Source organism: Pseudoalteromonas sp. S1727, assembly GCF_005886375.1.
In the GTDB taxonomy this organism is placed as follows: Bacteria; Pseudomonadota; Gammaproteobacteria; order Enterobacterales; family Alteromonadaceae; genus Pseudoalteromonas; species Pseudoalteromonas haloplanktis.
Map to the genome: position 1 here is coordinate 1 of NZ_PNDT01000131.1, position 49,690 is coordinate 49,690.

A 49,690-nucleotide genomic window follows, 5' to 3' on the forward strand; every position below is an offset into this window, starting at 1 on the left:
GCTTTACATAAAGCTTATCCACTTGTTCTTTTAAAACTATTTCTTACACATTCACTGCACTACAATTTTGCTCGAACCTCGAACCTCGAACCTCGAACCTCGAACCTCGAACCTCGAACCTAGTTATAATTCACCTTACATTTCACATCCGGCAATGGCTCTGTGGCTTTGCTGTCTAAATGCCTTACAAAGCACAGATCATTTTTAATGAGTAGTTCATAGCGGTCTGGCATGTTGAGTTGCTTGCCCATGATTGGGTTACCAAACTCATCGAGTTTAGTAACGTTATCGACCACCAGTAAACTGCGCTGCATAAATACATCATCAGCCAGTGCAATATTATCAGTGCGCATCAGACGAGCGATACCTTGGGCAATAAGCTCGCTTTGCGGTTTTGTTAGTAATGCATGCTGTAATTTGGGCGTGGCAGTTTCTGCTGTTGTACAACCGTAGAGCAGTACTGCCGTTATCATGAAATAGAGTTTTTTGTTTAGCATTCTTATGGCCTTAATAACTTACTGGCTTGGCAATATTTTATTTTGCTCAGCCAAAGTTGCGGCGCGGGTGTCTTGTACAGCTGGCGTGTCGCTAAAGCGAGCGGGTGCAAAGCCCTGCTTACTGGCTATTGAGCTTGCAACAGGGCAACTGCCGCTTGCACGGTAATTAAGTGCTGCTTTAAGCATTGCTTCTTCAGGATCACCTAATTGATGGCTAAAGTCGTCAGCCACTGCGCAGCCTTCTACACTAACAGGTAAACGGGCGTTGTCAGTGGTATTTTGTGGTGCAAAACCGTCAGCATACTCTCCAAAGCCTTTGTGGTTCTCGCCGGTAAATTGAATACTAAAATAAGTGATGTCGCAGTTATCGGTTGCGTAAAAGCCATAGGGCTTACCGCAAGTGCCAGCGCCAATTTGAATGACTTCAACATCAGCTCCGCGTAAGCCATTCATAATCGCTTCACTGGCTGAGCAGGTGCTAGCGGTCGTTAATAAATAAACGCGCTCTAAATTAAGGGTCGGTAACGGGGTGCCAGGTATTAATGCTGGGTTATCAGCAAAGCCAAGAAATTCATCAGTGAACATCACAGGTTCTAAACGTTGTCCAGTGACAGGGTTAAAAGTGGGGTGCTGATCGTTAAAAATCGTTCTTTCGAAAATTTTACCATTGGTATTCTCAGCTCCTGCGATCATGTAAGCAACTTGGCTTGCCATTTGTAAGAAACCACCGCCGTTGTAACGAATATCAATAATTAAATCAGTGACATTACTGGCTTTTAGATTATTAAAAGCATCATAAAGTGGTTTTTCAGCCACCGCATTATGACTATTAAACTGAAAGTAGCCTACGCTGCCATCGGCTAAGGTTTTTACGTTTGTAACAGGTTTAGAGCTAATTGTTTGCGAGGTTAAAGTGACTTCACGCGTTTCGTCAGTGTTTAAGTCCTTAAATAAAAAGGTCGTATTTTTCCCTGTTTGAGTTGGAAATAAACCTGCATTGAGGGTGTCTACTTCTGCTTGCGTGCTGGCATTAACAAAGTCAACGCCGTCAACTTCTAAAATCTCAAAACCACGAGCAAGATTTGCATTACTTGCAGGTGAGTTCGGCTCCGTATAGCTAATCACACCTTGGCGCGGCGCTGATGGGCTTATTAACTTCACTTTAAAACCATAGCCAAACGTTACACCAGATTGACTTTGTGCTTCCCATTGTGCGGTTGGTAGACTGGAATGAAAGTTATCTTTTTTAGCGCCAGAGTCAGTAATCTGCTCGGTTTTTAATAAGTTAAAATAGTCGCTCACAGCGGGAGTGAGGGCAGGATCACGATCGACTATTTCATCATACCAAAGGTAAGTTTCGTTGCTCCATGATCGCAGCCAATGCTTTTCGTTTAGTGCTTGGCATTGTTGATCAAAGTTACTTGATGGTTGGAATACACCTTGAGTCCAATTGATACTGTTACCAGTGTCGCCATCACCATTGCTGTTATTGTTGTCGGTCATTGTACTACCGCCACCACAGCCGCTGAGCAGTACTAGCAAAGAGCAATTAATAAGCCCTAACGCGAATTTATTTGTTGATGAAATAGCCATATTTATACTTTATTTTAATACAACATAGCTTAAATATAGCGGGTTTTAATTAAACTTGATAGCAGTACTGTGCGTTTTTGTAGCTAAGTTGTGACCACATATTGTCACTAGTACAGCGCTGATAATGGCTATGCCAACATTGTTGATAACTTGCATTGATTTGGCACACTGGAAAGTTACTAGCAAACATTACTCGGTGTAAACCAAAGTGCTTAATAATAAACTCGAAGCACAGTTGTTGCAGGTTTTGTGAAAGTGCAGGAAATAATTCAAATCCTGAAAACTTGATCCTGCAATTGGCTATTTGTGCTAATTGGCGGATCCCTTGCTGCCAGTCTAATAAGTCATTTGGCAAACCTGCATGGTTTATAACGATCTGTAACTGCGGTAGTTGATGGCAATAATTCACAATGTGTTGTGTTATTGCAAGGTTTTCAATTGCAAATTGTGCTTCGAAAATTAACTGCTCACTGCTTAGTAAAGCTAGGTTTTCTAGGCAGTTAGAATTGCTTAAACGTATGGCGTCGCTGCCTTGTGTAATATCTCGAATACCAATCAAGGAGGGGTGTGATAATGCAGTAATAGCAGCATTAAAGTTACTAGGATGACCATCAATTTTGGCAAAGCTAATTGCTTTATAGTTTTGATCTGCTAAATGTTCAGCTAACCAAAGTAATTCGTTGATGGGTTGTTGGTTATCATAACCTGCCTCAATATGCACTAGGCCTGCCAGTTCAAACTGGGTTTGTTGCTGTAATTGCGCTGCGGTTATAGGTGCTTTAATTTTTGCTAAATTTGGCCAGCTGACCGGATTGTTACCTTGCAACCAATCGTACTGCCCCTGTGCTAAATTAAAAAAGTGCACGTGGGGATCGATAATACGTTCACTCATTGTGTTGTGTAGCCACCGTCAATGGTTTGCAAACTTCCAGTAATAAAGCTGGCATCATCACTGGCTAAAAAGTTAACAAGTGCCGCTACTTCATCAGCTTGGCCGAGTCTACCTAGCGGCTGCAAAGCACCTTCTTCGGCAACGATGCTTGCTTTATCTGCGCCACTGCGAGCGCAGTAGGCATCAATCGCATTATGAAATAGTGGTGTTTCTATGGTGCCAGGGCAAACAGCATTAGCGCGAATATTATATTGCGCGTAATCTAGAGCTGTGGTTTTGGCTATTGATGCTAAGGCATGCTTTGTTAAATTGTAAGCAAATGAATTGGTTTTGCCGATAATTGCTTGATCTGAGGCAATTAAAATAATCGCCCCATGTTGCTGTGCTTTCATGCTCGGTAAAACGCTCTGAATTGCTGCGTATGCACCTTTTACATTTAAGGCAAATAAGCTATCAAAGGTTGTTTCGTCGGTATTCTCAATCGTTGCACTTAAATGACGGCCCGCATTCGATACCAATACATCGATGCGTTGTTCTTGATTGGCAATATCTGTAATAACTTGCTTTACAGCACTCACATTACTAACATCACAGTGGTGCCAAATACCTAGCTCGCCACTTTCAATATCTAAGTTATGTACCTGATAACCATTCTTTAAAAAGCGTGCAACCACAGCTAGGCCTATGCCTTTACTGCCGCCCGTAACGATAGCAACCTTTGACATAGTAATTCCTTAGTGGTTGTGGCCGCAGCCGCCTTCGCTATGCACATGACCATGAGATAATTCTTCGTTGGTTGCTTCACGCACGCTAAGTATTTGCACATCAAAAGTCAGTGTTTTGCCTGCAAATGGGTGATTTAAATCACAATCAGCATTGAAGCGGCCTACTTTTACAATCGTTACTTGATGACGACCTTGGTTTGAATGAACCATCGCTGTCATGCCTGGTTTCCACACTTTAGTGTCACCTTGTAGATGTTTAAGTGGAATGCGCTGAATAAGATCATCAACACGCTCGCCATATGATTCACTTGGTTCTAAAGTCACGCTTAAAGTGTCACCCGCAGATTTACCTTCAAGGGCTTTTTCAAGACCTGGCAGCATGCCTTCAAGGCCGTGGATATAACTTAATGGTTCATTACCTGTACTTGTTTCTAGTTGCTCGCCTGCTTCACTTAATGTGTAGTGAAATTCCACGGCCGAGTTTTTGCTAATTTGCATGCTGATCTCTTTAATTTAACTAAAATGAAAAACTAATTTTACGCTAAATACGAGTGATGTGAAACTGCTGGTTAGTGCGGTTGTTTTAAGGTTTTTTCAAGTTCAGAAAGTAAACCTTCATTGTGTATTTGAGGAGCCGTTTTCGTTGCTTGTGGTAAATGTAAAACCAGTTGCGTACCTGGTGTTAAAATACTGGAGGCATTGAGTTGATTCCATTGCGCTAAATCACTATGCGGCACGTCGTATAGCTGGCTAATTCCCCAGATGGTATCGCCTGGTTTTACTTGATAGTGGATCGCAATCGTTGGGATCGCCATTTCATTCTGCTCAAGGTAAGGGCTAATTCTATAATCAATCGTTAATGAATCGGGCATAGTGCGAGGTTGTCCAATCATTAGGGTTTCACCAATACCAATTAGGTTGGAATGTTTATTATTTATAGCTTTAAGTTTTTCCACCGATAATCCAAAGCGGCGAGCTATTGAATATAAGGTGTCATCTTTTTTCACCGTATATTCACCAGCAAAATTACTCTTAAAAAATTGACTGCTTAGTAAGCTTTGTTGCTGTAATGGGAGTAATAAAGTGTGTGGGCCGTTGGGAGAACTTTGATTTTTTAAATAACCTGGATTCAGTTTATGTAACTGGTTACGACCGATGCCTGATAGGTTGGCTATCACTGAAAAGTCAAATTGTTGACCAATATTTAGTTCAGTTGTTAGTGCTTTATTCGCCAGCTTAGGGCGAGTCAAGCCGCGGTTTGGGTGTTTTACTAAGTAGCTTAGTGCAAGTAGTTTTGGTACGTATTCGGAGGTTTCTTTTGGTAATTTTAAAGTCCAGTAATCAGTGCTTTTACCGCGCTTTTTATTTTCGGCAATTGCGCGTTTTACTCGTCCTTCGCCACTATTATAGGCCGCTAATGCATGCAACCAATTGCCATCAAATTGTTTATATAAATACTCTAAATACGCCAGTGCTGCATCGGTTGAGGCCAAGACATCTTTGCGACCGTCATACCATTGATCTGATTTGATCCCAAAGTGATGGGCTGTCGCACCGACTAATTGCCATACTCCAACCGCCTGCTCAGATGAGCTGATGGTGGGCCTAAAGTCGCTTTCAACAAAAGGTAACAAGGCTAACTCCATCGGTAACTTACGTTGCTCAATTTTACTGACAATATGATAAAGGTACGGAGCAGCACGTTCATTGACTATCTGTAAGTAATTAGGTTGCTTGGTATACCATGAAATACGTTTGTTGAGAGCTTTGTTTAGATACACTTTGATGGTTAATTTATCAGCAATATGCTGCCATAAGTCTTGACTGCGATTGCTTGCTTGAGATTGTTTTGTAGCTTGTTGCGATGGTGCTTTTAATTTTATTGTTTGTTTTTTCTGTTCGCTGTCAGCCAGTGGCTGCGGGGTATGTGTTGGCTTAAAGTGATTAAAAATAATTGGGGCTTGCGGTGCATCACTTGGCTCTACAGGTTGCTCTGTTGTCTGGCAACCAGTAAGCAACAGTAACAACATTAATAGGGCTAAGAGATAACTGCGCATAAAAATCACTAAATTAATATCCTTTTAAAAGTCTAGCACATCCGCGTGCAGTCGTTATTTTGACTGTTTCGCTCGTTTAAGTCCAGCCTGTAGGAACAGAGGATAAGCTTTCTTGGATATTTCGTCGATTTGATAGTCTTTAGCAAATTGTTGATCAAAGCTGTGTTCTAATTGAGTTAAGTCTTGTTGTGGGTGCGCTAATACATGCGCTTCAATAGCCTGTAAAAAGCTTAAAGGTTGTTGTAAATCATCGACTTTAAGTACTCCTCCGTGTCCTGGAAGAATTAGTTTAATGCGTTTATCACTGTGTAGTTGCGACAGTACTTTTATCCAACTATTAAAATTACCGTGACCTGGATAGGGTAGCCAGTCAACGAGATCTGCGCCAACTAAAATACGATGGTTTTCGGCGCTGAGAGTTAGATCAGCGTTGGTATGAGCTTGATAGGCGTTAATAATGACAGGATAGTTACCAAGCTCCAGCGTGAGCGGCTGAGAGACTGGTATATTGGGTGCTTGCAGTTGGTATTGGCGCCAACGAAGCAATCGTTGCTTCGCTAAGTTGAGCTTATCGCGCCACTGTTGCTGCTGGGCTTCTGGTTGCTGTGATAAGCGTTGCAAGCTCAGTTCAATGCTTTTTTCATAACTGTCCAATTTATCAGAGTAGGCTTTTTGCAGAGTCTGAAACTCAGTTGCAAGCTGTTGATGAACAATTAGTTGGGCGTCAGGGTAGTGGTGTTGCAAAATAGCCATCCCCAGTAAATGGTCATCGTGAAAGTGGCTAGCAACCAAGTAGCATAAAGGAGTCGTTAAGGTATTTTTTAGGTGTTCAATGGTCGTTTCAACAGCGGCAAAATCGCCACTGGCATCAAACATTAATGCACATTTATCACCCTGAATAAGCACTTGGTTTGAATCATAAAAACGTAAATTACTCGACTGCTCTAAAAATTGTACATTTGCAGAGATAGTGCGCCATTGCGTTGGTGCAGCAGTTGTATTGGCTGCAACACAGAAGCAGCTTAGCAGTAAAAACGTAATAAATTTCATGGGAGAATAAAAATAATGGGTCATAGTGACAACCTGAGCAGCCAACAATAAAATAGCAAAGTTAGCGGATTTTGTTTGGAATTGATACTGGAAATAGCGAGATAATAAAAAAGCGCAGGGCGCTTTTTTATTTGGTTGATGATTGTCCTAAGTAAGCACTTAGTTTATCAATGAGCTGATCTTGTTGTTGTTGTTCAACGCTTTGCTGCGTTTTCGCTTCAAGTAACTCGTGGCTCATGTTCAAAGCTGCCATTAATAAGGCTTTTTGATCATTTCGCACGGTTGAGCGTTGCTTCATTTGTTCAACCAAATCATTTAAATATTTGGCTGATGCAATGAGGGCATCTTCTTGTCCTGCAGGGCAAGCAAATTGCTGCTCTTTACCAAGCAACTCAACGGTGACTCGCTGGTTTTGCAGCTCAGACATTAGCTAGCCTGTTGGACGCTTTGTAGCTTCTCAAGTAAACCAGTTAACGTTGTACTGGTGTCTTTTTGTTTTTCTTCACTTTCGAGGACTTCAAGTTGAAGAATTTCATTTTCATCGATTAACTTACTGTTTTTTTCTTTAAGCTCGCTAACCTGAGCTTGTAGCTGTGAATTTTGACCAATTAATTGGTCGATCAATTGTTCTAGTTGAGAAAGGGTATCGTTATTCATTAAGGCGCTCATAAAACTGTGATTATTGTCATGCAAATGTAAAGCAAAGTTGCTTTATATGCCAGCATTTACGTGCGTTTTAGCTGATTTTTATTTAATGTTAATGAGCTGTTCAGGCTAGCGCCTGATTTGTTCATAAGTGATTCACTTAATCTTGAATTCAAGCACCAGCAATTTATGACCCTCGGCATTTTATGTTGTAGAATATAACCAACTTCAATGGGTTTATTTAAATAAACCATTTATAGCGAAATAACATTATGCTTAGTTATAGACACTCATTTCATGCTGGAAACCCAGCCGATGTGGTTAAACATTTGGTCCTTGCTCAAGTCTTGAGCTACCAAACACTTAAAGATAAGCCATTGGACTATATCGATACCCATTCAGGGGCTGGTTTTTTTGAATTGGCAGGTGCCGATGCGCAAAAGACCCAAGAATACCTTGATGGTATCGCTAAGCTTTACCAACATAATAGCGAACACCAAGCGCTAAATGATTATATCGAATTGATAAAATCATTTAATAACTCGGCGCAGTTGGCTTTTTACCCCGGCTCTCCAAAAATTGCCGAGCATTTTTTGCGTCGCCAAGACAAGGGCTGGTTTTTTGAATTGCATCCGCGGGATTTAACGCTACTGCAAGAAAACATGAGCGGCAAACGTTCGATCCGTGTTCGTGGTGAGAATGGTTTTGCAGGTTTAATTGGTTTATTGCCTCCTGCGTCGCGTCGCGCGTGCGTATTAATTGACCCACCCTATGAAATTAAAGACGACTACGATACCGTTGTTAAAACGCTAACCAAGGCTTATCAGCGTTTTGCTACAGGCACGTATATGATTTGGTACCCAGTGGTTGATAGAGAGCGAATTGAGCGTATGGAAGAGGGCTTAATTGCCTCAGGTATGCGTAATATTCAGTTATTTGAACTGGCTACCACAGCGGATACTGAAGTACATGGTATGACGGCATCAGGAATGATCGTAATTAACCCGCCATGGAAGCTTAAACAAACGATGGATAAGATATTACCAGAGCTGGTAAGTCTGCTAAGCGACTCGTCTGGTTTTTACCGTAGCGAACAGTTAGTTGAAGAATAACCTAAAACGCCCAGCAGAGCTGGGCGTTTGATGTCTATGCGTTATATTTAAAAGTAAGTTGCTTTAAAAGTTGCAAGTTCGTTTCCTTGCTGATCTTTCAAACGAAGTAATTCACCTTTAATTTCCCACTGTGCGGTATTTTGTAATACTGCTGACATTGCCGCTTCTTGTTCCATACCTTTAAAACACATTTTCTTTGTGCTGGCTTGTGGGCTAAATTTAAGTGTTTGCTGATTTACTTGGTAGCTACCAGTAAAGTTGTTACAACCTAAAAAACCATGGCTTTTGTTATCAGCGCTAAATTGAATAAAGGGCTCTTTTGTTTCTACGATTACTTTTTCGCCATTCAAAGTAATCGCTTTAAAGTACGTATTTACTAAATCGACATTAGGTTTTTGCGGCGCTACTTTAGACACCACAACCTCATAAGGAGTGGTTTGTTGCGATTGCTCAAACGGGTTGTTATGGGTTGTGCTTACATATAATAGTTGGTCTTGATTAGTGATCCGTGCCATGACGCTATAGCGGTGACGTTGATCCATTTTACTCGCATCATAACTAAGCTCTACCGTGTAAGGTGGTGCACCATTAATATCAATAGTTTGCTGGCTGATCACTTCAGCTTTAGCATCCATTTTTGATACGTCAGCAAGGGTTACTGTCAGTTGCGCGCCCGGGCGCAGCATGCTGCGATCAAGGTAGGTAATTTGCGTAGTTAACGTGGCCATAGCTGCATCTTCAGTAGTTTGTTCAGTTGATTCAGGTTGGCTTTGACATCCTGAAAGTACAACAGCACTGCTGGCTAATAGACTCATACCAACAATCGATTTTAAAATTGCATTTGGTTTATGTAATAGCATGGCTTATTCCTTGGGGTGAATGAAATCGGTGGATTCTTAACTAGCTATAAGTGTACGACTTAGTTACTTAATAATAGCTTAATTGTTGGAACACAAGAAAAAGCGCTAGACGCGCTTATTTTTTAACAAACTTGGTTAAAATAACAATGCGCTGACCGTCTACACGTCCTTCTATATGCTCAGGGTTGCTCGTCAAGCCGATATTGCGAACCGCAGTGCCGCGCTTAGCCGTTAAGCTACTTCCTTTAACATCTAAGTCTTTAATTAGTGTAACTGTATCGCCTGCTTGTAAGACTACACCATTGCTATCAACATGCTTAATATCATCGTCTTCTGCTAATGCAACTTTTGCCCAGGCTAGTGTGTCTTCTTCTAAGTAAATCATATCTAGTGCGTCTTGCGCCCAACCATTATCAGGTGCTAAGCGGGTAAGCATTCTATAAGCAACCACTTGAACGGCTGGTGTTTGACTCCACATGCTGTCGTTTAAACAATGCCAATGAGTTGGGGTGAGCTCAATGTTGTTTTCAATTTGGTCTTTGCACGTTTGGCAGGTATAAATGCATTTATCTGAATGAGCTTCTGTAACAGGTGGTACTTCGTATACAGAAAGATTTTCACTCGCAGCACATAACTCACATTGGGTATTGCTGCGTTCAACTAAGGTCTGTTCTATGCTCATATCGGGCTCTTGTAAGGGAGGTAAACTTAAAGGTAAGTAGCTATTGTACTCAATTGTAGAGTAAATTAGAACATATCCATTATTTATGTGTGGGTATATAAATTACTATAAGCGCACAGTATTTTGCTGGCATTGAGTTGATTAGGCTGGTTACCGATGTTTAAGTTTAGGCAAGCTGAAAAAAATTAACTATACTGAATCGATAAAATAACAACAATTTAGCTGGCATAAGTCGCTAGAATTATTAGCAGGAAATAATATGCTGAGTACGCAGATAACAGCCGATATGCCAAACCTTGTTACTCTATATATAGCAAGGCAACCAATTTTTGATGCTGACACAGGCCTTTATGCATATGAGTTACTTTATCGAGATTCGATTAATAACGCTTTTCCTGTTGGTACAACCGACGGCCAAGCTACTGGGCGGTTGTTTTTTAATGCCTTAATGTTGATAGGTATTGATAAGCTCACCGCAAATCATCGTGCATTTATTAACCTTTCAACAGATGCCTTATTAGAAGACTTCCCTAAACTGTTGCAACCAAGCAGCGCTGTAATCGAGATAGTTGAGCGTGCAGATAATATAGCGAAAATGACAAAACGTATTAAATCTTTAAAGCAAGAAGGCTATCGGTTTGCCTTAGATGATTACGATGGCGATGTTAAATGGGAACCACTTTTAGGCTTAGTCGATTATATTAAGCTCGAAGTCGAAGAGCCTATTATTAAAACCAATATGCTATTGAAAAAGCTCAAGCGCCGATTTCCTGATGTGAAAATTATCGTTGAGCGTATAGAAACCCATGAACAATTTACGCTTTTAAAAAGTGCCGGCTGTGATTACTTTCAGGGCTTCTTTTTCGCGCGTCCTGAAATGCTTACTTATCATAATGTTGAACCCTCGAAACTGGCTGTGTTTGATTTATTGCGCTGTACATCACGCTCAGATCTAAACTTTGATGAGGTGCATCAACGTGTTGCTAAAGATGTTGGTTTAACGGCTCGTATATTGAAATTAGTGAATGCCCGTTCTAAAAGTCAGAATTTAGTTATTACTTCAATTTCTCAGGCGGTTATTTATTTAGGCGAAGATGCAATACGCCAATTTGTTAGGGTATTAGCGCTGAGTGAACTTGGGGTTGATAAACCCAGTGAATTAACCAAACTGGGATTAACACGTGCGCACTTTATGTTGTTGATGTTACAACCGGGTGGCCAAGAGATGTCAGAGCAAGGCTACTTGGTTGGGCTGATGTCGGTACTTGATGCGATCTTAAATATGGAGCTTGATGTAATAGCGCAGGAGTTTCGCTTAGGTGATGAGCTTTCAAGCGCATTACTCAACTTTAATGGTATGTTGGGAGCGACCCTTAAACTAGCGCGGGCAGTAGAAGAAGATAATTGGCCTTTGGCTGAAAAGCTGCTGGAAACAATTCGCCCAGCCTCCGAAATAGAAGTGGTTTATAATGCGATGCTCAGCGCCCGTCAGTACGGGGACGACGTATTAGCATCAATTATTGAACAAGAATAAGCACTTGAGTATTATGCGCATTAACTAACTTATCTTATGAAGATATTACATGCGTTTATTATTACCATTTACCACGATTTTAATTGCTTTAGCACTGCTTATTCCTGGTGTAACTCAGCCTGTTTTGAGCTTAGAGGGAAAAATAGATAAGTCAAAGCTAGCACAAACCGGGATTGAAATGTTGGCAGATGAGGGCGACCGTAATACCCGTAATATGTTAATGATGGCTTCAAGCATGTTGGGTCTAGACAAGCTCGAAGGCGAAATTAGTGCCTATAAAAAAACACGCAGTATTTGGGGCACGGTTAACGAACTGGCTAATAATAAAAACTATTTAGTTGCCGTGCTGGTGGCATTTTTTTCGATAGTGATACCAACCTTAAAATTATTGATGCAATTGCTATATATTTTTTTACCCGTGAATAAATTTAAGCAGCTTCTCGGTCAAGTAATACAAGGCTTAAGTAAATGGAGTATGGTTGATGTATTTGTTATTGCGTTAATCGTATCCTACTTAGCCGGTAACGCAGAAGGCCAAATGGGCGAACTTATCAATATGCACGCAGAGTTTGGCGCTGGTTTTTGGTATTTTACCGGGTATTGTTTATTTGCCATCGCCGCCAGTAATTTAATTAAGATTGAACCAAAAAACAGTTAAACGTTTGTGTTAGTGAATAAGTTAACATAAAATTCCCTAGAACCTAGAACCTAATTTTAAAAGGCACTTTTTTGCAACGTATTTACCTTAGTTTATTGACCATTGTTTTGTTACTCACTTTAGTGGGTCAAGCTGTTGCGTCTGTAACTATGAGTTGTGAAATGCCCCACATGAGTCACTCACAGTCAAGCATGATGGATAATAATGATATGCATCATGATATGTCTGCTGGCATGATGAATATGGATTGTTGTGATGACGACACAACAGCCAATCAAGAATGTGGTTGCCCTGTTAGTGCATGCTCTGCACATTCAATGCTGAGTATGGATGGTTTATTTACCACATTATTATCGCCGTCTGAAAAAGTACAACTTCACATCTCGCAAAATCAACACCGTATAGCCAGCTCGCTTTACCGCCCTCCTATGTCTGCTTAATTGCAGGATAGGTGCGTCTAAAATTTATATAAATCACCTTTTCTGCCTCTAAATTTAATCCTTTTTTTAATTTTAGTGGAGTAAGTGATGAATCACTTAGCAGTATTTAAAGCCATTTTTTTAGCGATTTTGCTAGCAGCGGCAAACCCAGCATACAGTAATGAGTTAAGTCTTGAACAAGCGCTTAGCTATGCACTTAATAATGAACCTTGGTTAACAGCCAATAAGTATCAGCAAGCAGCAGTGCAAGCACAAAGCTTAGCGGCGGGCACGTTGCCAGATCCCGTTTTGACTGTTGGGCTAATGAACCTTCCTACAGATGGCTTTGCCTTTGATCAAGAAGGAATGACTCAGTTCAAAGTGGGCGTGAGTCAAATGTTTAGTCGTGGTGATAGCCTTGCGCTGAAACAGCATGCGTTAGCACAATCAGCGCAGCAATATCCTTGGTTACGCGCAGATAGACTTGCCCAAGTAAAAACCATTGTTATTGAATCTTGGCTCAATGCGTATCGAGCACAGCAAAGCATCGCTTTAATTGAGCAAGATAAGGCATTGTTCTCGCAGCTGATTGATATTACAGAATCAAGTTATGCCAGCTCGGTCGGTAATACTCGCCAGCAAGATATTATTCGCGCCCAGTTAGAATTAACTCGCCTTGAAGATAAGCTAGTAATGCTCGAACAACAGTTTGAAAGTGCTAAAAAGCGTTTGTCACAATGGTTGCCAATCAATATGTTAACTCAACCGGTAAGTGCTAATCGCAGTGACATAATACCATTGGTTGATTTTGACCAGCTTGAGTTTACACAGCTAATGCCATTGTTAATGGCGCACCCTGCAATCGTTGCAATTGAGCAAACTGTCGCGGCAAAGCAAACTGAAATCGATGTTGCTAAGCAAGGTTATAAACCACAGCTCGGCGTGAATATGGGCTATGGTTATCGTGACGATACGCCAATGGGTGACTCCCGCGCCGATCTGTTTTCTGTCGGTATTAGTATTGATTTACCGCTGTTTACTGATAACCGCCAAGACCAACAAGTCAATGCCGCGATCGCCACGGCTGAAGCCGTTAAAACTGAAAAATTGATTGCCTTACAAAAGCTCAAAGGTATGTACTTTAAAGAGTTTAGCCAATTAGCACGGTTGGCAAAGCGTGACGCCCTTTATCAAACTAAACTACTGCCTCAAATGGCTGAGCAAGCACAAGCGACATTAAATGCCTACACCCGCGATGATGGTGATTTCTCTGAAGTAATGCGCGCCCGTATCAGTGAACTCAATGCCAAAATAGACGCGTTAAATATCCAGATAGATCAACAAATTATTATTGCTCGCCTGAATTATTACGCCAGTAGCAAAGACGCTGCTGTGATGGCCGAGCTATTAGCAGGAGAGCATGATGAACACTAATTTAAAATTGCTTATTGCCGCACTCGTTGGTGCAGCCATTGCGACAACGAGCTTAACCCTACTGACAGATAGTACGCATACAGTCAGTACCAACACAGAAAAGAAGCCCTTGTACTGGGTGGCGCCAATGGATAGTAACTATCGACGTGATGAACCAGGACTCTCGCCTATGGGCATGGATTTAGTGCCTGTTTATGCAGAAGGCGAAGAGAACGATCAAGACGGCCCCGGTGCGGTGACAATTTCGCCCGCTGTGATCAATAACCTAGGTGTTAGAACTGCCAAAGTACAACGTAAAGCACTGCAAAGCGAAGTGAACACGGTAGGCTACGTACAGTATAACCAAGATCAGCAAGTGCATATTCACCCTCGGGTAGAAGGCTGGCTTGAAACCTTATATGTTAAAGCCGCAGGCGATCAAGTTAAACAAGGAGAGCCACTGTATACCTTGTATTCTCCACAGCTAGTTAACGCTCAAGAAGAGTTTGTACTGGCGGTGAATCGTAACAACCCTGTGCTTATTCGTGCAGCAAAGGCACGTTTAAAGGCGTTAAATGTATCGGACGGTTTTGTTGAACGCTTACAAACCAATAAAAAGGTGATGCAAAATATTACCTTTTATGCACGCCAAAGTGGCGTGGTCGATGAGCTTAATGTACGCGAAGGCTTTTATGTAAAGCCTGGTACTTCTATGATGAGTATTGCTCAGTTGGATGAAGTATGGGTTGAAGCTGAGGTATTTGAACGCCAAGCACAATTGATTGAAGTAGGCTTACCCGTAACCATGACCCTTGATTACATCGCAGGGCAAAGCTGGCGCGGTAAGGTTGATTATATATACCCAACGTTGGATGCCAAAAACCGTACGCTGCGGGTACGTTTACGTTTTAACAATCAAGATCACCAACTAAAACCGAACATGTTTGCACAAGTGAGCATTCATGCTAAAGCCAGCGAGCAGCAGCTAATTGTGCCAAAACAAGCGGTGATCCGCACAGGTTCTCAAGACCGCGTTGTTGTTGCTCTAGGCGAAGGCCGTTTTAAGTCAGTCGCGGTGGAACTTGGCCGTAGTGATAATAATGATGCTGTAATTTTAGCGGGCATTAAAGCCGACGATGAAGTAGTGACTTCTGCGCAGTTCTTATTAGATTCAGAATCAAGTAAAAGCTCTGATTTTAAGCGGATGCAAGCGCCACAAGTTATCACCAGCGTGTGGGGAAAAGGGGTTATCAACCATGTAATGGCAGATCAGCGAATGGTGAATATTAGCCACGAACCAATAGATGAACTTGACTGGCCCAGCATGACAATGGATTTTATGGTTGCTGAAAGTGTTGATATTAGCGCGTTACAACCAGGTCAAACTCTGCATTTTGAGCTGACTAAGCAAGCTGAAGGTGGTTATGTCGTAAGCGGTATTCATATTATGGACTCAAGCCATGTGATGGTTGATGCGGCCAATACTGCCACCGTAAAGGGCACGATTAACAGTATTGATAAAACCACGCGAGTAGCCAATATTAGTCGCGGCGCAATCGAAAAATGGCACCGAGCACCCGCCACACTAGACTTTGTATTTGCTGATAGCGTTGATTTAACAACGCTTGAAGCTGCACAACAAATAACATTTACCTTTAGTTTGCAAGGGGGGGAATTTGTTATTAGCCGTATTGATGTTGAACCCTCAATGCAATCACACAGCGGACACTAGGGGGCGTTATGATAGCAGCAGTTATTCGTTGGTCTGTGACTAATCGCTTTTTTGTTTTGCTTATAACCGCAATACTAATTGGTGGCGGTGTATTTGCGGTAAAAAATACCCCGGTTGATGCCTTGCCGGATTTATCTGATGTGCAGGTGATTGTTAAAACCTCATACCCTGGGCAAGCGCCGCAAGTGGTGCAAGATCAAGTTACATTTCCACTTACCACCGCTATGCTCTCAGTGCCAGGGGCGCAAACTGTGCGTGGCTTTTCATTTTTTGGTGATTCTTACGTGTATGTCATCTTTGATGAAAAAACCGACCTTTACTGGGCTCGTAGCCGAGTACAGGAGTATTTGAGCCAAGTAGCCAGTCGTTTACCAGAAAGCGCAACCGCTGAGCTTGGCCCAGATGCCACAGGTGTTGGTTGGATCTATTTATATGCGCTGGTGGATAAAACCAATCAACACGATATTAGCCAATTACGTAGCTTACAAGATTGGTTTTTAAAATTTGAATTACAAACTGTCCCTGGGGTGTCTGAGGTGGCTTCAGTGGGCGGTATGGTGAAACAATATCAAGTCAATGTAGAGCCAGATAAATTACGTGCCTACGGTATTCCGCTGAGTTTAATACAAACAGCCATCAAACAAGGCAACCAAGAAATGGGTGCCTCAGTGGTAGAAATGGCCGAAGCCGAATACATGGTAACCAGTACTGGTTATATTAAAAGCGTGGCTGATTTAGAGGCTATTCCACTGGGCGTTAATGCTAATGGCACACCGCTACAGTTACGCGATGTTGCCGATATTCGCCTTGGTCCACAAATGCGCCGAGGCATCGCTGAGTTAAACGGTGAAGGTGAGGTTGCAGGTGGCGTGGTGGTAATGCGCTATGGCGAAAACGCACAAAAAACCATAGAGCTGGTAAAAGCAAAGCTCGAATCACTCAAAAAAGGCTTGCCTGCTGGGGTTGAAATTGTGCCTGTGTATGACCGCTCTAACCTGATCAAAAATGCAGTAGATAACCTCACCAGCAAGTTGTTCGAAGAGTTAGTGGTGGTGGCGCTTATCTGCATTGTATTTTTGTTCCATGTGCGTTCATCCTTAGTGGCGATTATTACTTTACCGCTGGGGATTTTAACGGCGTTCATCATCATGTATTGGCAAGGCATTAACGCCAATATCATGTCGCTCGGCGGTATTGCCATTGCCATAGGTGCAATGACTGATGGCGCGATAGTGATGATTGAAAACATGCATAAGCACATGGAAAAAACCCCATTAACGGATGAAAACCGCTGGCAAGTGGTGAGCGATGCAGCCAGTGAAGTCGGCCCCGCGCTGTTCTTTAGTTTAATGATCATTACCGTCAGCTTTATGCCAGTGTTTATTTTAGAAGCGCAAGAAGGGCGCATGTTTGCACCACTGGCGTACACTAAAACCTATGCAATGGCAGCGTCTGCGGGCTTGGCAATTACCTTAGTGCCAGTATTAATGGGGTATTTTATACGTGGCAAAGTCATTTCAGAGCAAAAAAATCCGGTTAATCGCTTACTGGTCAATACTTACAAGCCACTACTTAATACGGTCTTACGCTTTCCTAAAATGACTTTAGTGTTAGCGCTGGTGGTAGCAATTATTGGTTTTTATCCGGTGAATAAAATTGGCAGTGAGTTTATACCGCCGCTGGATGAAGGCGATTTAATGTATATGCCAACTACTTACCCAGGTTTATCGATTGGTAAAGCGCGGGAGATTTTACAACAAACCGATAAACTGATAGCCAGCGTGCCTGAAGTGTTAACCGTGTTTGGTAAAGTAGGCCGCGCAGAAACTGCCACCGATCCCGCACCACTGACCATGATTGAAACCTTTATTCAGCTTAAGCCAAAAGAGCAGTGGCGCGAAGGCATGACCTTAGAGAAACTGAAAAAAGAGCTCGACGGTTTAGTGAAATTCCCAGGACTGACAAATGCTTGGGTTATGCCAATAAAAACCCGTATTGATATGCTGGCAACGGGCATTAAAACGCCAGTAGGCATTAAAGTCGCGGGGCCAAATTTGAATGAAATTCAAAAAATTGGCCAGCAGATTGAAGTCTTACTAAAAGATGTACCCGGCACTGCCTCGGTATATTCTGAGCGTGTTGCTGGTGGCCGTTATATCAAAGTGGATATCAATCGCGAAAAAGCCGCTCGTTATAGCTTAAACATTGCTGATGTACAGCAAGTGGTCGCTACAGCGATAGGGGGTATGAATGTAACCGAAACGGTCGAAGGGCAAGAGCGTTATCCAGTCAATTTACGCTACCCACAAGATTACCGCGATTCACCTGAAGAGCTGATGTTATTGCCAATCGTAACCCCATCAGGTCAGCGTATAGCGCTTGCTGATGTGGCGGATGTATTTATTGAAGACGGCCCACCGGGGATCAAAAGTGAAAACGCACGGCTAAATGGTTGGAGCTTTATTGATATTGATGGCATTGATATTGGCAGTTATGTAGATAATGCGCGCCAAGTGCTTGACGAAAAGCTAGTGCTACCAGCGGGTTACTCAATAACTTGGGCGGGGCAATATGAGTACATGGAGCGCGCCAAAGACAAGCTCGCCTATGTATTACCTCTGACATTAGCGATTATTATCGTGCTGTTGTACCTCAACTTTCGAAGCTTTGTAGAAGTAGCCATTATAATGGCCACCCTACCGCTGGCAATGATTGGCGGTATCTGGCTTATGTACTTAGAAGGCTTTAACTTCTCAGTCGCCGTGGGTGTGGGCTTTATTGCCCTTGCCGGGGTCGCGGTGGAAATTGGCGTGATCATGTTGGTGTATTTAAACCAAGCCTACAATGAAAAATGCGCGCAAGCACAACAAGCCGGCACAACGCTTAGCTTTGTCGAGCTTAAGCAAGCTATAGTAGAAGGTGCAGGCCTGCGAGTACGCCCAGTGATGATGACAGTCGCAACCATAATCATCGGTTTGCTCCCCGTACTTTACGGCACAGGCACTGGCAGCGAAGTAATGAGCCGCATCGCCGCCCCCATGGTCGGCGGCATGTTCAGCGCCATCGTTCTAACCTTGTTAGTGCTACCCGCAGTGTATTTGCTATGGCGTAAGCGGAGTATAAATTCATAAAGTTGAATTAAAAATACAGCGCCCCTCAAACTTTGTTTGATCAGAGTCGCAGAGTCTCGTAAAACAGCTACTGCGACTACCTCCAATTTTTGTAGGCAGCATGAATAAAATAGGACAGGCACAAAATTTTTTGCAAAAACCATAGTATCAACTACTGTTATTATATACAGTTTGACTGGAGCTGATACTTTATGACTCGCGCAAGAAAAAACCTGATTGATTTAGCATCCACATCCTATTACCATTTAATCGCTCGTTGTGTTAGACAAGCATACTTGTGTGGAAATGATAAACACACGGGTAAAAACTTTGATCACCGAAGAGAGTGGCTTGTAGAGCGAATAAAGCTATTAAGTAGCGTGTTTGCCATCGAAATCGCAGCCTACGCGATTATGAGCAACCATTACCACCTCGTTGTAAATGTGAATAGGCAACAAGCCCTTGAGTGGTCTGATGAAGAAGTAATTAAGCGCTGGTATCAACTCTATAATGGTCACATGTTGGTTGATCGCTACATAAATGGTGAGCAGTTAGATGAACCTAGTTTACTTTTCTTCAATGAGATCATCGCTAAATGGCGAGAAAGGTTGTATGACATTAGCTGGTATATGAAAAACCTCAATGAATATATAGCCCGCGAAGCCAATAAAGAGGATAACTGCACCGGAAAGTACTGGGAAGGGCGCTATAAGTCACAGGCGTTATTAGATCAAACAGCAGTACTTAGTTGCATGGCCTATGTCGATTTAAATCCTATCAGAGCAAATATAGCAGATACCCTCGAAGACAGTGATTTTACCTCAATTCAAGAGCGTATAGCGCATTTCAAAGCTTTTACCGCAGACGTAATGAAAGCGAATAAGTCCCTCAAGCAAAAAGATAATATCCAACATGAAAGCCAACCTGCACAGCTAAAACCATTTGGTGGTAATGACATCAAACATACAATTCCCTTTGCCTTGCTAGATTACATTGAATTAGTAGATTGGAGTGGCCGACACATAGATCCAAAGAAAAAAGGGCATATAAACCACACAGTCCCTAAAGCGCTACTTACTTTGAATATAGAAGAAGCGCAATGGCTTGAATCCGTAAAGCGATTTAGACATCAATATTCAAATTTTGCAGGCAGTAAACAACGATTAAAGCAGCACGCCGCCAGCAACGATGTCAAATGGTATAAAGGTACAGGTTGAATAGTTGAACCTTTTTAAGTTATTCAGCTCGAAGTTTGGCAATTAACAGCGTGCAATAAAGGAATGCGAGGATTACCTTCGATAGGGGAAGTACAAAATCTTCTGACAAAATATATGCCTGTCCTTTTTTATTTTTAATGTTTCTTAACTTGTAAATAGTGGCTTTTAATTAGTAAAAGGACATTTGTCTTTGATAGGTGAAGTGCACAACTTTTTGAAAAATATATGCCTGTCCTCTTTTTATTTGGCTTTTTACGATTGTTGCTCCCTTTTTACCGCCACCCTATAAAAATTACCCTGTTACTTGTAACTTATACGAGTTTAAGTAACAGGATTTTAATACCCACTTGTTTTTAATTAACTTTTTAATGGCACGTTTTTAGCAATATTCTTATAACACGTTTTTGCTATAGCCTTGTTAGCAGGCTTAATTAAGTAAGGAACACACATGCAAGTTAAAACAATACAAGAAGTGTACGATTGGACTGTGCTTTTTCATACGCAAATGGCGGCAAATTTTTTTAGTCTTCGAGAGGGGTTAGCGGAGCATAATCGAATGCTCGCCGATTACTTTGTTGAGTACGAAAAAAAGTTAGCTGAGGATATGGTTGGTTTTAAAGCTATCACCGAAATAAATACGTTAGATACTTATTGTTACGAGTACTTTGCTGAAAACCCAGAGTTGATCAATTTCACCGATTTAGATCGTGATACCCGTGTTGATGAGCAAGTCATGCAGGGTTACTTATCTCAGCAGCATAAAAAAGTAATCAACCTTTATGAATACTTACTTAGTCGTGCAGAAACCCCCGCAGGTAAAGAGAAGTTAGCGCAATTGCTAGAGCTTGAGCAGCAAGGCTTAAAGCAAATGATACAAAGCGCTAATCGCCATATGGATATGTAACTGATACTAGGGCCTGTTGACCTTTCAAGGTTAAATTTGCAGCAGTCTGTTAGGTATTTAGGCAAGGCAACGCCTATGTAGTGTGGTTATTCCCCATAAATAGGCGATAACGCAGCATCAATACCAAACAGGCGCTGCCCTTTGGGTTCTGCCAAGGGGCGATTTACTCTTTGTTGCTCGGCTTTTACTTAGTCCACTAGGTTACAAACCTCACGCCGTGATTAAACCGCCCCTTGTTTGAACAAATTTTAATCCGCAAAGATCAACAGGCCATAATATTCAGTTGATAAGTAAAGTAGCTTACGGGATAGCACTTATCCCGTTTTGTATCTAAACAAAATCGATTAAAAATCCCACTTTTTTCAAATACTTTTGCTCTTGCTGTAAATCTGCATGCAGCAAGGTTTGCTCACTGAGCCAGCCCAGTGGAAACTGCAATAACATACTATTACCTTTTACAGAAACTGCTAACTCCTGATGCTGGTCATTCAAGCGCTTTTGGTTAAGTAATACTGCTAATCGCAGTAAGACAATTAATTGCAATATTTGAAAGTGTGGTACTGAAAGTAGCGTTGGAAATTGCTCTAAACGCACTTTTTTACGGTAAAAGCGTATCATGCAGCTAAGCAATGTTTGTTGCTGCTGCGTAAATCCAGGTAATTGGCTATTTTCAACCACATACGCACTATGCTTATGTAAGCCCGATGAGTTGATTCCTAAACCTACCTCATGTAACTGTGCAGCCCATAGCAACAGCTGATGATTATCTAACGAGTCAAGTTGCCATTCTTTTTGTACTTGTAGGAATAACCAGTCAGCAGTGTTTGCAACACGTTGAGCATGAACCTTATCGATTGTGTTTCTTTCGCTTAAATTAGCAATAGTGTTGGTACGTATATCTTTAAGCGCTAATTTTTGCTGCATTTCATGGAGCAGGCCTTCTCGTAGTGAAAAGTCGCTATAATCCATTTCAGTAATATTAAATAGCTGAAAAATAGCAATTAAAATAGCCAAGCCACCACAAATACTTACTTGGCGCTCAGGGCTTAAACCTTCAATTAATAAGTTATCAATGGTTTTTGCAGCAATAAATTGGGTTTTTAGTTCAAGTAACCGCTCTAAGGTGATATTTTTTTGTTCAGGGTCATTAGCACTGATCATCGCAAGTATTGATTTTATAGTGCCGGAGGTGCCCACTACAGATTGCCAGCCAGTATTAATATAATTGGCAAAAATAACTTCAAGTTCTTGCTCGGCTTTTATTTGTGCTTTGTTAAAACGTTTGTCGTTAATAATACCATCGGCAAAAAATTGCTTGGTATAGCTTACGCAGCCCATATTGCGACTTGAGAGCAGCTTATGTTTAAAATGCTTGCCAATAATGAGCTCGGTACTACCGCCGCCAATATCAATCACTAAACGGTTTTCATCATGATGAATATAATGAGCAACACCTTGATAAATTAACCGGGCTTCCTCTTGACCTGAGATCACATCAATATGGTAGGGGAAAACGTTACTTGCTTGAGTTAAAAATGAATTAATATTTTTAGCACGTCGTAATGTATAGGTTGCGGCTATTTTTACGTTACTTGCTGGAAAGTCTTGCAGCGTGTTGGCAAACTGTTTCAATACAGCCAATGCTCTGTCTATCGCAGTTTGGCTTAGTTGGTTTCTATCATCTAAGCCATCAGCTAAATAAACCCGTTGCTTTTCTTTGTGAAGAATTTGCAAAGAGCCATCGACTTCTCTGGCAACGACCAAGTGAAAACTGTTGGAGCCTAAATCGACCGCAGCTATTGAGGGATAATCATTCATTATTATAATTGCCTTCCCATTTTTTTAAGTGATCGTAAATTGCAATTTGCGAGCGAATTTTCTTACGATTTCCGCGTCTTACATAATGGTTCTTTTGCTCACTATCAATAATACGCGCTTTGGTGCGATCTTTAAATTGTAGCTCAAGTACATCGATGATCAGTTGTTTGAGCTTTTCATCATAAATAGGCACACCCACTTCAACCCGATGATCAAGGTTACGAGTCATCCAATCTGCGGATGAAATATACACTTTTTCATCACCGTTATTAGCAAACACCATCACGCGTGGGTGCTCTAAAAAACGATCAACAATACTAATAACGCGGATGTTGTCGCTAAAGTTAGTAAGGCCCGGTACTAAAGAGCACATACCACGAACTATAATCCTAATTTTAACCCCACTACGCGCCGCTAAGTACAAACAATCGACTAGCTCTTTATCAACTAAGTTATTTATTTTTAATGTTATTTTACCTTGTTTACCACTTTCGACATGAGCAATTTCTTGATGAATTAAACCAATTAGCAGTTGTCTTGCGTTTACTGGCGAAATCATTAAGTGTTCAAATACAAAGGGTTTATAGCTACTTTCAATAAATTTAAATACGCTATCGCTTTCATCACAAATGCCTTGATGCTTAGTGAATAAGCTAAAGTCAGTGTAGATTTTTGCGGTCTTTTCGTGAAAATTGCCAGTGCCGATATGGGCGTACTTAACGATTTGGCCTTTCTCGCGGCGGTGCACAATACATAACTTACTGTGTACTTTGAGTGCAGGAATGCCAAAAATAACTTTAATACCGGCACTACTGAGCACTTTTGCCCACTCAATATTATTTTGCTCATCAAAACGTGCTTTAAGCTCAACCATTACCGTTACTTTCTTGCCATTTTTTGCGGCATTAATAAGTGACGATATAAGCCGTGACTTGCTCGCTACGCGATAAATGTTGACCTTAATTTGTGTCACATTAGGATCAAATGCAGCTTGGCGAACATACTCTAGCAAATGGTTAAATGTATGATACGGATAGTAAAGTAAGATATCTTGTTGACTAATCGCTGCAAATATACTGGCATGGTTGTTAAAGGCTGTACTTTGTAAAGCGGGCAGTGGTTTGTTCTCTAAATATTGACGGCCAACATTGGGAAAACCAATAAAGTCTCTAAAATTACGGTAGCGGCCGCCGGGGATCAAGGCGTCGTGGTGAGTAACGCCTAAGCGCTTCTTCATTACTTTGAGCATCGATTCAGGCATTGTTTGATCATAAACTAATCGCACTGGCTCGGCATAAATGCGTTGTTTAAGACCCTTAGACATTTTATCTAAAATACCTTCTTCTAATTCATCATCGAGGTTGTATTCTGCATCACGGGTTAATTTTATGGCGTAACCCTGAATGTTATCAAAGTCAAAAAAACTACTAAAAATATCACTTAAGAAGAAGGTAATAATATCGTCTAACATCACAATAGTTTTATGACGACGAGTTTTCTCAGGCGGTAAAATAATAAATCGAGGCACGCGATCGGTTGGCACTTCAAGCATGGCGTAATGGCTTTTGTCATTACTCATCTCAACAAACATATACGTCATGGTATCGTTGATTTGATCTGAATAATCTTTGTTTTCATCTAATAAAATAGGTGAGATATGCTGTAATACGTTATCGAAGAAAAACTTTCTTAACCAATTGGTATGAAACTCACTCAGCTGCTCAGGTCGGTCAACATGAATATTGTGAGCAATCAGATCTTTTAAAATTTGTTCGTGGATCTGGTTAAATTTTTTGCCTAACTGCAGTACTTTTTGTTGAATCTGAGTCAGTAAAATTTCGTCTTCATCAAAGTTGGTATCAGGGAGTTTGTTTAATAAAATACGACGTTTAACATCGGCAACACGAACTCTAAAAAACTCATCCATGTTATTTGAAAAAATCCCCAAAAAACGAATGCGCTCAATAATTGGGTTACTTTTATCTCGCGCTTCTTGTAATACGCGATCGTTAAAAGACAGCCAACTTAACTCTGGGGCGAAATAATTAATCGTTTGAGGTACATCAGCACAGGCGTTCATATTCTATTCCTTGGATAGTAACTGAACAAAATATAAAGTACTTAGATGACAAAAAAATGACAAACGTGTCACTTTTGTGACACGCCAATAGGTGTTAAGGGCTGCGTATTACAGTGGCTTAAGCGTCTTCAATATCAACAATTAGATCTGAGGTAATGGCTTCTAATGCTGCGACTACTTCGTCTTTATTCATCCCTGTAGGTAGCGCAACTGTAGCTACTGCGCTAAAAATAGGCACTCCCCAGTTTGGTGCGCTTTGCTGTTTAGAGTTTAAGTGGGTGATGTTTGCACCTTTGTGACGTAGCACGCCTGCAAGCTCTTGAATAATGCCAGGGCGGTCATTACCTGTGATCACAAAGTTAAGCTGTTCAGCTGGTGTATCAGGTAGTTCATCAGTGCCAGTTTCAATGCGCACTTCTAACTGTGGTAGGCTGTGTAGCGAGTCTTGTAATTCTTGCAAATGTTCAGCAGGGACTGCTACTTCAATAATACCAGCAAAATGGCCTGCTAAATGGCTTAAATTACTGGTAAGCCAGTTACCATGATGATTTAAAATTGCAGAGGAAATATCCTCCACAAGTCCAGAGCGATCTTGCCCCAAAATTGTTATAACTAATTGCTTCATATAATAAATCCTTTAGGTGCCGTAATTAAATAATAAATGCTCAGGCATGAAATTGTTGTTATATTAAAAAGAACCGAATTGAGTATTGACTCAGCCTCCAAATTTGTCCAATTTTTTTACCATTAGTTCAATTTAAAAACAGTAATATAGTGTGAGTTTATCAGATGAATTCTCTAAACTTATGTTATTTAATAATAAATCACTAAGTTGAAAGTTTTTCAATTTGTCATAAACTTTTAACATGTTGAATATCAACAGTGTTTAATTGGTTGTAATGAATATAACGACAAACCCTAAGCAATTATGACGCTTGTAACAATACTGTCATCTTGGTGAAATATAATCTAACCAACGTTAAGATTTATAGGTGTTTCGATGACTTCCAATCCGAATAAACCGTCTTTTAATACGGATAGAAGCCGTCTATTCAAAGATCGGTTTGCCCAATTTAGCATTACCGCTGGCGGTATTATGGTATTGATAGCTTTGCTATTGATATTTTTCTATTTGTTGTACGTTGTGCAACCTATTTTCGAATCAGCGAAAGTAGAGACACGTGATAGCTTTCCGCTAAGTAATGCAGAGCAAATTGTAGGTTTAGGTGTAGAAGAACAAACCGAAGTGGCCTTTTTACTAAGCCAACAAGGCAGCGTTGATTTCTATAGTGTTGAGAAACAAAGTTTCGGTAAGAAACTTCAAAGCTTAGCGATTCCACTAGAGAGCGATGTGAGCAGTTTTGCCGTTAGCGCCCCTTTTCAAGGGCACTATGCATACGGACTTGAAAACGGCTCAGTGGTTTTAGTTGCCCCTAAGTTTTTAGTCACGTTTCCTAATAATGAACGTCAATTAACACCGCGCTTAGGTTATCCGCTTGGTGAGGATTCACCATTACAAGTTGACGCTGAAGGTGCCGCAATTAAACAGTTTGCTTTCAGTCATTTTGAAGATAAAACCGCCGTTGTGGCACAAACTGAAGACAAGCGCGTTATTTTTAGTAGCTTTGTTGCTGAAGAAAACATGTTCAGCGGTGAAGTTGAGTGGCTCATTGAGCGCACCGAACTTGATGTGGAAGGGCGTGTTGACCAACTATTAATGTCACCAGATACCACCCGTACTTTTGTTCGTTCAGCCAATCAAATTTATGTTTATGATACGCGTTATCCAGGTGAAGTTGAGCTGATTCAGATGCTGGCTGCAAATGAAGAAAATGCCAACTTAGTGGCGGCACAGTTATTAGCTGGCGCTAATTCATTGATGCTGGCTAATGATAATGGCGAAGTATCACAGTGGTTTGAAGTTAACACGGATACTGGGCGTGAATATCAAAAAATACGTGCTTTTGAAACGTCAAAACAACCTAAGTTAGATATCTTCACTGAGTTCTATCGTCGTACTTTCTTTACCACGAGTAGTAACGGTGAGCTTGGTGTGTATTACACCACCAGTGAAGCTAAATTATGGCAAGGCAAAATCAGTGACGGCCCGATTGAAAACTTTGCTGTTGCACCGCGCTCAAATGCGGCGCTTATCTTAGCGGATAGTAAACTTACTGTGGTTGAAATTCACAATGAACACCCAGAAGTAACCTGGTCGGCATTATGGCAAGAAGTATGGTACGAAGGTTACCCAGAGCCAGGTTATATCTGGCAATCAACCTCGGCGGGGGATGATTTTGAATCAAAATTCTCTTTAGTGCCAATTTCGTTCGGTACTATCAAGGCTGCAATGTATGCGATGTTATTTGCCGTGCCAATCGCACTTTCTGCGGCAATTTACACTGCTTACTTTATGTCTGGCTCATTACGCAAAGTAGTGAAACCAACCGTAGAAATTATGGAAGCATTACCAACTGTAATCTTAGGATTTTTAGCGGGTTTGTGGCTTGCTCCACTTATTGAAGAGCACTTGCCAGCCATTGTCGGCTTATTGTTTATGCTGCCAGTGGGAATTCTATTAACCGCATTTGCATGGACCAAATTACCACAAAGTATTCGTCACCGTGTACCAGATGGGGCGCATTCAATTTTACTTATTCCAGTGTTGTTGTTAATTGGCTGGTTAGCATTTGCGATGAGTGGCGCAATCGAACTTTGGATGTTTGACGGTAATGTGCGTCAATATTTAACGAATGAACTTGGTATGACATTTGACCAACGTAACTCTCTAGTTGTTGGTATTGCAATGGGATTTGCGGTTATTCCAACTATTTTCTCAATTGCAGAAGATGCTGTGTTTAGTGTGCCAAAGCATTTATCAAATGGTTCATTAGCGCTGGGAGCAACGCAATGGCAAACATTGGTAAGTGTTGTGCTATTAACTGCCAGCCCAGGTATTTTCTCAGCAGTGATGATGGGCCTCGGTCGCGCCGTAGGTGAAACCATGATCGTACTGATGGCAACAGGTAACACGCCAATAATGGATTGGAGCATTTTCCAAGGTATGCGTACTTTAGCAGCTAATATCGCAGTAGAAATGCCAGAGTCGGAAGTGGGTAGTTCACACTATCGAATTCTATTCTTAGCCGCATTTGTATTATTCATATTCACCTTTATTTTTAACACAATTGCTGAGTTTGTTCGTCAGCAGTTGCGTGATAAATACAGCTCGATGTAAGTAGGAGACACGACATGGTAAAGCAGTGGTTTAAGTCAGGTTCTCCTTGGATATGGATGACAGGTGGTGCGGTTAGTATCAGTCTGATTTCTGTATTAGGGTTATTAGCCATGATTGCTTGGAAAGGATTAAGCTTTTTCTGGCCATCACAAGTTGTACAGCTCGAGTTGCAAGGTTCAGTTGCACAACAGACTGTTATTGGTGAAATCTATGACCGTGAAATGGTGCCAAAATCGCGCCTTGAAGCTACCGGTATTGATTTATCTGGTTTCGATAAAGAGCAGTTAGAACGCTTTTTGATTAAAACCGGTAACCGTGAGTACGTAGACTTAGATTTTCGTTGGGTACTTGAGACCGACATTAAATCAAATACTAAACCTGCCGCTATCGCTGTATTTGAGCGTAGTAAAAACGGTAACTTTTACGGCTATGTTGAGCAAGTTATTAAAGACGGTGAGGTTGTTACCGGCAATAAAATCGCCGTATTAGAAGAATTAGTAGATCGTGCCGTTGATTTAAATGAGCAAGCCCTTGATTTACAAAACGGTGATATTGGCCATATTAACTACGAACTAGAGCGCCTACGCTTAAAAGAGAAGTCGTATTTACTTGATGATGCTTTAACCGATGAGCGCGTTGCAGAGCTGGCACAAGCTCGCGCAGAATTAAGAGCTGAATATAGCGTGTTAGAAAAGCAATTGTTTGCACTGCGTAAACAAGCTAAACGTGACCAAGTAACTGTAAAAGATATGCGCGGTGAAATCGTTACTTTACCGCTATACCAAGTACTGGACTTTTGGTTTCCAAATGACATGGGCTTTTTTGCAAAATTAGGTCACTATTTTGTACAGCTAGGTAAATTTGTAGCAGATGACCCCCGTGAAGCGAATACTGAAGGCGGTGTATTTCCGGCAATCTTTGGTACAGTGTTTATGGTTATGCTGATGGCTGTGATAGTCACGCCGTTCGGGGTTGTGGCAGCTATTTACTTACATGAGTACGCAGCGAAAAATGCAGTAACTAAAATGATCCGCATCGCGGTAATTAACTTAGCAGGTGTCCCCTCTATTGTTTACGGTGTATTTGGCTTAGGGTTTTTTGTTTATGTATTAGGTGGCAGCTTAGATCAGCTATTCTACCCTGAAGCATCACCAAGCCCTGTATTTGGTACACCAGGGGTAATGTGGTCAGCGCTAACCTTGGCTATTTTAACCTTACCAGTTGTAATTGTATCAACGGAAGAGGGCTTATCACGTATTCCAAGTACGGTACGTCATGGTTCATTAGCATTAGGTGCTACGAAAGCGGAAACCTTATGGCGTATCATTGTACCAATGGCAAGTCCGGCTATAATGACAGGTTTAATATTAGCGGTTGCCCGTGCTGCCGGTGAAGTTGCGCCGTTAATGTTAGTTGGTGTTGTAAAAATGGCACCGACATTACCGCTTGACGGCAACTTCCCGTACTTTCACTTAGATCGCAAGTTCATGCACTTAGGCTTTCATATATACGATGTTGGTTTCCAAAGCCCGAATGTTGAGGCGGCTCGTCCGTTAGTCTATGCCACCGCATTCTTGCTAGTATCAGTGATTATTACCCTGAATATTACCGCAATCGGCATACGTAACCATTTACGTGAAAAGTTTAGATCGCTTGATCAATAATTAGTAAAGATTTTATAGGTAACAAACATGATTACAGTCGCTCCACAAGTAAACCAATCAAGCAGTAGTTTGAAATTGGATTTAGACAATTTAAGCACCGAGCAAACAGCACTCGAGATCAAAAACTTAGATCTTTACTATGGTGAAAAACAAGCGCTTAGCTCAGTAAGTATGAACATTCCTAAAGGCCAAGTAACGGCATTTATCGGGCCATCGGGCTGCGGTAAGTCAACATTGTTACGTTGTATTAATCGTATGAACGACTTGGTAGATAGCTGTCGTATTGAAGGTGAAATCTTACTTCATGGCCAGAACATCTATGACAAAAGTGTTGATGTAGCGGCGCTACGTCGTAATGTAGGTATGGTGTTTCAGCGCCCGAACCCATTTCCTAAATCAATCTACGAAAATGTAGTTTATGGCCTACGCTTACAGGGTATTAAAGAAAAACGTAAATTAGACGAAGTTGTTGAACAGTCATTACGTGGTGCAGCATTATGGGATGAAGTAAAAGACCGTCTTCATGATAGTGCTTTTGGTTTATCGGGTGGTCAGCAGCAGCGTTTAGTCATTGCCCGCTCTATTGCTATTGAGCCGGAAGTGTTATTACTTGATGAGCCAACATCAGCGTTGGATCCTATTTCAACACTGGTAATTGAAGAGCTAATCAACGATTTAAAAAATAAGTTTACCGTTGTTATTGTTACCCACAACATGCAACAAGCTGCACGGGTTTCTGATCAAACGGCCTTTATGTACATGGGTGAGTTAATTGAGTATTCAAATACCAATACCTTGTTTACAACCCCAGCGAAAAAGAAAACTGAAGACTACATTACCGGCCGTTACGGTTAGTAAATCAGTCATATAATTTTCGGGTGACGTAACCAATTTTGATAAGAAGGTAGACAATGGAACACAATATTAATAAGCATATTTCTGGCCGCTTTAATCAAGAGCTAGAGAATGTCCGCAACCATGTATTAAGTATGGGTGGCTTGGTTGAGCAGCAACTTAATAGTGCACTTGATGCGGTAAGTAATGGTGATGCTGAGTTGGCCCGTAAGGTCCGTGAAAACGACTATAAAATAAACGCCATGGAAGTGAGCATTGATGAAGAGTGCACGCGTATCATTGCTCGTCGTCAGCCAGCAGCTAGTGATTTACGCCTTGTTATTGCCATAGCGAAAACCATTGCAGATTTAGAGCGTATTGGTGATGAAGCGGAGCGTATTGCTAAAGTTGCCCTCGATTCGTTTACTAAAGATCAGCAAGATTTATTGGTGAATATCGAAAATATGGGTCGCCAAGTTTCAAAAATGCTGCATGATGTACTTGATGCTTTTGCTCGTATGGATGTGCAAAAAGCGTTTGAAGTACATAAAGAAGACGCCAAGGTTGACCGAGAATATGAAGCAATTACTCGTCAGATTATGACTTACATGATGGAAGATCCGCGTTCAATTCCAAAAATCATGGATCTAGTGTGGTCAGTGCGTTCATTAGAGCGCATTGGTGATCGTTGTCAAAATATTTCTGAGTACATTATTTATTTTGTAAACGGCAAAGATATTCGTCATACATCTCAAGAGGATATCGAAAAATCGTTATAGATTATTCGTTATCTTTGTTTTTTTATGAAAGCGGCTAATTGCCGCTTTTACTGTTACCACTATAATTAATATGCTGTTACAGCGACTTGGATGTAATAAAAGCATTCACAATCGCGGTGAATGCTGTAAAATTCACGCCGCAAAGCATACTAATTTGATTTAAGGGTCAGTTATGCCTACAAACGCATTTCTAGGGGTATTCGCAAAATCTCCTATAAAGCCAATGGAAGATCACATCAAGAAGGTACATCAAGCAAGTAAAGCTTTGATCCCTTTTTTCAATCATGTATTTAAAGAAGAATGGCAACAAGCAGAAGAGATTCGCTTGAACATTCGTAATTTAGAACGTGAAGCCGACGATATGAAAAGAGATATACGTTTACAACTACCGCGTGGCTTATTTATGCCGGTAGAGCGTACAGATCTGCTCGAACTCGTCACCCAGCAAGACAAAATTGCTAATAAAGCAAAAGACATTGCTGGTCGTGTAATTGGTCGTGAGATGACCATACCAAAAGAAATTCAAACTGATTTCCTAGCTTATGTAACTCGTTGTGTTGATGCGACTAAACAAGCGTCAAATGCTATTAATGAGTTAGATGAGTTATTAGAGACTGGTTTTAAAGGTCGTGAAGTGACCTTAGTCGAAAAAATGCTCGTTGAATTGGATGCAATTGAACAAGACACGGATGACATGCAAATCAAAATACGCCGCCAGTTACGCGCCGTTGAAGGTGGCCTCAATCCAATTGATGTAATGTTTTTATACAAAATCATCGAATGGGTCGGCGAACTTGCAGATATTGCAGAGCGCGTAGGTTCACGTCTTGAGCTGATGTTAGCTCGTTAATTTACACTCAGTTCAATAACGAAAGATTAGGGTTACACAATGGATATCATTGCATCTTATGGCACGGTATTAATTATAATTGCCGCAGCAGTCGGTTTTTTTATGGCTTATGGCATTGGCGCGAACGACGTTGCTAATGCGATGGGCACATCGGTAGGTTCAAAAGCATTAACCATTAAACAAGCAATTTTTATTGCGATGATTTTTGAGTTTGCAGGCGCCTACTTAGCTGGCGGTGAAGTAACATCGACAATTCGTAAAGGTATTATCGATTCAACACCATTTTTAGAGCTTCCCGAACTGATGGTGTTGGGTATGATCTCGGCATTATTTGCAGCAGGTAGTTGGTTGTTAATTGCATCCTTTTTAGGTTGGCCGGTATCAACAACGCACTCAATCATTGGTGCTATCATTGGTTTTGCATTAGTTGCTGTTGGCAGTGAAGCGATTCAGTGGAATAAAGTGGCAGGTATTGTTGGGAGTTGGATTGTTACCCCTGCAATTTCAGGCTTTATCGCGTATTTGATATTTATGAGTGCGCAAAAACTGATTTTTGATACAGACGCACCACTTAAAAATGCCAAACGTTATGTGCCTATTTACATGGGTTTAGCGGGCTTTATTATGTCTTTGGTTACTATCAAAAAAGGCTTAAAGCACATTGGTATTAATATCGGCGCAGTTGAAGGTTATGTCTTAGCGGTTAGTATTGCACTGGTTGTTGCTATTATTGGTAAGGTGGTTATTTCTCGCTTAAAAATTGATCCAAAAGCCGATAAGAAAATGCAATTTAATAACGTTGAGAAAGTATTTGCTATCTTAATGGTACTAACTGCATGTTGTATGGCATTTGCGCATGGTTCGAATGACGTTGCTAACGCCATTGGTCCACTTGCTGCGGTTGTAAACATTGTTGAAAACAACGGTGAAATTGCTAAGCAAGCATCAATCGCATGGTGGATTTTACCTCTAGGTGGTTTTGGTATTGTTGCAGGTCTGGCTATTTTAGGTAAGAAAGTAATCAAAACCATTGGTGAAGGCATTACGCATTTAACACCAAGTCGTGGTTTTGCGGCTGAATTAGCGGCAGCATCTACGGTTGTTATTGCATCAGGTACTGGTTTACCAATATCTACCACGCAAACCTTAGTTGGCGCGGTGTTAGGTGTAGGTATGGCACGTGGTATTGCTGCTCTTAACATGGGTGTGATCAGAAACATTGTAGTTTCTTGGGTAATTACATTGCCAGTTGGCGCTGCCCTTGCTATTGTTATTTTCTACATACTAAGAACTGCCTTTGGAGTTTAAATCCAGCAGCTTTTAAGTAGCACAGACTTTTAGCTTGAAAAGATCTCAACGCCCTTGGTGTTGGGGTCTTTTTATTTGTGGGTAAAGGAAGTATGACGAACTTACCAAGTATTAAACAGCTGCAGTATTTATTGGCAGTTCATCAGCATCAGCATTTTGGCCGCGCAGCGAGCGCATGCTTCATTGGGCAATCAACACTCAGTAGTGCGATTCAAACTCTTGAAGAAACACTCGGCTGCCAACTCATTGAGCGTGAGAATCGCAGTTTGATGTTTACCGCGATCGGCGAAGAAGTTGTCGAGCGAGCACGGAAAATAATTGATGATACACTGAGTGTTAAAGAGCTAACTAAAAGCCATTTAAGCCCGCTTAGTGGTAAATTAACTCTCGGGGTGATCCCAACGATTGCCAGCTTTATAGCGGCGCCTTTATATCACCTTTGCCAGCAACAATTTGCTAATTTAGAGCTGGTTTTAGTAGAAGACACCAGTGATAGCTTACTGGATAAGTTAGAGCATGGTCATATCGATATGGCCTTATTAGCATTACCTTACGACACCGATAAGTTTCATACTCAAATATTAGCGCAAGACCATTTTAGTCTAGTGCATCATAAAGACTACTTGCCAGCTAAGAACATTGAAGATTTTAATTTATTACCGGAAGCTAGCGTGTTTTTATTAGAAAGGGAGCACTGTATGACTGGGCATGCGCTCAGTGCCTGTCACTTAAACCGTTCAAGTTGTATTAACCCATTTGAAGCGGCCAGTTTGCATACTTTATTAAGTATGGTTGAACATCAGTTAGGGGTGACCTTCTTGCCGCAAATGGCGATTAATGCCGGTATTTTAGAGCATAAGAACATGCTTGCCACGCCTTCGCAAAGTGACGCGTACCGTGATATTGGCATTTTATGGCGTAAAACAACGGGGCGGATCCGTGATTTTCGTTTATTTAGCCAAACATTAGAGGGTTTTTTACAACACCAATGCCGTTTAATAACGACAAAAGAATAGCTCATTAAGGTGAGCTATTTATTTTTTAATTTATTTTCATCTTTTCCAAACTATCTTCCTCGCTCTATCGACTAACCTAATAAGTAAAATAACTAAGCATTGAGAGCCGTGTTTTTTCAATCAACAGAAACATTAATCGCCAAAGCACAGCAAGGGAATAAACGCGCTTGGCTTAAGCTGGTTAAGCAGCATGAAAGCCAAGTTTATAACCATTGCCTGCGAATGCTCAGTAACCCTGATGATGCGATGGATTTAATGCAAGAGGTGTTTATCTCTGTGTATAAAAGTTTGCCCAGCTTTCGCGGTGAGTCGAGCTTTCATACTTGGGTTTTTCAAATCGTGCATCGTCGTAGTGTTGAATATTATCGTCGCCGTAAGTACTACCAAAGCCTTGATGAAGTGCCTGAACAGGCATGTGAACACAGTGAGTTGGAAAATAACCAATTAATGCAAGTTCAACATCAACAATTAACAACAATGCTGAATAACTTACCGTGGGAGCAGCGCTTGGTGGTAGAGCTAAAGTTTTTTCAACATTGCACTTTTGAAGAAATTGCGCAGCAACTCGATATTTCCACCAATACCGCCAAATCGCGGTTATATAGTGCATTAGGTAAATTAAAAGTTCATTTGGAGGCCGTTGATGGCTAATTTAGAGTCGCTTTTTGAGCAATGGTTAGAAGGGAACGTTTTGAGTGATGCACAATTACAGCAGCTTGAAAATGATCCTGAATATCGTGCCTTGATGAGTCAAGCACAGGTTTGGCAGCAACATAGCCGCGAATATAAAGCGGCGCCAGTTCCACATTGGGATCGGCAATCAACCATGCCACAGCTTGCTTCTGCAGGTGTATTTGGTATGGCTGGAGCCTGGGCTGTTGCAGCATCAGTGATGATTTGTGCGCTCGTTTTTTTAGTTATGCCAAAGCAGCAGGTGCCAGATCTACTTGAGCAGGTAGCAAAACAAACGCAGTTATTAGAGTCACAGCAAAAACAAATAGACCAGCTGCAAAAAATTATCACTGCGCAAAATGAATTGCAGCAGCAGCATATGTATCAACTAGCAAAGGAGGCTATTGCTACCGGACGAGTTGAGCGCCAAGAAGATATTAATAATTTAATTAGCTATATCAAAACCCAGCGTGCTCAAGATCAAGCGTATCTGCGGATGCAACTAAACGACTTAGCCGAACAAGTACAAGAGCAGCCAATGGCTGCCATTGCGAAAAATTAGGAGTAAAGAGCATGAATAAACAACTTATCAGTAGCGCTATAATCACCGTTATAGCGTTTGCAAGCGGTAACCTACAGGCGCAACCCCCAGCAGAATTGGCTGCCATTCAGCGTGAAGTGGGCATTATGGAAAACATTTTAAGTAGTGCTTTACAACAGGATACTGATAAAAAGATCCGCGCCATTTCGGCTAATTATCTAGTTGAGCAGGGGGTAGTATTTGAGTTAGATGTGCGAGGCACAAGCCGCTGGCAGACAATTTTTAGTAGCGTGCCAAATGCGCCGCTACCTCCTTTACCCGATATTGACTTTTCAAATGTGAATGTTGAATTCATTAGTGAGCAAGTTGAAGTATTCAGTGAGCAGGCCGTTGAATCATCACGAGAAGCTTATCAGCAAGCGATGGAAGTTATGCGCGAAGGTGCGGAGCGAGTACGTGAAATTGCTGAGCAAGAGCGTGATGTTAGCCGTGATTTACGTGAGTTAGAGCGTGAAAAGCGTGACCTAGAATTTGCTAGTCGCCACGATAATAGCGCCGCAGAAAAAGAGCTTGAGCAACGTAAAAAAGCATTAGAAAAAGATATTGCTAAGCTTGAAAAGCAACAGACTACGCTTACTAAGCAGCAACAACAATTACGTCAAGATATACAGGCAAAGCAAGCTGAGCGCGAAAAACAGCAAGCAGCAGAACAGCAAAAGCTGCAAACACAAGTTAATACCAGCATTAGTTTAACACTATGTGATTACGGTAGTGGCTTGCGTAGCTTACCAAATGATGAGCATGTTAGTTTTATAATCAAAGGTTTAGCAGATAACAATAAACGTTTGATCAAAATATTTAATAAAGCAGATATTAAAAAATGTGTCGTCGGCGACATTAAAGCCAGCGATCTAGCCCTTAAGGCAATTAGCTATCAGTTTTAATTTGATAAAAACGTATCCCTGACCAACAAAGCAGCCTTTGTTACAAAGGCTGCTTTTCATTATGTCCTTCATATTCAAATTGCTTATTGAAGGGGGTAATGTCTGGCAAAAATAATAAATACACCCACACCACTAAATTAAAATAAGGTATTAGCCCTAAGCAGGTGAAAGTTGTAACAGGGTAGCCTTTACGTTCAGCATAACGGTAGCATTGGTAAGTTATCCCTAAGTTTACCACCAGTAATAGCACGATTAGTTGCGTCATAATTCACTCCATAAATTGACAATAGTACTCATAACAATATGTTAGTTGTTAAGTAGTATGTTGTGGCCATTCAGTGATGTCATGTTATTTTTTGAAAATCACTATAATAACAAGACATTTACCAAGCGATAGACAAAGTATAGATGAGTTATTCTAAGATGGAAGTAAAAAAATAGCTGGAATTGTGTAAAAATGTAACAGTTTTAGCTAGGTGATTGTTCGTAAAAAGTTTTGTTTTGTGAAATTTTTTGTAACTGGTGGTTTATTTTTTCTACGGGTACGGGGCGAGAAATAAAGTAGCCTTGGCCATAATCTACGCCAATTTCTTTCAGTGCTAAAAAGATCTCTTTGCTTTCAACATATTCCGCAACTGATCGTTTATCAAGGGAGCGGCTAATATCATTGATCGCTTTAACGAGCGCAAGATCAATAGGATCATTGAGCATATCGCGAACAAACGAGCCATCTATTTTCACGTGTTGAGCAGGCAATTGCTTAAGGTAATTAAAGGTACTAAAGCCCGTACCAAAATCATCGATTGAGAAATGGCAGCCTAAGCGATTGAGTTTTTCAATCATCAGGCGGGTGGCGGTTAAATTATTAATACTGGCCGATTCGGTGATTTCAAAAATAACGCGAGTGGGAACGACCTGATATTTTGCAAGGGTGGACTCGATATGCGGTAATAAACGTTCATCTAAAAACGATTGCGCCGAAAGATTAATGGCAACTTGATTTAGTTCAGGATTCGCAGCGATGGCTGCAATGGCATTACTGATCACACATTGATCCATCAAGTAAGTATCATTTAATAATTCAAGTGATGGAATAAATTGGTTTGGATAAACCAGTTCTCCGTCAAGCTTTAACCGTAAAAGCGCTTCAAAGTACGCCACGCCACCTTGCTTAAAGTTCCAAATTGGTTGGTAATGCAGTTCAATGTGATTTTGCTGCAGTGCTTGGCGAATACTGTGCCCCCACTCTAAGCCTGCTTGTAAGGTGTTATGGTTGGCATCTTCTTTCGAATAACAATGCACTAAATTACGGCCAAGACTTTTCGCTACATACAAGGCAATGTCGGCCTGTTTTAAACATTCACTCGGATCGTGGTTAGCGGCGGTTATTTGCGTTAAGCCGATTGAGCAGCTAATAGAATATATTTGCTCTTCAGATTTAAACTGATGACCTTCAATTGCCATGCAAATGCTTTCTGCGATTAAGTGCGCATCAAGTAAATTCATATTTTTTAAGATCACCGCAAATTCATCGCCACCAATACGGCATACCAAATGTTCATCACTGATATTAGCAGTAAATAGCTGCGCGACTTCTTTTAGAACAATATCACCTTGTTGATGGCCTTTACTGTCATTAATTATTTTAAAGTGATCAAGATCTATATAAATTAAGGCGTGTTCAATGTCGCCATAGGTGCGTTGTGGTTGGCAAATGCGGTTCAGTTGCTGATCAAAATAATAGCGATTATGCAAACCGGTTAAAGTGTCATGTAAGGCTAAATGACGCAGTTGTAACTCTGCTTGCTTGCGCTCATGAATATTGTCGATTGTTGCAGTAATTGTTGCCGCGTTACTACTGTTTTTGATCAGTTGCAGGCGGCACTCAACCCAGATAGCTCGGCCATCTTTATGAATAATTTGCACTTCTACCTGTTGTTGCAAAGCGCCGCCTTGCAAAATACTGCTAATGGTATCAAGCAGTTTCTCTTTGCAGTCATTAATACAAAAATCAGAGAGTGCTTTGCTCAAAGTTTCTTTAATGCCAAAACCGCTCAACGCCTCCCATGCAGGGTTGATAAAGCGAATTCGTCCTTGTTGATCAAACTCAAGCACCACAGTATTAAGGTGCAACAATATTCGCTGATGAGCTGAAAATAGCTCTTTATAACGATTTTGGCTTTGGCTTAGCTGTTCCACTTTCTGCGCAAATTCAGCATAACTGACCATAAAATCTTCGCGACGTGCTGCATGGTCACATACTTTTGTGAGTAATGAGTGCTCATAAGGGGCGCGAATAAAATCAGTGACGCCAGAAAGCAGCAGCTGCTCAGCATGGTTAGCGTCTTTTGTATCAATAATAGTTACAATGGCTTGCTTGGGGTTGTGCTGTAAAATTTCTTCAACTAATTGGCTTGCTGATCCGGCATGTGCCGCGGTTGCATCAAGTAACACAATGGCAAATTTTTGTTGTAAATAGATAGATAATGCTTGTTTGTTATTTGCCACATGGGTGCAGGCAAAGTTTAGTTGTAATTGTTGGGCTATTTTAGCCGCTTTAGTGCTGTCAGCTTCAAGCAGTAATAAGTCTAAACGACTGCTTTTTTCTAAATGAGTAGATAACACATTGGCCAGCACTTGCGGTAGCATATCTTGACGTTCGAACGGTATAACGGCATCTATACCATAACTACGTGCGGTTGTTTCTGCTATGCGTTCACAGTAGATGGGGGGAGTGAGCACAATAGGAGTATTCTTTGGGGTTTTTAATAGCCCTGAACGGATCATACGCGAAAATCGCCAACCGTCGATTTTACCAACATTGAGCCCGGTAATAATGACATCAACAGCTTGAGACTTGAGAATTTCGAGGGCTTGCTGGCTATCTGCTACTTCAAGAAAAGTAAATACATTGAGTCGACTTAAGGTTGACTTAACTGCCTGACGCTCAGCGACACTGGCATTTAAGATCAGCAAACTTAGTTGCTTAGCCATGTAGTCATACCTCTTTTAAACCCAACTTTAATTAAGTTGAGTAGAATAATGCCATTTGTCCCGAACCACAAGAGAACATTGCTGGGTATTTTTATTAAAGGCGTTGGTTGAGCTCATAGCGCGATACAGTTAAACTTGGCGCGACTTTTTTGATCTGGATATATCCTATGCGCGTGGCCGATTTTAGCTTTGACTTACCTGATGAATTAATTGCTCGTTTTCCTAAACAGGATCGAACTAGCAGCCGTTTACTTACTTTAGATGGCCCAAGTGGCGCCGTAGAACATAAAATATTTAGTGATATTCTTGATTTAGTAAATGAAAATGACTTGTTGGTATTTAACAATACTAAAGTGATCCCCGCGCGAATGTATGGCCAAAAAGCCTCTGGCGGCAAGCTTGAAGTGCTGGTAGAACGTGTACTTGATGAGCACCGTGTACTTGCCCATGTGCGCGCTAGTAAATCACCAAAACCAGGCACAACAATTATTCTCGAAGGTAAAGCTGAGGCAACGATGGTTGGCCGTCATGGTGAATTGTTCGAATTGGAATTCACCGCTGAGCAAAATGTTTTGGAAATTCTGAACGATATCGGCCATATGCCTTTACCGCCGTATATTGATCGCCCCGATACAGACGAAGATCGTAAACGTTATCAGACCGTTTACGGTGAAAAGCCAGGTGCAGTTGCAGCGCCAACTGCAGGCCTGCATTTTGATGATTCGCTAATGGCTGCATTAAAAGCAAAAGGCGTAAACATGGCTTTTGTTACTTTGCATGTTGGTGCGGGGACTTTTCAACCAGTGCGCGTGGACTCGGTTGATGACCATATAATGCACTCCGAGTACATTGAAGTGCCTGACGAGGTTGTGGCGGCTGTTGCAGCTACAAAAGCGAGAGGCGGGCGGGTGATTGCTGTGGGTACAACGTCAGTGCGCTCGTTAGAATCAGCGGCTAAAATACATGGCGGCCAACTTGCTAGCTACTTTGGTGACACCGATATCTTTATCTATCCGGGTTATCAATTTAATGTGGTGGATGCCATGGTCACTAATTTCCACTTATCGGAATCAACGCTAATAATGTTAGTTAGTGCGTTTGCAGGACAAGACAATATTATGAGCGCGTATAAAACGGCAATAGAGCAAAAATATCGCTTTTTTAGTTATGGTGATGCAATGTTTTTAACTCGTAAATAAATAGTGCCTTAATGAATGTGATAGCCCAGCAAAATGCTGGGCTTTTTACACTTTTAATCTCAGCTTTGAGCCCAATTAATAGTAATGGTTTTACAAAAAGGGTAGAATCGAGCGGTTAAATTATAGCTTGTTGGACTGTTTTTCCGACATTGAGGATGATATGAAATTTGAATTAGACCGTACAGATGGCAAAGCGCGCCGTGGCCGCTTGATTTTTGACCGAGGTGTAGTAGAAACACCCGCATTTATGCCTGTAGGTACTTACGGTACTGTAAAGGGGATGACCCCTGATGAAGTAAAAGATACCGGTGCCCAAATTTGTTTAGGCAATACCTTTCACTTAATGCTGCGTCCAGGTACTGAGATCATTAAACAGCATGGTGATTTACATGATTTTATGAATTGGGATCGTCCTATTCTGACCGACTCCGGCGGCTTTCAAGTTTTCAGTTTAGGTGCGATGCGTAAAATCAGCGAAGAAGGTGTATTGTTTAGCTCACCTGTAAACGGTGAAAAAATCATGCTATCACCAGAGAAAGCAATGCAAGTGCAGCGCGATTTGGGGTCAGATATTGTCATGATTTTTGACGAGTGTACGCCATACCCTGCTACTGAAAAAGAAGCGAAAGACTCGATGGAGTTATCACTTCGCTGGGCTAAGCGCTCAAAAGAAGGCCATGGTGATAACCCTGCTGCATTGTTTGGTATTATTCAAGGCGGTATGTACCCTGAGTTACGTGCGCAATCACAAGCGGGCCTTGAAGAAATTGGTTTTGATGGTTATGCACTGGGTGGTTTATCAGTGGGTGAGCCAAAAAATGAGATGATCAATATTCTGGATCACTGCGCCTATAAAATGCCAGAGAACAAACCGCGTTACTTAATGGGGGTGGGCAAACCAGAAGATTTAGTTGAAGCTGTGCGTCGTGGCATCGACATGTTTGACTGTGTAATGCCAACCCGTAACGCCCGTAACGGTCATTTATTTATTACTGGTGGTATTGTCAAAATTCGTAACGCAGTGCATAAAACAGACACCGGCCCACTGGATCCTGAGTGTGACTGTCATACCTGTAAGAATTATTCACGTGCGTACCTACATCATCTTGATAAATGTAACGAAATATTAGGTGCACGACTAAACACAATACATAACTTACGTTATTATCAGCGTGTTATGGAAGGTTTGCGCAATGCGATTAGCGAAGGCAAGTTAGACGAATTTGTTAGTGATTTTTATGCTCGCCGTGGCCAAGATGTGCCAGAGCTAGCTGATACCGAAAATTAAATTTTAAAAATTAAAGAGGAAGTACTATGAGTTTATTTATTTCAAATGCCCATGCAAGTGCAGCAGGCACGGCGCCAGCCGGTGGTGGTTATGAAATGTTGATCATGTTAGCTATTTTTGGCTTAGTGTTTTATTTCTTAATTTACCGCCCACAGGCTAAGCGTGTTAAAGAGCATAAAGCGCTTATGAATGCGATGGCTAAAGGTGACGAAGTGCTCACCCAAGGTGGTTTAGTAGGAAAAATTGCTAAAATTTCTGAAGACAAAGATTTCATCGTTATCTCTTTGAACGACCAAGCTGAAGTAACGGTACAAAAATCAGCTGTTTCAGCTGTGTTACCAAAAGGCACTATGAAGTCGCTATAATAATTAAATAAGGACGCCCACGTGTTAAACAAGTTTCCAGTTTGGAAGTATTTACTTGTTCTAGCTGTGATCGCGATTGGTCTTTTATATGCCTCTCCTAATTTGTATGGTCGTGATCCGGCCATACAAATTTCAGGCACTAAAGGCACTGATGCGGATCTCAGTGTTGTAGACAAAGTAAACGCGACCCTCGAAGAGCACAACGTTACTGTTAAATCAGTAGTTTTAGAAAACGGCCAAGTATTGATCCGTTTTAAAAACGTTGAAGAACAACTTAAAGCGCAAGATTTATTGCGTGATTCATTAAGCGAAGATTACATCTCAGCCATTAACATGGCCCCGGCGCAACCTCATTGGTTAAAAGCCCTTGGTGGCAATCCAATGAAATTGGGCTTGGATTTAAGTGGTGGTGTTCACTTTACGATGGAAATCGACATGGTGACAGCGGTTGATAACGCGCTGGAACAGATGGATCAAGATTATAAAAGTGACCTTCGTGAAGAAAAGCTGCGTTATCGCACTATTCGTCGTGTAGCAGGTACTGAACGTCTTCGCGTTGAAATGCGTAGTGAAGAAGACAAAGACGCCGCAGAGCGCTTTTTACAATCACGCTACCCATTACACACTTTCATTGATGATAGCTCAAACGATAATGCATTTTACGCAAGCCTTAGCGACCAAAAGTTAAAAGAAATTCGTGACTACGCTATTAAGCAAAACGAAACCATTATTCGTAACCGTATCAATCAAATTGGTGTTGCTGAACCAAACGTACAGCGCCAAGGTGCAGAACGCATTATTGTGCAACTACCAGGCGTACAAGATACAGCCCGTGCGAAAGAAATTTTAGGTGCAACAGCTACGCTTGAGTTTCGTGAAGTAGACGAAAATGCAGATCCTTCAGCTGCCGCACAAGGGCGTATTCCACCAGGCACTGAAATGATCATGAGCCGTGATGGGTATCCTGTGGTATTGAAAAAACGCATTATTCTTGAAGGTAGTCACATTACAGGTGCGCAATCTGGTGCCGATGAATACCAACGCCCGCAAGTAAGTATCAGCCTTGATAGCAAAGGCGGCGCAAAAATGAATGCCTTTACGAAACGCGCGATTGGTAAGCGTATGGCAACGGTATTTATTGAGTACAAGCCTTCAGGTAAAACAGACGCAAACGGTAAAGCATTACCACCAATTAAAGTGGAAGAAGTAATCAACGTAGCAACGATTCAAGCACGTCTCGATCGCTCATTCCGTATTACTGGTATTGATAACCCAGCAGAAGCACATAACCTAAGTTTATTACTGCGTGCTGGTGCGTTAGTTGCGCCAATTCAAATTGTTGAAGAGCGTACCGTAGGCCCAAGCTTAGGTCAGGAAAACATTGAAGCAGGTATGACAGCCGTAGCCCTTGGTTTCTTATTCGTACTGATCTTTATGTTGGTTTATTATAAAGGCTTTGGTTTAGTGGCTAATGTTGCCTTAGCAGCTAATTTAGTCCTAATTGTAGGTGTAATGTCACTGATCCCGGGGGCCGCATTAACGCTACCAGGTATTGCTGGTATCGTACTTACAGTTGGTATGGCTGTTGATGCTAACGTACTTATTTTTGAGCGTATTCGTGAAGAACTCGCTGATGGTCGTAGCCCGCAACAGGCTGTACATCATGGCTATGACAGTGCCTTTAGTACGATTTTTGATGCCAATATTACCACCTTAATCGCTGCAATTATCTTGTTCGCAGTGGGCACAGGTCCGATTGCTGGTTTCGCAGTAACACTTGCGATTGGTATTATCACGTCAATGTTTACAGCCATTGTTGGTACCCGTGCGGTGATCAACTTATGTATTGGTGGTAAGCGCATTGATAAGCTGTCAATTTAAGGAGCAGGTATGCAAATTCTAAAATTAGGTGGCAGAACGTTAGCTTTCATGTCACTGCGTAAAGTTGCTATGAGTATCTCTACGTTGCTTATTTTGGCCTCATTCGCATCGTTCTTTGTGAAAGGTTTAAACTTTGGTTTAGACTTTACCGGCGGTACAGCGGTTGAAGTTGGTTTTGCCCAACCTGCAGATTTAAAGAAAGTACGCTCAGTACTTGCTGAAAACGGTTTTGCAGATGCATCGGTACAATTGTTTGGTTCAAGCCAAGAGATTTTAGTACGCTTGGCACCTCGCGGTGATGATGTAAAAGCTGAAGTTATCGGTAACCAAGTGATTGATGCACTGAAAAAAGCCGACGACAGCGTGGTAATGCGCCGAATCGAGTTTGTTGGTCCAAGTGTTGGTGAAGACTTAAAAGAGCAGGGTGGCCTTGCCATGTTAACTGCACTTATCTGTATCTTGATCTACGTTGCATTTCGCTTTGAGTGGCGTTTTGCAGTGGGGGCAGTATCGGCCTTGATGCATGATGTTATTATTACGCTTGGCTTGTTCTCAGTATTAGGTTTAGAGTTTGACCTAACAATACTGGCTGCAATACTGGCCGTAATAGGCTACTCATTGAACGATACGATCGTTGTATCTGACCGCATACGTGAGAACTTCCGCAAAGTGCGTATTGATGACACCATTGAAATCATTGATATTTCATTAACGCAAACACTTAACCGTACCTTAGTAACTTCAATCACCACTATTTTAGTATTGATTGCCTTGTTTGCTTGGGGTGGCCAAACCATTCATGGTTTTGCTACGGCATTGTTATTTGGTGTATTTATTGGTACTTACTCTTCAATTTATGTTGCTAGCGCTGTTGCAATTGCAATGGGCGTAAGTAAAGAAGATTTGATCCCAGAAGTCATCGAAAAAGAAGGCGCAGACTTAGACGCCATGCCATAAGCATAAAGCGAAGTTTACGTTTTTAAAAACCGCTCACATTGAGCGGTTTTTTGTTGTCAGAGATTGATGTCGTAGGTGGGGTTTTAGCCTGCAAAAGATTTAAAAAATTTACTCACAAAGAGGGTAAGGTAAAAGGAGCTAGGGAAGTGACTAGGCTCTAGGATTCATAGCCCGCAGCTAGCTAAGCATCTTGGTGGTGAACATAAACCTGCGCGAGGTAAACTCGCGCCTACGGGGTTGCACCGGTGTTTGCGTTTATTGTAGGCGCGGCTTTATGCCGCGCGGTTTAAAGACTCATGGCTAAAGCCATTTCCTACGTTCTAAAAACCCTAACCCTAACCCTAATCTCTAACATCTAACATCTAATATCTAATATCTAACATCTAACATCCAAGTGCAGCTAGGTTCTAGGGAAGTGACTAGGACCTAGGATTAATAGCCCGCAACCCGCAACTTTTCTTGTTTTTGCTCGAATTGGCGCTGATGTTAATTATTGCTATTTATGAAACACAATATTTCCTATAATAATTCTTATTGATCAAGAACTGATGTAACAAACTAATGTTAAAGCCATTTGTAGTCGCTACGAGTTTAATTATGATTAGCGGATGTGATAACAACGTAACAGTTCAACAGCACGAGCATGCGACTAAACCTTCGCCAGTAAGTGCATTGGAGCAATATCCGCAGCAAGCCAGTGACTTACTAAATAGCATCCGTGCTAAAAAAGATGCAGCCAGTTTAGAGGCTGAATCTGCACAATTAGTAATTTTATCGCTGGCCTTAATTAAAGAGGTTATCGTTAAGTATCCACAATGTACTGAGTATTTGAATGCGTTAAGTACAGTGGCAACTGCGATTGCTTCATTACCATTGATTGAAATTGAAAATGGTTATCATAGTGATGGCAAGTTACCTCCATTTGATGATCCTGTGTGTTATCACGCTAAAGATTTAGTTGTTCACCCAGCAACGGTACAAGCACATGCGCGCTTAGGGTTAGATGATCAACTCGCTTATCAAAATGCAGAGCTTGATGTTATCGAAGTCTTAGCCCATTTTGAACAGCTAGAACAAGCATTGGCTGATTAATTATTAACAGCCACACAGTACTGCCATAAAAATGTCATACGGTCTTGCTACTTTAACCGCCTCTTAATGAAGTTATGGGTTAGAAATAGTGAGTGTTCAGTTAGGTATATTAGAAAATATCTTAAAAAACAGTGAGATTACCACTTTATTTCAACCCATCTTTGATATTAGCGAGCAACAAATATTAGGTTATGAAGCACTTAGCCGCGGTCCTAAAAATTGCGCACTGCAAATGCCCAATGCATTATTTAGCGCGGCGGTAAACTTCGATAAAGTCTCAGAGCTTGAATTACTGTGCCGTTCCAAAGCAATCGAAAACTTTGTTAAACTCAATTTGCAAGGCAAATTGTTTTTAAACGTAAGTCCTAAAACGTTACTAGATCCATGCCATCCTAAAGGTGAAACATTACACCTTGTTGAGCAATTTGGCTTAGCCGCTAATCGAGTGGTGATTGAAGTGACCGAACAAGAAAAAGTGGATGATGGATTTTTATTACTGAAAACCATTGCCCACTATCGCAAGCTAGGTTTCTCAATCGCGATTGATGACTTAGGAGCTGGTTACTCCGGTTTAAAGCAGTGGTCTGAATTATGCCCTGACTATGTAAAAATTGACCGCTACTTTATTGATCATTGTGATGAAAGTGTGGTTAAAAAAGAGTTTTTAAAATCCATTATTGAGCTCGCTAAAGTAACTAAAACAGCGGTGATCGCTGAGGGCATAGAGCGGCATGAAGAGTTAAGCCTTTTAGAGGGACTCGGTATTGTTCATGCCCAAGGCTTTTTGCTTGAGCGGCCAAGTTTGCGACCCAGCTCGGAGTTTAACTCAGCCCAGTTACAACAGTTAAATTTTACCCCAATCACAGATCAGTTTGAGCAATCAATGGCCATTGGTTGGCTGGCTGTTGAGCAATTATCCATTGGTAGCGAGACTCGCTGCAAAGACGCTCATAATATTTTTGAAAAAGATAAAGCAATCATTAGTATCGCTGTCGTCAATCAAGATGCGCAACCGATTGGCTTATTACACAAAGATCAACTAACAGAGGTATTTGCAGCCCCGTATGGGCATGCGCTCTATGACAAGCAGCCAGTGACGGCATTGATGCATAAACAGCCTTTAGTGGTTGATGAAAACCAGCTGCTTGATACCGTGAGCCAGCAGATCACAGAAAATGACTTTGATATCCGTCGGCATATTATCATTACGCGTGCCGGGCGATATTTAGGTCTTGCGCCACTTCGCGATATTTTAAAGCACATCACTGAAGAAAAAATACGTCATGCTCAACACGCTAACCCTCTAACAATGCTGCCGGGCAATGTGGCAATAAATGAAGCGATAGAACACAGATTAAGAGTTAAACATGGCTTTGCACTTGCTTACATAGATTTGAATCATTTCAAACAGTTCAATGACTTATATGGCTACGCCAGTGGTGACAGCGTTATCAAGTTACTAGCGGATGTAACCACGCAGGCATGCAGTAATGTTCCAAGCTTTGTTGGGCATATTGGTGGTGATGATTTTATGGTGGTATTTGATAGTGATAATGCCGAACAGATTTGTAATCAAATTATTAGTGACTTTGAGCTCAAGTCTCGGGCATTTTTTACACCAGAGCATATTGCCAGTGGGGGGTATTGGGCGACTAACCGTGAAGGTGAAAAGCAATTTGTGCCCTTGCTTACTCTGTCAATTGGCGTTGTCGAGCCAGATTTAGAGCAATGTACTAACAGTCATCAAATTGCAGCGTTGGCAACTGATGCCAAAAAAGAAGCAAAGCGTTACCGCCACAGCTACTTGTTTTTATGCAAACGCCGTGGTCCAGCATTGGCAGTTGTTAGTTTTAATCCGTGATTACAAGGCAAGAATTCTGATATGTAGTTGTTCTCTTTGGTAAACTACCAGCACTGTTAGCGTTTTATTTAGCTCACTAGAGTGGTTATATATTATAAGTCGATTGTGATTAACCACAAAAAAAGGAGCCTTAGCTCCTTTTTGAACTTATAGCAGTATCCGTTAGCGCAGTAATGCTTCAGTTAACACTGGGCGAATTTCACGAATGATCGCTTGAGTTAATTTAGGTGAACCACAAATGATGTTACCGCTGTGGTTGTAGTTATTTCCGCCAGCGAAATCAACAATCATACCGCCCGCTTCTTTAACCATTAGCTCACCAGCAGCAGAAGTCCAAGGTTTTAAACCAATCTCAAAGAAGCCATCAATGCGCCCTGCAGCAACATAAGCCATGTCTAATGCAGAGCTGCCTGCACGGCGAATATCAGCTGTATGAACAAACAATGCCTTGAATGCTTCAGTATACGCATCCATATGATGTTTGTTTTTGAATGGGAAACCTGTCGCAAGTACAGTACCAGAAAGCACAGTAGTTTTACTTACACGAAGACGTTTACTGTTTAACTGAGCGCCTTGACCACGAGAAGCAGTAAAAAGCTCACCACGAATTGGGTCATAGATAACTGCTTGGTCTAAACGACCTTTAACTTTAAGAGCGATAGAGATCGCATAATGAGGAATGCCTTTGATGAAGTTGGTTGTGCCATCAATAGGATCTACAATCCATTGGTAATCTGCATCCTTGCCTTTGTGCTCACCTAACTCTTCACCCACGATAGAGTGAGTTGGGTAAGATTGTAAAATAGTGTCACGGATTACGGCTTCAGCTTCTTTATCAATATTAGTAACTAAATCGTTAGTACCTTTTTGTTGTACTTCAACTTTTGATAAATCTTCGCCAGCGCGAAGTAAAATTTTGCCTGCGTTACGCGCAGCGCGAACCGCAATGTTTAACATTGGATGCATGGTGTTACCTTTGGGTTGTAAAAGAACGTTTATATATTTCTATATATTTCAGCCGGCGTATTCTAGCGATTTTTGCCACAAAGTAAACAATAAACCCCAAATAGTTTTGAGTGTTTTTTATACTGACTTGAGTTGTAAGGTAAAAGTTGTAGAGTTTTTCCGTCAGCCGTCAGCCGTCAGCCGTCAGCCGTCAGCCGTCAGCCTGATCTGATAGCTGATAGCTGATAGCTGATAGCTGATAGC

The 49,690-nt window shown here is 41.4% G+C and carries 43 protein-coding genes; 26 read left to right on the top strand and 17 right to left on the bottom strand.

Annotated features, from left to right (window positions below; translation table 11 throughout):
* Positions 1-119: 119 nt before the first annotated feature.
* The 9 genes from CWB85_RS20360 to zapB all read right to left on the bottom strand — a co-directional run bounded on the left by CWB85_RS20360 (position 120) and on the right by zapB (position 7,471).
* Positions 120-497, bottom strand: a complete 378-nt coding sequence (locus tag CWB85_RS20360) for a hypothetical protein (RefSeq protein ID WP_138555887.1) — start codon at positions 495-497, stop codon at positions 120-122.
* Positions 498-515: 18 nt separating this feature from the next.
* Entirely contained in the window at positions 516-2,090 is a 1,575-nt protein-coding gene (locus CWB85_RS20365; RefSeq protein ID WP_138555888.1) for a S41 family peptidase, read from the bottom strand.
* A 49-nt stretch (positions 2,091-2,139) separates the two neighbouring features.
* Positions 2,140-2,982, bottom strand: coding sequence for an amidohydrolase family protein (locus CWB85_RS20370; RefSeq protein ID WP_016709149.1), 843 nt, complete (start codon positions 2,980-2,982; stop codon positions 2,140-2,142).
* Positions 2,979-3,707 (bottom strand): SDR family NAD(P)-dependent oxidoreductase, encoded by a 729-nt coding sequence (locus tag CWB85_RS20375; protein WP_138555889.1) that lies wholly within the window; start codon positions 3,705-3,707, stop codon positions 2,979-2,981. The genes CWB85_RS20370 and CWB85_RS20375 overlap by 4 nt, the downstream gene beginning before the upstream one ends.
* Positions 3,708-3,716: 9 nt before the next feature.
* Positions 3,717-4,205 carry an FKBP-type peptidyl-prolyl cis-trans isomerase gene (locus tag CWB85_RS20380; protein ID WP_138555890.1) on the bottom strand — a complete coding sequence of 163 codons (489 nt, stop codon included), beginning with the start codon at positions 4,203-4,205 and terminating at the stop codon, positions 3,717-3,719.
* A gap of 71 nt (positions 4,206-4,276) precedes the next feature.
* Positions 4,277-5,764 carry a LysM peptidoglycan-binding domain-containing protein gene (locus CWB85_RS20385; RefSeq protein WP_138555891.1) on the bottom strand — a complete coding sequence of 496 codons (1,488 nt, stop codon included), beginning with the start codon at positions 5,762-5,764 and terminating at the stop codon, positions 4,277-4,279.
* Positions 5,765-5,818: 54 nt separating this feature from the next.
* Positions 5,819-6,838 (bottom strand): MBL fold metallo-hydrolase, encoded by a 1,020-nt coding sequence (locus CWB85_RS20390; RefSeq protein ID WP_249314935.1) that lies wholly within the window; start codon positions 6,836-6,838, stop codon positions 5,819-5,821.
* A gap of 103 nt (positions 6,839-6,941) precedes the next feature.
* Positions 6,942-7,241 carry a cell division protein ZapA gene (locus CWB85_RS20395; RefSeq protein ID WP_016709154.1) on the bottom strand — a complete coding sequence of 100 codons (300 nt, stop codon included), beginning with the start codon at positions 7,239-7,241 and terminating at the stop codon, positions 6,942-6,944.
* Positions 7,241-7,471: a cell division protein ZapB gene (gene zapB, locus CWB85_RS20400; protein ID WP_029216176.1), complete on the bottom strand. Its 231-nt coding sequence runs from the start codon at positions 7,469-7,471 to the stop codon at positions 7,241-7,243. The genes CWB85_RS20395 and zapB overlap by 1 nt, the downstream gene beginning before the upstream one ends.
* 260 nt (positions 7,472-7,731) lie before the next feature.
* On the opposite strand from zapB, the gene CWB85_RS20405 reads away from it, so the two are divergent.
* The gene (locus tag CWB85_RS20405; protein WP_016709156.1) at positions 7,732-8,571 is read left to right on the top strand and encodes a 23S rRNA (adenine(2030)-N(6))-methyltransferase RlmJ; all 840 of its coding nucleotides are present in this window, start codon (positions 7,732-7,734) and stop codon (positions 8,569-8,571) included.
* 47 nt (positions 8,572-8,618) lie between these two features.
* Here the strand turns inward: CWB85_RS20405 and CWB85_RS20410 are convergent, their stop codons facing one another.
* On the bottom strand, positions 8,619-9,431 hold the full coding sequence (locus CWB85_RS20410) for an META domain-containing protein (protein WP_016709157.1): 813 nt from the start codon (positions 9,429-9,431) through the stop codon (positions 8,619-8,621).
* A gap of 115 nt (positions 9,432-9,546) precedes the next feature.
* Positions 9,547-10,113, bottom strand: coding sequence for a PhnA domain-containing protein (locus tag CWB85_RS20415; protein WP_016709158.1), 567 nt, complete (start codon positions 10,111-10,113; stop codon positions 9,547-9,549).
* A 259-nt stretch (positions 10,114-10,372) separates the two neighbouring features.
* Between CWB85_RS20415 and CWB85_RS20420 the strand changes: the two genes are divergently transcribed.
* From CWB85_RS20420 to CWB85_RS20455, 8 genes are all read left to right on the top strand, one after another.
* Positions 10,373-11,647: an EAL and HDOD domain-containing protein gene (locus CWB85_RS20420; RefSeq protein ID WP_138555892.1), complete on the top strand. Its 1,275-nt coding sequence runs from the start codon at positions 10,373-10,375 to the stop codon at positions 11,645-11,647.
* 49 nt (positions 11,648-11,696) lie between these two features.
* Positions 11,697-12,305: a paraquat-inducible protein A gene (locus CWB85_RS20425; protein WP_016709160.1), complete on the top strand. Its 609-nt coding sequence runs from the start codon at positions 11,697-11,699 to the stop codon at positions 12,303-12,305.
* A 71-nt stretch (positions 12,306-12,376) separates the two neighbouring features.
* Complete coding sequence (locus CWB85_RS20430) at positions 12,377-12,745, top strand: hypothetical protein (protein WP_138555893.1); 369 nt, start codon at positions 12,377-12,379, stop codon at positions 12,743-12,745.
* An 87-nt stretch (positions 12,746-12,832) separates the two neighbouring features.
* Entirely contained in the window at positions 12,833-14,158 is a 1,326-nt protein-coding gene (locus CWB85_RS20435) for a TolC family protein (RefSeq protein WP_016709162.1), read from the top strand.
* Positions 14,148-15,869 carry an efflux RND transporter periplasmic adaptor subunit gene (locus tag CWB85_RS20440; RefSeq protein ID WP_138555903.1) on the top strand — a complete coding sequence of 574 codons (1,722 nt, stop codon included), beginning with the start codon at positions 14,148-14,150 and terminating at the stop codon, positions 15,867-15,869. Before CWB85_RS20435 ends, CWB85_RS20440 begins: the two co-directional genes overlap by 11 nt.
* A gap of 8 nt (positions 15,870-15,877) precedes the next feature.
* Entirely contained in the window at positions 15,878-19,000 is a 3,123-nt protein-coding gene (locus tag CWB85_RS20445; RefSeq protein WP_138555894.1) for an efflux RND transporter permease subunit, read from the top strand.
* A 191-nt stretch (positions 19,001-19,191) separates the two neighbouring features.
* Complete coding sequence (locus tag CWB85_RS20450; RefSeq protein ID WP_171039044.1) at positions 19,192-20,196, top strand: alpha-amylase family glycosyl hydrolase; 1,005 nt, start codon at positions 19,192-19,194, stop codon at positions 20,194-20,196.
* 448 nt (positions 20,197-20,644) lie between these two features.
* On the top strand, positions 20,645-21,100 hold the full coding sequence (locus CWB85_RS20455) for a hypothetical protein (RefSeq protein ID WP_016709166.1): 456 nt from the start codon (positions 20,645-20,647) through the stop codon (positions 21,098-21,100).
* A gap of 330 nt (positions 21,101-21,430) precedes the next feature.
* Here the strand turns inward: CWB85_RS20455 and CWB85_RS20460 are convergent, their stop codons facing one another.
* The 3 genes from CWB85_RS20460 to CWB85_RS20470 all read right to left on the bottom strand — a co-directional run bounded on the left by CWB85_RS20460 (position 21,431) and on the right by CWB85_RS20470 (position 25,623).
* On the bottom strand, positions 21,431-22,918 hold the full coding sequence (locus tag CWB85_RS20460; protein ID WP_016709167.1) for a Ppx/GppA phosphatase family protein: 1,488 nt from the start codon (positions 22,916-22,918) through the stop codon (positions 21,431-21,433).
* A complete protein-coding gene (gene ppk1, locus CWB85_RS20465) occupies positions 22,911-24,998 on the bottom strand; it encodes a polyphosphate kinase 1 (protein ID WP_138555895.1) in 2,088 nt (695 codons plus the stop codon). Before ppk1 ends, CWB85_RS20460 begins: the two co-directional genes overlap by 8 nt.
* A 118-nt stretch (positions 24,999-25,116) precedes the next feature.
* On the bottom strand, positions 25,117-25,623 hold the full coding sequence (locus CWB85_RS20470; RefSeq protein WP_016709169.1) for a glycine cleavage system transcriptional repressor: 507 nt from the start codon (positions 25,621-25,623) through the stop codon (positions 25,117-25,119).
* A 375-nt stretch (positions 25,624-25,998) separates the two neighbouring features.
* Between CWB85_RS20470 and CWB85_RS20475 the strand changes: the two genes are divergently transcribed.
* From CWB85_RS20475 to CWB85_RS20520, 10 genes are all read left to right on the top strand, one after another.
* Complete coding sequence (locus CWB85_RS20475) at positions 25,999-28,236, top strand: ABC transporter permease subunit (protein WP_138555896.1); 2,238 nt, start codon at positions 25,999-26,001, stop codon at positions 28,234-28,236.
* A 14-nt stretch (positions 28,237-28,250) separates the two neighbouring features.
* Positions 28,251-29,900, top strand: coding sequence for a phosphate ABC transporter permease PstA (gene pstA, locus CWB85_RS20480; protein WP_016709171.1), 1,650 nt, complete (start codon positions 28,251-28,253; stop codon positions 29,898-29,900).
* Between the two features lie 27 nt (positions 29,901-29,927).
* Positions 29,928-30,755 carry a phosphate ABC transporter ATP-binding protein PstB gene (pstB, locus tag CWB85_RS20485; RefSeq protein WP_016709172.1) on the top strand — a complete coding sequence of 276 codons (828 nt, stop codon included), beginning with the start codon at positions 29,928-29,930 and terminating at the stop codon, positions 30,753-30,755.
* 56 nt (positions 30,756-30,811) lie between these two features.
* Positions 30,812-31,513, top strand: coding sequence for a phosphate signaling complex protein PhoU (gene phoU, locus CWB85_RS20490; RefSeq protein WP_016709173.1), 702 nt, complete (start codon positions 30,812-30,814; stop codon positions 31,511-31,513).
* Between the two features lie 172 nt (positions 31,514-31,685).
* Complete coding sequence (locus CWB85_RS20495; RefSeq protein WP_016709174.1) at positions 31,686-32,363, top strand: TIGR00153 family protein; 678 nt, start codon at positions 31,686-31,688, stop codon at positions 32,361-32,363.
* Positions 32,364-32,402: 39 nt separating this feature from the next.
* Positions 32,403-33,671, top strand: coding sequence for an inorganic phosphate transporter (locus tag CWB85_RS20500; protein ID WP_016709175.1), 1,269 nt, complete (start codon positions 32,403-32,405; stop codon positions 33,669-33,671).
* A 92-nt stretch (positions 33,672-33,763) separates the two neighbouring features.
* Complete coding sequence (locus tag CWB85_RS20505; RefSeq protein WP_016709176.1) at positions 33,764-34,687, top strand: hydrogen peroxide-inducible genes activator; 924 nt, start codon at positions 33,764-33,766, stop codon at positions 34,685-34,687.
* A gap of 108 nt (positions 34,688-34,795) precedes the next feature.
* A complete protein-coding gene (locus tag CWB85_RS20510; protein ID WP_016709177.1) occupies positions 34,796-35,338 on the top strand; it encodes an RNA polymerase sigma factor in 543 nt (180 codons plus the stop codon).
* Positions 35,331-35,921, top strand: a complete 591-nt coding sequence (locus tag CWB85_RS20515; protein ID WP_138555897.1) for a hypothetical protein — start codon at positions 35,331-35,333, stop codon at positions 35,919-35,921. The genes CWB85_RS20510 and CWB85_RS20515 overlap by 8 nt, the downstream gene beginning before the upstream one ends.
* A gap of 11 nt (positions 35,922-35,932) precedes the next feature.
* On the top strand, positions 35,933-36,844 hold the full coding sequence (locus CWB85_RS20520; RefSeq protein ID WP_138555898.1) for a hypothetical protein: 912 nt from the start codon (positions 35,933-35,935) through the stop codon (positions 36,842-36,844).
* 40 nt (positions 36,845-36,884) lie between these two features.
* On the opposite strand, the gene CWB85_RS20525 is transcribed toward CWB85_RS20520, so the two are convergent.
* Complete coding sequence (locus CWB85_RS20525) at positions 36,885-37,109, bottom strand: hypothetical protein (protein ID WP_016709180.1); 225 nt, start codon at positions 37,107-37,109, stop codon at positions 36,885-36,887.
* Positions 37,110-37,312: 203 nt separating this feature from the next.
* Positions 37,313-39,838: an EAL domain-containing protein gene (locus CWB85_RS20530; protein ID WP_016709181.1), complete on the bottom strand. Its 2,526-nt coding sequence runs from the start codon at positions 39,836-39,838 to the stop codon at positions 37,313-37,315.
* A gap of 167 nt (positions 39,839-40,005) precedes the next feature.
* Here CWB85_RS20530 and queA point away from each other — a divergent pair, with 167 nt between their 5' ends.
* The 7 genes from queA (at position 40,006) to CWB85_RS20565 (ending at position 48,481) form a co-directional block, all read left to right on the top strand.
* Positions 40,006-41,037: a tRNA preQ1(34) S-adenosylmethionine ribosyltransferase-isomerase QueA gene (gene queA, locus CWB85_RS20535; RefSeq protein WP_016709182.1), complete on the top strand. Its 1,032-nt coding sequence runs from the start codon at positions 40,006-40,008 to the stop codon at positions 41,035-41,037.
* 160 nt (positions 41,038-41,197) lie between these two features.
* The gene (gene tgt / locus CWB85_RS20540) at positions 41,198-42,325 is read left to right on the top strand and encodes a tRNA guanosine(34) transglycosylase Tgt (RefSeq protein WP_016709183.1); all 1,128 of its coding nucleotides are present in this window, start codon (positions 41,198-41,200) and stop codon (positions 42,323-42,325) included.
* Positions 42,326-42,351: 26 nt separating this feature from the next.
* Positions 42,352-42,690, top strand: coding sequence for a preprotein translocase subunit YajC (yajC, locus tag CWB85_RS20545; RefSeq protein ID WP_138555899.1), 339 nt, complete (start codon positions 42,352-42,354; stop codon positions 42,688-42,690).
* A gap of 21 nt (positions 42,691-42,711) precedes the next feature.
* Positions 42,712-44,571, top strand: coding sequence for a protein translocase subunit SecD (gene secD, locus CWB85_RS20550; protein WP_016709185.1), 1,860 nt, complete (start codon positions 42,712-42,714; stop codon positions 44,569-44,571).
* 9 nt (positions 44,572-44,580) lie between these two features.
* A complete protein-coding gene (gene secF / locus CWB85_RS20555) occupies positions 44,581-45,528 on the top strand; it encodes a protein translocase subunit SecF (RefSeq protein ID WP_016709186.1) in 948 nt (315 codons plus the stop codon).
* A 561-nt stretch (positions 45,529-46,089) separates the two neighbouring features.
* A complete protein-coding gene (locus CWB85_RS20560; protein ID WP_016709187.1) occupies positions 46,090-46,620 on the top strand; it encodes a hypothetical protein in 531 nt (176 codons plus the stop codon).
* Between the two features lie 88 nt (positions 46,621-46,708).
* A complete protein-coding gene (locus tag CWB85_RS20565; protein WP_138555901.1) occupies positions 46,709-48,481 on the top strand; it encodes a GGDEF domain-containing protein in 1,773 nt (590 codons plus the stop codon).
* Positions 48,482-48,643: 162 nt separating this feature from the next.
* On the opposite strand, the gene suhB is transcribed toward CWB85_RS20565, so the two are convergent.
* Positions 48,644-49,447 (bottom strand): inositol-1-monophosphatase, encoded by an 804-nt coding sequence (suhB, locus tag CWB85_RS20570; RefSeq protein ID WP_016709189.1) that lies wholly within the window; start codon positions 49,445-49,447, stop codon positions 48,644-48,646.
* Positions 49,448-49,690 lie beyond the last annotated feature (243 nt).

Excerpts from the sequence above, each read along its gene's own strand:
- pstA (WP_016709171.1), top strand. The coding sequence starts at position 28,251 with ATGGTAAAGCAGTGGTTTAAGTCAGGTTCTCCTTGGATATGGATGACA.
- CWB85_RS20450 (WP_171039044.1), top strand. The coding sequence starts at position 19,192 with ATGACTCGCGCAAGAAAAAACCTGATTGATTTAGCATCCACATCCTAT.
- secF (WP_016709186.1), top strand. The coding sequence starts at position 44,581 with ATGCAAATTCTAAAATTAGGTGGCAGAACGTTAGCTTTCATGTCACTG.
- CWB85_RS20495 (WP_016709174.1), top strand. The coding sequence starts at position 31,686 with ATGCCTACAAACGCATTTCTAGGGGTATTCGCAAAATCTCCTATAAAG.
- CWB85_RS20460 (WP_016709167.1), bottom strand. The coding sequence starts at position 22,918 with ATGAATGATTATCCCTCAATAGCTGCGGTCGATTTAGGCTCCAACAGT.
- CWB85_RS20410 (WP_016709157.1), bottom strand. The coding sequence starts at position 9,431 with ATGCTATTACATAAACCAAATGCAATTTTAAAATCGATTGTTGGTATG.
- CWB85_RS20525 (WP_016709180.1), bottom strand. The coding sequence starts at position 37,109 with ATGACGCAACTAATCGTGCTATTACTGGTGGTAAACTTAGGGATAACT.
- CWB85_RS20405 (WP_016709156.1), top strand. The coding sequence starts at position 7,732 with ATGCTTAGTTATAGACACTCATTTCATGCTGGAAACCCAGCCGATGTG.
- CWB85_RS20360 (WP_138555887.1), bottom strand. The coding sequence starts at position 497 with ATGCTAAACAAAAAACTCTATTTCATGATAACGGCAGTACTGCTCTAC.
- yajC (WP_138555899.1), top strand. The coding sequence starts at position 42,352 with ATGAGTTTATTTATTTCAAATGCCCATGCAAGTGCAGCAGGCACGGCG.
- CWB85_RS20530 (WP_016709181.1), bottom strand. The coding sequence starts at position 39,838 with ATGGCTAAGCAACTAAGTTTGCTGATCTTAAATGCCAGTGTCGCTGAG.
- CWB85_RS20425 (WP_016709160.1), top strand. The coding sequence starts at position 11,697 with ATGCGTTTATTATTACCATTTACCACGATTTTAATTGCTTTAGCACTG.
- CWB85_RS20445 (WP_138555894.1), top strand. The coding sequence starts at position 15,878 with ATGATAGCAGCAGTTATTCGTTGGTCTGTGACTAATCGCTTTTTTGTT.
- zapB (WP_029216176.1), bottom strand. The coding sequence starts at position 7,471 with ATGAATAACGATACCCTTTCTCAACTAGAACAATTGATCGACCAATTA.
- CWB85_RS20520 (WP_138555898.1), top strand. The coding sequence starts at position 35,933 with ATGAATAAACAACTTATCAGTAGCGCTATAATCACCGTTATAGCGTTT.
- CWB85_RS20560 (WP_016709187.1), top strand. The coding sequence starts at position 46,090 with ATGTTAAAGCCATTTGTAGTCGCTACGAGTTTAATTATGATTAGCGGA.
- CWB85_RS20370 (WP_016709149.1), bottom strand. The coding sequence starts at position 2,982 with ATGAGTGAACGTATTATCGATCCCCACGTGCACTTTTTTAATTTAGCA.
- queA (WP_016709182.1), top strand. The coding sequence starts at position 40,006 with ATGCGCGTGGCCGATTTTAGCTTTGACTTACCTGATGAATTAATTGCT.
- CWB85_RS20415 (WP_016709158.1), bottom strand. The coding sequence starts at position 10,113 with ATGAGCATAGAACAGACCTTAGTTGAACGCAGCAATACCCAATGTGAG.
- CWB85_RS20380 (WP_138555890.1), bottom strand. The coding sequence starts at position 4,205 with ATGCAAATTAGCAAAAACTCGGCCGTGGAATTTCACTACACATTAAGT.
- CWB85_RS20500 (WP_016709175.1), top strand. The coding sequence starts at position 32,403 with ATGGATATCATTGCATCTTATGGCACGGTATTAATTATAATTGCCGCA.
- phoU (WP_016709173.1), top strand. The coding sequence starts at position 30,812 with ATGGAACACAATATTAATAAGCATATTTCTGGCCGCTTTAATCAAGAG.
- CWB85_RS20505 (WP_016709176.1), top strand. The coding sequence starts at position 33,764 with ATGACGAACTTACCAAGTATTAAACAGCTGCAGTATTTATTGGCAGTT.
- CWB85_RS20515 (WP_138555897.1), top strand. The coding sequence starts at position 35,331 with ATGGCTAATTTAGAGTCGCTTTTTGAGCAATGGTTAGAAGGGAACGTT.
- CWB85_RS20365 (WP_138555888.1), bottom strand. The coding sequence starts at position 2,090 with ATGGCTATTTCATCAACAAATAAATTCGCGTTAGGGCTTATTAATTGC.
- CWB85_RS20390 (WP_249314935.1), bottom strand. The coding sequence starts at position 6,838 with ATGACCCATTATTTTTATTCTCCCATGAAATTTATTACGTTTTTACTG.
- CWB85_RS20470 (WP_016709169.1), bottom strand. The coding sequence starts at position 25,623 with ATGAAGCAATTAGTTATAACAATTTTGGGGCAAGATCGCTCTGGACTT.
- CWB85_RS20435 (WP_016709162.1), top strand. The coding sequence starts at position 12,833 with ATGAATCACTTAGCAGTATTTAAAGCCATTTTTTTAGCGATTTTGCTA.
- CWB85_RS20440 (WP_138555903.1), top strand. The coding sequence starts at position 14,148 with ATGAACACTAATTTAAAATTGCTTATTGCCGCACTCGTTGGTGCAGCC.
- tgt (WP_016709183.1), top strand. The coding sequence starts at position 41,198 with ATGAAATTTGAATTAGACCGTACAGATGGCAAAGCGCGCCGTGGCCGC.
- CWB85_RS20475 (WP_138555896.1), top strand. The coding sequence starts at position 25,999 with ATGACTTCCAATCCGAATAAACCGTCTTTTAATACGGATAGAAGCCGT.
- CWB85_RS20375 (WP_138555889.1), bottom strand. The coding sequence starts at position 3,707 with ATGTCAAAGGTTGCTATCGTTACGGGCGGCAGTAAAGGCATAGGCCTA.
- CWB85_RS20455 (WP_016709166.1), top strand. The coding sequence starts at position 20,645 with ATGCAAGTTAAAACAATACAAGAAGTGTACGATTGGACTGTGCTTTTT.
- pstB (WP_016709172.1), top strand. The coding sequence starts at position 29,928 with ATGATTACAGTCGCTCCACAAGTAAACCAATCAAGCAGTAGTTTGAAA.
- CWB85_RS20420 (WP_138555892.1), top strand. The coding sequence starts at position 10,373 with ATGCTGAGTACGCAGATAACAGCCGATATGCCAAACCTTGTTACTCTA.
- CWB85_RS20395 (WP_016709154.1), bottom strand. The coding sequence starts at position 7,241 with ATGTCTGAGCTGCAAAACCAGCGAGTCACCGTTGAGTTGCTTGGTAAA.
- suhB (WP_016709189.1), bottom strand. The coding sequence starts at position 49,447 with ATGCATCCAATGTTAAACATTGCGGTTCGCGCTGCGCGTAACGCAGGC.
- CWB85_RS20385 (WP_138555891.1), bottom strand. The coding sequence starts at position 5,764 with ATGCGCAGTTATCTCTTAGCCCTATTAATGTTGTTACTGTTGCTTACT.
- ppk1 (WP_138555895.1), bottom strand. The coding sequence starts at position 24,998 with ATGAACGCCTGTGCTGATGTACCTCAAACGATTAATTATTTCGCCCCA.